The sequence below is a fragment of the Acinetobacter sp. BWR-L5 genome, from assembly GCF_039655985.1.
GTDB lineage: Bacteria > Pseudomonadota > Gammaproteobacteria > Pseudomonadales > Moraxellaceae > Acinetobacter > Acinetobacter johnsonii.
Window position 1 is genome coordinate 115,344 of the sequence record NZ_JAGFEV010000007.1, and the last position, 57,671, is coordinate 173,014.

Sequence of the window (57,671 nt, forward strand, 5' to 3'; positions counted from 1 at the left end):
ACTTCAAGCTGAACAACCTAAAAACGTGCCTTATCGCTATAATTTTCATAATTATGCTTTGATGCCAGACCGTGCCGAATTGCACCAAAGAATTGCACAACGCTTGAAAATTATGTGGGACATCGGATTTTTGAATGAAGTGGAAGCACTTATGAAAAAATACGATTTAGATGAAAATTTACCCTCTATGCGCTCAGTTGGGTATCGACAAGCACTCGAATTTTTACAGAAAGGAGATAAAACTGTCGAAAAACAACGTGAAATGGAGGATAAAGCACTTTTTGCGACACGACAACTTGCCAAACGTCAATACACTTGGTTAAGATCTTTGCAAGAGGCACATAAATTTACAACGTATTCTACTATCACGCAGGCACAAGAAGACTTGCGAAACTGCTACGGATAAAGCAAAATTTAGCTACTATCTTTTTTATAATTTTTAATTGAAAAATAAAGATAGTTTTTTGCGCTGATTTTTAAATTTTTTTGGAGTTATAACATGTCTAAAGGTCAAACTTTGCAAGATCCGTTCTTAAATTCTCTCCGTAAAGAACGTATTCCTGTCTCTATCTTCCTTGTAAACGGTATTAAGTTACAAGGTCATATTGAATCTTTCGACCAATATGTTGTTTTATTAAAAAATACAGTAAGCCAAATGGTTTACAAGCATGCAATTTCTACAGTTGTTCCTGCACGTAACCCACGTCCTGCTGGTGCACCTGCTGGTGCTGGTCAACAAGGTAGCTTTGGCGGTCAACAAGGCGGCTTCGGCGGTCAACAAGGCGGCTTCGGCGGTCAACAAGGTGGCTTCGGTGGTCAACAAGGCGGCTTTGGTGGTCAACAAGGTGGCTTCGGTGGTCAAGGTGGCTTCGGTGGTCAAGGTGGCTTCGGTGGTCAAGGTGGCTTCGGTAGTCAAGGTGGCTTCGGTGGTCAAGGTGGCTTCGGTGGCCAATCGACTGGTTTTGATGGTGAATCAAAATTTGAAGATACTCAAGATGACGAAAATAATCGTTAATTGATTGTTTAAAAAAGCCTCTCACATGAGAGGCTTTTTTTATACCTAATTTTTAGTTTTCATCAAAGTGGAAAATAAAAAGACCAGCATAAATGCTGGTCTTTTATGTGTTCAAACTTATGACTTATTATTCTTACGGTCTAAGTTTGGATCTTTGATTTCGACAAAAGCTCTGTTGCGTGTTTCACGTAACCAGCTATCAAGCTCAGCATCAAATTGACGCTCACCTAAAATTTGACGTGCCATACGTTCTTGATATTCAGCAGTCATGTCTTGTTGACGTGTTTCAGTCACTTGAAGAATATGCCAGCCAAACTGGGTTTGGAAAGGTTTACTGGTTTGACCTACCGGTGTATTTTTCATGGTTTCTTCAAACTGAGGAACCATCACACCTGGGCTGACCCAACCCAAACTCCCGCCATCACGTGCTGAACCTGTGTCATTAGAGTAGGTGGAAGCCAAAACGGCAAAGTCTTCACCTTTTTGGACGCGGTTATACAAACTTTCGATCATTTGTTTAGCATTTTCAGGGCTAACCACTTCAGACGGTTGGATCAAAATATGGCGTGCTTTGTATTGAGGCACAATCGCTTTTTGCTCAGCCCCTTTGCGTTCAACTAATTTTAAAAGATGTACACCATCTCGTACTGTAATTAAATCTGTGGTTTGTCCCACTTGGAGTGGACTCACACGTGCTGCAAGCTCGCTAGGGATGTCAGAAAGTGCTCTAAAGCCCATATTTGCACCTTCAACTTTAGTGCCAGCAGTACTGAACTTTTTAGCGATTGCAGCGACATCGTTGTCGTTTGCTAGAACAGTTTTGACTTGCTTCGCCACAGTGTCAGCATTGTCACCTGAAACACGCACATGTAGCACATGCACTTGGTTTCCAAGTGCTGCTTGACCTTGTGGTGTATTTAAGAAGTTTTTAACGTCTTGGTCTGAAATCTGGATACGAGAGGTAACGATTTGCTGACGCAAACGATTGATGGCTAAATCTTCAGCAACGCGACTACGCAAAGAAGCATAGGTTCCTGGTGCCATTTTATCGAGCTTTTGTTGGAATGCTTCTAGGCTAGTGCTACCAGATTGTTTTGCAACATTTAAAACCGCTTCATTCAAGCTTTTTTCATCAGGTTGAATGTTGTAACGCTTCACTTGTTCAAGCTGAGTCTGACGAATAATCAGTTGCTCTAATGCTTGTTGTGCCAAATATTGCTCTGGTGGGACTTGTTTCTTTTGGCTCTCAAGTTGATGTTTGAGCTCAGCCATACTTGCTTCTAAGTCACTCTTCAAAATGACACTGTTATCGACAACAGCAACAACTTCATCCGACGCATGTACAAAAGTTGGAATAGCGGTTGCGAGAGCTAAAGCCAAAGCACTCGCTTTAAAAAATTGTTTGAACTGTTTTGTCTTCATTAACGGTCTGTCCAAGTCTGATTAATATTGTTAAAGCCTAGAATACGATTTTCTAGTAATGATGAAAGTTTACTGTTGAGTCCGCCTAAGCCTTTAAGTGTAATTTCGGCCATAATTGCACGTTTAGGTTCTACACCTGCAGCATTGACGTCATCCAAGTCGTTATAGTACTCGCGACCATAAACGGAGATCCCCCAACAGCAAGACTCGTAATTGACACCAAGGAGGTATTCACGAGCGACATTGTTGTCTAAGTCATATTGAGCATGGCCCATAATACGCCAGTTGTTATGGATCGGTTGTACGAAAGATGCAACCACTTGGTCGTAATGTTCTTGACGGTCTGCAATTTCTTTACGGTAGAAATAGCCAACGTTATAGAGATTGCCTTTATCGCCCGTAAAGTAAAGTTGTAAGTCGCGTTGCGCATTATCACCATTTGCCATCCATGCTGAGTTTGCACCGAGGGTAAAGTTTTGTGAGAGCTGACTAGATACGCTGACAATCGGACCAGAGTGATTTTCTCTGTCAAAGACGTCTGCTGTTTGGTCAAGCGTTACGCGGCGGTCTTCGAAATAATAGCTTTGGCCTACACTGGCTTTTAAGCGCTCTAGACCCACGGTATCAAATAAGCTATAGCTTAAGCCCAGTGACAAGAAGTTATTGTCTTCTAGACGGTCATGGCCATAGAAGCGATTTGCACTAAATAACTGATCATAGTTTATCGATGCTGTTGCAGAGTCAAAGTTTGGTGCGCCATCTTGATTTTTATAGGGTGCGTAGGCATAGAACATGCGTGGGCTTAACGTCTGTAAGAAAGTGCCTTCTTTTTCAAAAGTTAAACCTGCATCAAAAGTCACCTGTGGCACAACATAAGATTTGTCATTCGATGAGCGGTTGGTGTTGTCAAACTCATTGATGGTATCTTGATCGTAGAATGTGTTTACATTGCGAATAGATACTTCAGGAATGGCGAAAGCCCACGGTGTACGGTAGTTATAGCGTACAGAAAAGTCATTATAGACACGGGTGCCGCTTGGTTCAAAGCTATCGTTGGTATCGCCGTCGATAGTCCCAAAGTCCTTTTTAAAGTAAGCCGTATCGTTGTTGAACTCGTATTCTAAGCCCAGTGCATTACCCGCTTTATAGTTGAGTAAGAACTGTGGTAAACGCGCATACGGACGGTCAACGTAGGGTGTAGTTTCGTCTAGTGTTTGGAAGTCTTCAACTTTCAGTTGGGCTTTTAGACCAGGAATTCCATTCTTATAGTTTAACTCCCACGCACGACGAAGGTTTAAGTCTGTCTTGGTGTTTGGGTTGTTACTTAGGTCAGTAAAGTAGTCTTTGTCTGACGCATAGTTATATTCAAGGTTGGTTGAGAACTGTTCATTGATTTGCCAGTTATGTAAAAAGTGCAAATCTTTACGGTCTTCATCGTCATATTTTCGGTCACCAGCTAAGTACCCCCCCCAAATTTGACCTGAGCCAAAGTTTTCGGTCAAATAGCGAAACTCACCCTCAAACATTGGGCCGCGGTCGCTGATATAGCGTGGCGTAACGGTCGCATCGTAGTTAGGTGCTAAGTTGAGATAAACAGGCACTGCAAGCTCGACACCACCATCATTGGTGAAGCCAAAACTTGGTGTCAAAATACCGGTAGTACGACGGTCATCAATCGGGAAGTTGAAATAAGGAACTGCGAGAACGGGTACATCTTTAACATAAAGTTTTGTGCCGCGTGTTTCACCGCGGCCAGTTTCTTGATTTAACTTAATTTCGTCTGCTTGGATTTTCCATGTTGGCGATTGCTCTGGTGGGCAGGTGCTATAAGTTGCATTTTTTAGCGTGGTGGTCGTTTGTGACTCACGTAGGATTTGTTCAGCCCGCCCATGCGCATGTTGTTCTTCTGAAATATAGAAACTGTTTTTCAGATCGCCTTGTTGAGTTTTTAGGTTGTAATTGATTTGGTCGCTTTGCGCTAATAAACCACTTTGCGCCATTTGCACGCGTCCTTCAGCATTGGCAAAAGTCTGAGTCTGGTCAATGGTGATTTTATCGGCACGAATTTGACGACCTTCTTGATCAATCAGAACATTACCTTCAAGAACAGAGTCACCTTGTGGGTTGTAGTGACCATAGTCCGCTGTAATGGTGGATGTCGCATTGGCTGCGTCAGCGACTTTGGTTTCAGGGCTTACAGGGGTTAGCCATGTGCCTTGGCAATACGCGGAACTTAAGTAACGTCCTTGGCGCTGTTGAGCTTCAGGAGATGACTTATCGACATAGTATTGTTCGAAAAACTTTTGCCCAGGATAGCTTTCTTGTAGTGCTTGTTTTAGCGATTGTTGTTCATCTGAAATAGACGAGGTTGGTGTTGCAGCATAGCTTGTGATTGAGCTACCACAAAGAAGGGTAAATATCGCAGTCGCTAAAGGATTAAATTTAAACTGATGCTTCATGTGTCTCATTTACCAAGTATGCTTAAAACGCAATTAATTATTGTCGCATCATAGAGAAAAAGTTGATAAGTGGCTACACTTAGCACTTTAAAAACTCAGCCTGTATTAGAATTTATCGCAAATGAATACACAACGTGAACAATTGATACAAACATGGATTTCATCTGTACTTGGTTCAGATCAATTTGAAATTAACTTTTTAGCAGGCGATGCAAGTTTCCGTCGTTATGCACGAATCAAGTTGAATAATAAAACATTTATGCTGATGGATGCACCACCAGAAAAAGAAGATTGTGTGCCTTTTGTGACGATTGATGAATTTTTTGATACGAACGGTGTTCGTGTACCACATATTGTGGCGAAAGATTTGGAGCAAGGCTTCTTATTGCTTGAAGATTTTGGTGATGTGCTACTGTCAACGCAGCTCAATGACAAGACTGTCGATGTACATTATGAGCAAAGTTTTAAGCAGTTGATTCAATTGCAATCTATTGATGGTGAAGGTCATTTCCCAGCTTATTCTTATGAGAAGTTAATGACCGAAATGTCGCTATTGACAGATTGGTTATTGCCAAGTTTACAGATTCAACCTTCTGATGATGAGTCTGCGCTGATTAAACGTACATTTGCAATTTTAGCCAATGCTGCTTTGGCTCAGCCTCAAGTGATTGTACATCGTGATTTCCATAGTCGTAATCTCATGCTTTTGGCAGATGAACAAGAGCAGGGCGTAATTGACTTTCAGGATGCGGTGATAGGTGCAGATACTTATGATCTGATCTCAATTACACGTGATGCGTATATCCAGTGGAATCCTGAGCGCGTTTATCATTGGTTTAAAGTGTTTTATGACCTATTGCCAGCTTCTGCTAAAGAAGGGCGTGACTTTGAACAGTTTAAGCAAGACGCTGACCTGATGGCAATTCAACGTCATATTAAAATTTTAGGTATTTTTGTGCGTTTATTTGAACGTGATGGCAAATCAGGTTATCTGAAAGATTTGCCACGTGTGATGTGGTATTTACTTGAAGAAAGCAAACCTTATGCAGAACTACAACCTTTCATGCAATTTATTTGCGATAAAGTGATGCCGAAATTTGAAGCAAAATATGGCAAATATGAGGTTGTTGCAGCATGAAAGCAATGATTTTGGCAGCGGGACTTGGCAACCGCATGCGTCCTTTAACACTCTATAAACCGAAACCTCTGCTTGAAGTTGGTGGTAAACCACTGATCGTTTGGCATATTGAAAAACTCAAGCAAATTGGGGTCACAGAAATTGTGATTAATTCTGCCTGGTTGGCCGATGTGTTGATTGGTGCGCTTGGGGATGGTTCACAGTTTGGTGTGACTATTCGCTGGACGCGTGAAGAAGAGGGGCTTGAAACAGCGGGTGGTATTATTAATGCTCTGCCACTGCTGGGGACAGAACCGTTTATTTTAGTGAATGGTGACGTTTGGACCACTTTTGATTTTGCATCTTTACTTGATGTGCAATTGGACGCCGATTTTGCGCATCTGGTATTTGTACCCAACCCGACACAGCATCCCAAAGGCGACTTTATCTTAAATCAAGGGCGTGCTTATACCTTTGAACAAGAGCAGTCGGGTGAGGCGCTAACTTATAGTGGTGTTGCAGTTATACATCCACAGATGTTTGAGGGTTTAGAAGCAGGTAAACGTCCACTGGCTCCATTGTTAAAAGAAGCGATGTCTGCTGGAAAAATTTCTGCCGAGAAAATGCAAGCCGCATGGGTGGATGTTGGCACACCTGAGCGATTAAGTGATCTAGATCTACAGATTCGTCAAGGTATGTACGTTTAAGTGCATAATCACTAAGCGTTAGCTACTGTTCCACGGCTGAGAAATCGGTATACTTCAGTTTAATTTTATTGAGATGTCTTCTTTATGCATCCATTTTTTCAAGACTTAAAGCAAGGTAGTCAAAAGCTTGGCTTAGATTTGAGTGAAGAAGCATTAAATTTATTGCTGAAGTATCAAGACGCACTTGTGCTGTGGAACAAAGCTTACAATTTAACAGCGATTCGCGATCCTAAAGAAATGCTGGTGAAGCATTTATTAGATAGTTTAAGTATTTTAAAAGATTTGCCGAAAGGTCGTTTGCTGGATATTGGTACAGGCGGTGGTATGCCGGGCATGATTATTGCTCTATGCCAACCTGAGCGCCAATGTGTTTTGCTTGATTCCAATGGTAAAAAAATTCGTTTTTTAAAGCAATTTATTGCAGATTTAAAATTAACCAATGTAATTGCAGTTCAAACGCGTGTTGAAAATGAAGATAGCATCCATGATTTGGGTCAGTTTGATGTGATTACCAGTCGTGCATTTGCCTCTTTAACCGATTTTATCAATGCATCGAAGCCTTATATGCACCAAGACAGCATTATTGCGTCGATGAAAGGCTTGGTTCCGCATGACGAAGTTGAAGCGTTCAAAAACGAATTTAGTTGTGACATTATTGCGTTAAAAGTTCCACGTTTGGACGAACAACGACACTTACTTTTATTAAAACGTATCTAAAAAAATTCAAAGGATTGGGCGGGTCATGGCACAAATTATTGCGATTGCGAACCAAAAAGGTGGTGTAGGTAAAACCACAACCGCAGTAAATTTGGCTGCATCTTTAGCAGTACTTAAAAAGCGTGTTTTATTGGTCGATATGGACTCGCAAGGCAATGCGACCATGGGTTCAGGCATTCAAAAAAATGACCTACTGTATTCAGTGACCGATGTTTTACTGGGTGAAGTGCCTATAGAGACTGCGATTACCAAGGCGGAAGTGGGTTATAAGGTCTTGGGTGCAAACCGTGATTTGGCAGGCGTTGAACTTGCGATTGCTGAGCAAGAAGGGCGTGAGTTTATTCTGCGTGATGCGTTGCAAGAAATTGAACAAGCATATGACTACATCATTGTGGACTGTGCGCCAAGCTTAAGCTTGATCACGGTTAATGCGCTGGCAGCGGTGGATGGTGTGATGATTCCAATGCAGTGTGAATACTATGCTTTGGAAGGCTTGGCAGATTTAACACAGACCATTGATCGCATTCAACAAGCATTGAATCCTGAGTTAAAGATTATTGGTGTTCTACGCACCATGTATGATGCACGTAATGCACTGACACGTGATGTGTCTGAAGAATTAGAACAATACTTTGGCAAAAAACTCTATGACACGGTCATTCCACGTAATGTGCGTCTAGCTGAAGCACCTGCGCATGGTTTGCCTGTGATTTATTTTGAAAAAAGCTCGAAGGGCGCAGTTGCTTATTTACATTTAGCAGCTGAAATGATTAAGAAAAGCAAAGTGAAAAAAGGAAGTAACGCATGACCGTTAAGAAACGTGGACTAGCAAAAGGTCGTGGTTTAGATGCCTTACTCGGTTCCATTCAAAAAGAGAAATTACAACTTGAAGCACAAGCTCTTGATCACGGTCAGCTAAAACAAATTGATGTGCATTTATTGCAGCGTGGTGAATATCAGCCACGTCGTTTTATTAATGAGCAAGACTTACAAGAGTTAGCAGCATCGATTGAAAAACATGGTGTGATGCAGCCGATTGTGATTCGTCCAATTGATAATGAAAAGCATCCCTATGAAATTATTGCGGGTGAGCGTCGCTGGCGTGCGGCTCAACTTGCTGGCTTAACGCAAGTCCCAGCCATTGTTCGTGATTTAACAGACCAAGTTGCAATTGCACTGGCGTTGATTGAGAACATCCAACGTCAAGACCTTAATCCGATTGATCAAGCGATGGCATTACAACGTTTTCATGAAGAGTTTGGTTTAAGTCATCAAGAAATTGCGGATACGGTAGGTAAAGCGCGTACCACAGTCAGTAATTTGCTGCGTTTATTAAGTCTAGCTGAGCAAGTTAAAGACTTTATGCAGCAGGGGTTATTGGATATGGGACATGCTCGTGCCATTTTGACTTTGAAAGGGAAAGATCAACTGAAAGTCGCAGAATTGGTGATAGAGAAAAGTTTATCCGTTCGCCAAACTGAACAATATGTTCGTGATCTCAATGCGCCGAAACAAGAAAAATCGAAAACGGAAATTGCACCAGATCTTCAACAATTGACACAGCGCTTAACAGATCGTTTTAGTGCAAATGTCAAAATTGATCATAATAAACAAGGGAAAGGCAAGCTCACGATTCATTATCATTCACTAGATGAGTTGGATGGTATTTTGAATATTTGCTTAGCTGAATAATTTTATTTTCTATTTTAAATACTTGGGGAAGTGTTATGTGGGAATTGGTAAAAGCAGGTGGATGGCTTATGCTGCCCCTTGTACTCTGTTCGATCTTTACTGTTGCGATTAGCTTAGAGCGTTTTATTCGCTTAAAGAAATCCGCTATTTTACCGAAAGATTTGCTATTAAACCCAGCGCAAAGCGTACAAATGGTTTTGCCTAAACTTAAACAAAATCAGGATTTACAGGCAACGACATTGGGTCGTATTTTGGAAGCTGGTTACCAAAGTAAGGCACAAGGTGAACAGTTTGCACGTGCGCAGATGGAAGCAACGGCTTCTCAGGAAATTGGTTATCTTGAAAAAAATATCAATTTTTTGGGAACATTGAGCGCTGTCGCGCCTCTTTTGGGGTTGTTGGGAACGGTACTGGGGATTATTGAGTCATTTTTAATGATTGATATTGGTAATAGCAGTAATCCAACACTGATGATTCCAGGGATTTCTAAAGCGCTGATTACAACTGCGGCAGGAATGTTCATTGCGATTCCCGCATTATTTGCTTATCGTTATTTTCAGCGTTTGGTTCAAGAGTATGTTGCTGAATTAGAACAGCAATCGACTTTATTTCATGCGGCTTTATTTTATAAGCAAACAGAAACTGTGCTTGAAAACCATGATGATGTTGTTGTGAAACAAGCGAGCTAAGGTGAAGTATGAAATTCAAACGTTCACAAGTTGAAGATGTTCATATTAACCTTACACCAATGATTGATTGCTTATTATTTATTTTGGTGTTTTTATTGCTGACCACTACATTCAATCAATTTAGTCGTATGAATTTAACCTTGCCTGATGCGCAAGGGGTTCCGCCGAAAACATTTGATCATAAAATCGAAGTGGTGGTAGATTCCACAGGGCATTATTCAATTAATGGTCAGTCTATCGCATCGAAAGATGTTTCAGAATTAAATACCGCAATTAAACAGATTTCCAATGACCGTCGTGATCTAATGTTTGTGATTGCTGCGGATGCAAAAGCAACCCATCAGGATGTGATCCGTGTGATGGATGTGGCCGGTCAGTTGGGATTTGTAAATATCAATATTAGTACCAAAGTGCCTTCTCGAGGTTATTAGTGAAACACGATTTTAAAGTTTATCTACGTCTACTGAGCTATTTAAAACCTTATTGGGGCGTAGCAATTCTTGTGGTGGTCGGTTTTGCTATAAATGCCGCGACAGAAGTTTCTGTTGCTAAATTACTTGAAAAAATTATTGAAGCGATTCAACACCGTGATCAAGGTTTTACAACCTTGTTCCCAATTTTGGTTGTTGTGGTAATGTTTTTCCGCGGGCTGGGTTTGTTCATGGGGGGGTATTTTACGGCTGTCATTTCTAGAAACCTGGTCTTTAATATTCGCCAAGAAGTTTTTGCAAAATTATTGCGTCTTCCTGCACAGTATTATCTGGATAATAACAGTGGTCATATCACTGCGAAGATCATGTTTAATGTGGAGCAGCTTACCGCTGCATCTTCAGAATCATTAAAAACTATTGTTCAACAAGGTCTAATCACCATTGCACTGTTGGGGTACCTGATTTATAGCAATTGGCGTCTGACCTTGTGTATTTTGATTTTTGCACCGTTGATTGGTTTACTTATCCGTAAAGCGGCAAAGCGCATGCGTAAGCTTTCTATTCAAGTCCAAGATACCATGGGTGATGTCAATCACGTGGTACAAGAGACGGTCAATGGTCACTTGGTGGTAAAAGGTTTTGGTGGACAGGCTTATGAACAACAACGCTTTAGAGATACATCTTTAGAGAATTTACGTCGTGGCCTGAAAATGGTGGTTGTGCAGCAGCTGAACAGTCCTGTTGTCCAATTAATCATGTCCATTGCCTTGAGCATCGTCATGTGGATCGCACTACGCCCAGAGATTTTACAAGACACGAGCGCAGGTCAATTTGTGGCTTACATTACTGCAGCGGGTATGTTGAGTAAGCCAATTAAAGCGTTGACTGACGTGAATGAAAAGATTCAACGGGGTATGGCGGCAGCACATTCAGTTTTTGAAATTTTAGATTTACCTGAAGAAAAAAATACTGGGGCTTTAACTCCTGTACTGAAAGGTAATATTGACTTTAAACATGTGAACTTGGTTTATGTGGATGGTTATCAAGCGCTGCATGATTTTAATCTAAGTGTCAAAGAAGGTGAGACGATTGCTTTAGTCGGGCGTTCTGGTGCTGGTAAAACGTCTCTAGTAAATTTACTGGTGCGTTTTCAAGATACGACCTCGGGTCAAATACTCTTTGATGGTATTGATATTCATGATATTGAAATCAATAGCCTGCGTACTCAAGTGGCAATGGTTAATCAGCAAGTGGTTTTATTTAATCGCACTGTACGTGACAATATTGCCTATGGTCAGCTTGAAAATGCCTCGGATGAAGAGGTTATTGCAGCGGCAAAAGCAGCTTATGCACATGACTTTATTATGGCTTTACCACAAGGCTACAATACCAAGTTAGGTGCACAAGGTCTCAATTTATCGGGTGGTCAACGCCAACGTATAGCTATTGCTCGTGCGATTTTGAAAAATGCGCCTGTACTGATATTAGATGAAGCTACCAGTGCGCTTGATAATGAATCTGAGTACTTTATTCAGCGTGCTTTTGATGCTGCAATGAGAGATCGTACCACGATCGTAATTGCGCATCGTCTATCTACCATTGAGAATGCGGACCGTATTGTGGTGATGGACAAAGGGCGTATAGTAGAGCAAGGTACGCATGCTGAACTTATTGCAAAGCAGGGTGCTTACTACCAACTCCATCAGCGTAATTTTGAGGAAAATTAAGTCATGTCAGGTGCGCAGTTTATTCAGGATGCTTGGAACTCACAGGCAAAGTGGTTAATTGTGCTTCGTCCGCTGTCTTGGTTATATCGAGGCGGTTTTCTTTTAAACCGTAAGTTGTATCGCTGTAATATTAAAAAAGCGTATACGGCTCCTGTGCCTGTCATGGTGATTGGTAATATTACCGTGGGTGGGAGTGGTAAAACCCCTCTGCTCATTCACTTGGTGAGTTATCTGCAAAGTAAGAATATTCGAGTGGGTGTGATCAGTCGTGGTTATGGTGCCAAAGGCCCATTTCCGACTATGGTAGATCTCAACTCATTGCCTGAAAATGTAGGTGATGAGCCAACTCTCATCGTGCAATCCACTGATGTACCGATGGCAGTGGGTCCAAATCGCCAAGAAAGTATTGAACTGCTTTTATCTCACTATCCCATTGATTTGATCATTAGCGATGATGGGCTTCAGCATTGGGCATTGAATCGCCAAATTGAATGGATTGTCCTAGATAATAATCGTGGACTAGGCAATGAAAAGTTATTGCCCGAAGGTTATTTACGAGAGCCAAAGTCTAGACTGGATCAAGGCATAGTGATCGAACATGCAGATCATCCTACACGTAGTATGCACATGCACTTAGAAGTTGCAGAGCCTTACTTGTTGAATAGTACTGAGGCAAAAGCTTTCAATTCGCAAGATGATTTTTATGCGGTCGTGGGGATAGGTTTTCCGCAACGCTTTTATCGTACTTTAGAGCGTATGGGAGTGCAGCAGTTCCAGTGTCATGAGTTTGCTGATCATTATGAATATGAGTTAGAGGATTTGGTCTTTGATGATGCCAATCCCATCATTACCACTGAAAAAGATGCAGTGAAAATTTTAGCGCTGCTAAAACAAAACCCTAGTTTTGCCCGCGATATTTGGGTTGTTCCTGTCGATGCAGTGTTATCGACGGCGTGTTATGACACCTTACATCAACAGCTCGTCGCTGTAGGTATTGAAATTTCTTAAGGTCTTTTATGAAGCATATTGTTATTCCTGCGCGTTTCGCAAGCACACGTTTATCTGGAAAACCACTCCTTAAAATTCATGGCCGTGAAATGATTTTACGGGTCGTTGATCAGGCGAAGAAAGTGGAAGGTTTTGATGATCTCTGCGTCGCAACGGATGATCAGCGAATTTATGATCTTTGCATGGCTGAAGGCGTGGATGTAGTGTTGACCTCAGCGGATCATCCTTCGGGAACAGACCGCCTAAGTGAGGTGGCGAAAATTAAGGGTTGGGCCAGCGAAGATATCATTGTTAATGTTCAAGGTGATGAGCCGTTATTGCCAGCGGCTTTGGTCAAGCAAGTCGCGCAACTTTTAGAGTCACAAGCAGATTGTTCAATGTCGACCTTGTGTGAACCAATTCAGCATTTAGATGAATTTAAACGTGATAGCATTGTTAAAGTGGTGATGTCGAAGTACAAGCAAGCACTTTACTTTAGTCGTGCTACTATTCCATATGACCGAGATGCTGCAAAACAAGTGGAGCAAACGTTGCATGAACAAGCCTTCCGTCATTTGGGTTTGTATGCTTACCGCGTGAAATTACTTCAAGAATATGTGACATGGGATATGGGTACACTCGAAAAGCTCGAAAGCCTAGAGCAACTACGTGTTTTGGAAAATGGACATCGTATTGCCATTGATATCGCAGAAGCGAACTTGCCGCCAGGTGTGGATACACAAGAAGATTTAGATCGTTTAAATGCCATGGATGTGGCTCATTTTGCATAATAGAACTTAGGTTGTATACATGAAGCAAACGCTGCCTGAGCAAATTTATCCGTGGCATCAAAATGTTTGGGAAACTTTAACCACACGCTTTCCTAACATTGGTCATGGCTTATTGTTTTATGGTAAAAAAGGTTGTGGTAAAGAGACTTTTGCTGAGCAGTTTCTTGCTTGGGTCTTATGTGCTAAGCGGCAGCCAAATCATTTGGCCTGTGGGGAGTGTGGAAGTTGTCAGTGGTTAAAGGCGGATACACACCCCAATTATGTGCACATCACTACCGATGAAGACAATAAGAAACAAAATGCTAAGATCAAAATTGAGAAAATTCGTGATCTGCTGCCTTTTGTACAGCAAACGGTAGATGGTTGGCGCGTCATCATTATTGAACCAGCCGAAGCTTTAAATACAGCTTCAGCCAATGCTTTATTGAAAACGCTTGAAGAACCAGGTGATCGTGTTGTTATCATTTTATTGGCAGATCATTATTTAAAACTGCCTGCAACCATTCGCAGTCGTTTGCAACATTTTGCTTTGGATCGCATAAATGAACAGCAAGCAGAGCAATTTTTAAATCAGCATTTGTCCCATAGCGATTTGGCACAGCAACATTTGTTGATGAATTTGTCCAATCATATGCCGTTGCAGGCAATTACATTGTCCGAGAGTGAATGGATTCCTCAACGTGCTGAATTTTTAAAAGATTGGCAAAAGTTGGTGATGGATAAAAATATGCCGATGGTAATTGCTACCAAGTGGAATAAAGCGCTGACATTTAGTGATTTTAGTCAAATGTTTGAGTACTTGTTGTCAGATTTGATTTGTGTCAAGCTAAATCAGCAATTAAAAAACACTGACTTGGATTTCAGTGTGCTGGCAGAACGGTATTCACTTGAAACTTTGTTTTCAATTTATGCTGATTTGCAACAGTCAAAACAATATATTGAACAAAACGTACAAACTAATTTAGTGCTCGACCAATTGTGTATTCGGTTGATGGATGTTTAAAACAGGGGAATTTTATGCAACCACGTATGGGCGGAATCATTCAAGCCAATATTCCAGATAAAGCAACGTTATATGCAAGCTACATGCCTTTTGTAGTTGGTGGTGGTTTATTTATTCCATCCAAACAACCTGTAAAGATGGGAGAGGAGGTCTTTGTTTTGGCCACATTGCCAGAGCAAGCACAGAAAATTCCTCTAACAGGCAAAGTGATTTGGATTTCGCAAAAGCAAAATGGAATCAAACTCCAAGGATTTGGTATTCAACTTTCTGGGGAGAAAGGGGTTTATTACAAATCAGAAGCGGAAAAGTTGCTAGCAGGTCTTAAGTCTGAAGGGCGAACTAGTTACACTATGTAATTAAGTATATCAAGTAGGAAACGCCTGTGTTTGTAGATACGCACTGCCATTTAACCATGCTAGATTTAACGCCTTATGATGGGGATTTGGATTTAGCATTAGCGCAAGCACGTGCAGCGGGCGTTCACCGCTTTATGAGTATCTCAGTTGATCTTGATGATTATATTGAGCTAGCAAAAATTGCGGCACGGCATGACGATGTGGGCTATAGCGTCGGGGTACATCCTTGTGAAGATCCTGAAACCATGGCCCACGCGACCACAGACTATTTAATTGAGTTGGCACAGCCTGAAAAAGTTTGGGCAATTGGTGAGACTGGGCTCGACTATTTTCATAGTACAGATTTCATCGTTGAGCAAAAAGACTGTTTTGCACGACATATTCATGCTTCACAAGCCGTAAAAAAACCAGTTGTTGTGCATACCCGTTCTGCCAAGCACGATACTGTCGATATTATTCGTGCCGAAAAATCGACCCATGGAATTTTGCATTGTTTTACAGAAGACTGGGAAACGGCCAAAGCTGTCTTAGACTGCGGTTACTATGTGTCATTTTCAGGGATTGTATCTTTTAAAAATGCGCAAGACCTGCGTGATGTGGCGAAGCAAGTTCCTTTAGATCGCTTATTAATTGAGACGGATAGTCCTTATTTAGCACCGATGCCATATAGAGGTAAGTCGAATGAGCCAAAGTACGTTCCTTATGTAGCCAAAGCCTTGGCAGATGTATATGATAAGTCCTTAGAAGAGATGGCTTTCATTACAACACAGAACTTTGAAAACCTTCTCAACATGAAGTAAATAAATTGAAACGATAAAAGCGTATAAGAGAGTACTAGGGTGAAAATGGATCGTCAGGCTCAGTTTCGAGCAAGAGAAGCGTTAATTTTCCAAGTGGCTGAACAGTTGCTTTTAGAAAATGGCGAAGCAGGGATGACCCTTGATGCATTGGCTGCGGAATTAGATCTAGCGAAAGGTACGCTTTATAAACATTTTCAAAGTAAAGATGAACTCTATATGTTGCTCATTATTCGTAATGAGCAAATGTTGCTTGAAATGATTAAAGATACAGATAAACAGTTCCCTGAACATCTAGCTTTTTTTATGTTACATCATTTGCATCATCCTGAACGCACGGTGTTGTTTCATCAAATAGAAGAGAGGCTATCCACCACGGGTGTTGGGATCTATCATTTATTTACTGAACTTTATCAAATTCGAAAGCAACGTCTACGTTTAATTATTCGTATGACCGAGCGGTATTTGGAGTCGATAGAAAGTCAAATGACAGTTCGTGATTATTTGGCATCGATTTGGTCTTTAACGCATGGTGCAGCTGCGATTTTGAACTCTAGTTTTTATCAACGGTATTTGGGTTCGCGTGATACTTTGCGCGTGGCCTACATTGACCAAGCTCTGGCGATGCCTAAACAAACGGGCGCAGCAGGATATCTTGCTTAGCGGATAGGATGTATGAAACAGAAACCACCTTCAAGGATTCAAGGATTTACACTGGTTGAATTGATGGTGGTTATTGTTATTATGGCCATTATGGCGTCATTGGTGATGTTGAATATCAATGGGGTCGATCAACGTAAAGCAGCGCAAGCCCGTGATTTTTTTATCATGGATGTAAAGAAAATTGCACGTGAGGCAAATGATCAAGCACGTGTTTTGGCACTAGAGGTTCATCCTGCGACCGATGTGGCTGATTTTTCTTATGCTGTTGTTGAATATAAAAATCCTCAATTTACCATACCCACAGAACAACAAAATAATGCAATGCTGAATCATCAAAAATGGCAAAAATATAATGAGTTCCCACAGCAAGTGTTAGCCAAAAATGTTTCTTTTGCTGTGCAATCCTTAGACTATGATGTTTCCCAAGCCCGAAACGATGATTTAACCCAAGAGAATGCACCTAAACTGATTTGGTTGGGGAATGGCGAAGCAAAACCTGTTCGTATTCAATTTTATTATGCCAATGAGCCCGTGGGTGCAGAAATTGAAATTGATCATTTGGGTAAAATAAATGCGAGCTAAAGATTTAAAGAATAGTCTGCCGGCTTGCGCTCGGATGAAATATTATTTCATTAATCCTCGCTCAGGATTTACGTTGCTGGAAGTGATGGTGGCATTGGCTATTTTTGCCACGGCAGCGGTCGCTTTAACTAAAGTAGGTATGCAATATACTCAATCTACTGCACATGCCATCTTGCGTACCAAGGCACAATTTGTTGCCTTGAATGAAATTTCTATGATGGAAATCAATCGTGATTGGCTACAAGGCACGGCCTCTAAACAAATCACCCAGCAAGGTGAAACTTGGCAAATTGATAAATCAGCGCAAGCAACGATTAGTGCTAATGTGCAACGCGTCAATGTACAGGTGAGCTTGGTTAATACTGAAACTGGAAAAGTAGATTCGGGTGTTACGAGTTTAGTTTTTTTTAACCATCGTGATGGAAGCCAACCATGACAAAACGCTCAGGCTTTACTTTGGTTGAGTTATTGGTGGCAATCGCGATTTTTGCTGTGCTTTCAGCTTTGGGTTGGAAGGTTTTTGATTATCTGATCAAGATTAAAGAGCGTAATACCCAACATGAACAGCACTTAGGTCAGCTACAAGAAGCATATCAACAAGTGTTACATGACACGGTGCAAATTGTACCAGTTACTGCCAATGTTGCGGGGCAGGTTCAACCCGCAGTCATGTTGCAAAATGGTCAGTTGACCTTTAGTAAAACTGGCGTGACTGATCCTTTAATGCAAGGCATACCGCCTGAAGAGCGAGTTGAATATATTTATAAAGCAGATGAAAAAAAACTGTACCGTTATAAATATAAAAATTTAAATCAAACAGGTAATGATCAACCTGAAACCAGTGTTCTACTTGATTCAGTTGATCAATTCCAAATTATGTTACTCAATCCCAATGAAATGGCACAATGGCCTGAGGTGGCATTGAGTGAAAATGATGTAACTCAGGCAAAAATACTACCGCGCGGTTTAAAAATAAACCTCACTGTCAATGAGGTGGGTTATGAATGGGTGTTTAGTTTATTAAATACAGACTTTTTAAAACAAAAAAATTAAGTTGCAGGATATGAAACTCACGGACTCTATGCAAAACCATTTTTCCTTAAATGTATTCGTTGTAAATAGGTGGATGTTTTGAAGCGCTCTCAGCATGGCATTGCATTGATCACCATTTTGGTGATGGTGGCTTTAGCAACTATTCTTGCTGCTACGATTGCGAAACATCAGCGCAATACCGCAGAGAGTACGGCTTATTTAATGCGACAAAACCAAGCTCTGTTATACGCAAAAAGTGCTGAAGCTTTTTTTTCTGAGCTGTTGGTGGATGATGCTCAAAATACAGCAGAGGTCGATCATCTACAAGAAACGTGGGCGAAGCCGATGCCTGCTTTTCCAGTGGAAGATGGCTTTGTTTCTGGGCGTTTAGAAGATGAGTCAGGAAAATTTAATTTAAATGCTTTAGTTAAGTCGGATAAAAAGCCGAATGAGGCTGCAAAACTTTGGTTTGAAAGGCTGTTGGTCCGTGTGGGGTTGCCTGCGCAACTTTCAGAAGCTGTGATTGATTGGCAAGATGAAGATGATGAAGTCAGTGGGCCGATGGGTGCTGAATCTGCTTATTATCAAAGTTTAGCTCAGGGTTACTTGGCGCCAAATCGTGCTTTTTATAATGTTGAACAGTTGAAGTTGGTACGGGGTTTTGAGGGGCGCAACTATCAACTGATTGCACCTTATGTGAGTGCTTTGCCGAGCAATGAGTTAAAGGTGAATATCAACACTGCACCTGCGCTGGTGTTGGCCAGCATTGATCCCAAGTTGGATGTATCTGCTATTCAAAATTTACAAAAGCAAAGACAGGCCAATTTGGAACATTTTTCCAATATGAATGAACTGTGGGAGATTGATCCGTTTAAGCAAGTGGACGAGGCTCAGCGGGCTGCTGTTAATGATTTTCTCGGAGTTCAATCGAACTATTTTAAAGCTAGAATTGAAATCTTGTTGAATGAGCGTAAGCGTCAGTTTAGTAGTGATTTGGTACGAAAAGATCAAGCGGTATATGTGGCTTATCGGAGTATGTCACCTTTTTAAAGGCTAAATGTAAGGCTGATATGATTTACCAATTGGATTGAACAATAAAATAAATGAGCATAGGTTAACTTTTGCTTTATAATTAAAGTCAATTCTCAGAAAGTTTGATTGCATTACGGCATATGTTAATTCGTAAGTTATTTAAGTTTGAAAATGCCCATATTGTACGCAACTGTACATCGGATCGTTGTAAACGCTCCATTCATGGTCATAGTTATAAAGTTGAATTACTCCTCAAAGCATCGAAATTAGATCATGGTCAAATGGTTTATGACTTTGGCTTGCTGAAAGGGGTGATTAAAGACCTTTATGACTCTTTTGATCATGCGATTTGTTTTTGGCAAAACGATGATCCAGAATATATCCTAGCATGTAAAACCTTTAGTGCACGTTGGGTGTCGTTACCTGTTTCGCCATCGGCTGAACAATTTTCACGTATTTTCTTTTATCTTGCACAGCAAGTACTTGCGTCGACCGTGACTCAAAACGGTGAAGGCGATGTGGAAGTGTACTCGGTGATTGTGCATGAGACCGATACGGGCTATGCGCAGAGTTTTATTGAAGATATTGAAAATACACAGATGGGGCTTTTAGATTTAAGCCAGATTGAGTTTTCAGAACAAATCCAAGCGGAATGGGCGGACACTGAAATGTATACCAAATTAAAAGAAGGTATCCAATTTCACAATCCGAATGTAGAATTACAAGTCAAACTGTGAAATTTGTCACGGAATATACAGTAAGGGAATAAGGCGCAAGTATGTCTTTAACAGAACAACAGCAAACCAAGCTTGATAAAATTCAGCTGGATGCCAGTTGGAAGCATGGATTAAGTGACTTTTTGCTTAGTACTAAGATGGATGCGTTAAAGCAGTTTCTTGTTACAGAAATAAAAGCGAATAAAGTGATTTATCCGCCAAATGCGCTGATTTTTAATGCATTTAATACGACGCCTTTGGCGAATGTAAAAGTGGTAATACTCGGACAAGACCCATATCATGGGCCGAATCAGGCACATGGGCTCAGTTTTTCTGTGCAAAAGGGGCTTGCTTTACCACCATCTTTACGTAATATTTTTCATGAGTTAAATAAAGATTTAGGAATTGATATTCCTAAACATGGGGATTTAACTCGTTGGGCGCAGCAAGGTGTTTTGCTGTTGAACAGTGTATTAACCGTTGAAGCTGGTCAACCCACATCACATCAAAAACAAGGTTGGGAAGATTTTACCGATCATGTGATTGATGTTTTAAATGAACAGCGCGAGCATATTGTTTTTATTCTTTGGGGAGCATATGCGCAGCGGAAAGGACAACGGATTGATCAAGAAAAGCATTTGGTGTTAAAGGCGGCACATCCGTCACCTTTGGCAGCAAACCGTGGTGGATTCTTCGGTTGTAAAGTTTTTTCAAAATCCAATAATTATCTTAAACAACATGGCATTGAGCCTATAGATTGGCAGCTGGACGCATGACATATTCTCCCGTTTCTAAAAACTACCATCCAGATTTGATTGTAGAAGAAGCAAAAAATGGTTGGCGCATTGTTCGTCTGAATAGACCAAAATCACTTCACGCTTTAGATGAAACGATTGTTTCAGCTTTATTTGAAGTGTTTCAAGATTTTCATAGCGATGACGCAGTAAAAGCCATTTGGTTGGATTCAACCACACCAAAAGCATTCTGTGCGGGTGGTGATGTACGTAAACTTCGTCAACTGGTGATTAACGATGAAGTTGAAACAGCCAATCAGTTCTTTGAGCAAGAATATGCTTTAGATTTATTACTACACAACTATGCTAAGCCTGTCTTGGTTTGGGGTGAAGGTTATGTCATGGGCGGTGGTTTAGGTCTGTTTATGGCCGCGCCATTTCGTTTGGTGACACCGCATTCACGTTTAGCGATGCCTGAAATTAATATTGGTTTGTACCCAGATGTGGGTGCAACGCGTTTCTTGGCGGATCGTGGAGCAATTGGTTTGTTCACGGGCTTAACGGGTTCAATCATGACGGCTGCGGGCGCATATGGTATTGGTTGGGCAACACACATCTGTGATGCGCAGCGTAATACGGTGCTTGAGAAAGTTATTAATATCGACTGGAGTCATTATCCAGCAGGTGATTTTAGAGCCATTGATGACACATTAAACAGTATGCATCGTCCGGTAGGTCCAGGCCCATTACAGAACTCTTTGGATGTCATTCATAGTGTATGTCGTGGTGTGAACTTCGAGCATGATTATGATGCTATTGTTGGTTTAAGTGATGCGCGTAGCGATTGGCTTCGTCAAGCCAGTGAGAACTTACAAAAAGGCTCACCAACAACGGCTGCATTAACATGGTTGCTATGGCAGTGGGGCAAGCAGGTTCATTCTTGGAATGAAGTGTTTGAGCTTGAAACGCAAATTTCGGACTGGAAAATTCGTCATGCAGACTTTGTTGAGGGTGTGCGTGCGCGTTTAGTGGATAAAGACTTGTCACCAGCATGGAAACAAGGGGCTAGTAATAGCTTAAAGGGTATTTTCGCTGGTAATCCACCCACAACGAGCATTGAAAGCTGGAATGAACTCCTTAAACATTACGATGTAATCTAATCTTTATGACTGATGTTTTAAAAATAGATAGTGAATGGATGCAGCTTGCTTTAGAGCAGGCTGCTATTGCAGCGTCAAAAGGTGAAGTCCCGGTCGGGGCAGTCATTGTGAGTCAAAATAAAATTATTGGTTCGGGCTTTAATGCGCCTATTACGCTAAATGACCCTACCGCGCATGCTGAGGTTCAAGCACTTCGCGATGCTTGCCAAAATACACAAAATTATCGTTTACCTGATGATGCGGTCATGTATGTGACGCTTGAGCCTTGTACCATGTGTGTAGGTGCTTTGGTGCATGCACGCGTTTCAAAAGTAGTATTTGGTGCGACAGAGCCGAAAGCGGGCTCTCTTATAAGTGCACGTAAATTATTTGAAACGGGCTATTATAATCATCAGTTCTTGGTTGAGTCGGGTTGTTTACATGAGCAATGCTCACAGCAGCTCAGTCACTTTTTTAAAATGCGCCGCGAACAAAAGCGACTATCCCGTCTACAAGAAAAGGGATGAATCCATTCGTAAAATAATAATTTCATGTAAAATGAAATGACAATAATTATTGTCAAATAAGGCGTTGGAACCACCATGAATAATATTCAGATTAAAAAAGAATTTAATGCACCCGTAGAGCAGGTATTTGATTTACTTTCTAAACACTCAACCTATAACGTCGCTTTTGCACCAGTTCAAGTGGTGCGAGTGAAAGATTCAGCAGATCCAGAACGTCCGGATGGACTTGGTTCTGTACGTCGTATGGGTTTTGGTCCAATTAAACCGTTGCAAGAGCAAATTACATTAATGAATGTGAATGAGCGTATTGAATACAAGATTATTAAAAATCCACTCATCAAACATCATTTGGGTATTATTGAGTTTGAGCCGATTGACTCGAATAAAACTTTAGTGACCTATACGATTGAATTACAGGCACGTGCACCTTTTGTAAGTAAATTAATCCTTGCACAGCTTAAATCTGCGATTAAACTAGGTTTTTCAAAACTCGCTAAATCTGTATAACAAACTTTGGGTAAGCAATGACAGTTCAAATAATCACAATTGATGGTCCAAGTGGTTCGGGTAAGGGCACACTGGCTGCAAAAATAGCAGCCCATTATCAATTTCATTTACTTGATTCGGGAGCGTTATATCGCTTGTTGGGCCTGTCATTGCATCAACAAGATTTGTTGGATGCTTTGTCAAGCGAACTGAGTCAGTGTGTCGAAATTGCTAAACATTTAGACATACAATTTTTAAGTTCCGCACAAGGCACACAAGTCTTGCTTAATGGTGAGGATGTTAGTCAAACCATTCGAACTGAGCGGGTTGGTGAGTTTGCATCAAAAGTTGCAACAATTCCTGAGCTTAGAACTGCGCTGGTCGATCGCCAGCATGCTTTTGCACAAGCGCCAGGCTTGGTTGCAGATGGCCGAGACATGGCCACATCCATTTTTCCAGAGGCTCAAGCCAAGATTTATTTAACCGCTTCAGCCCAATCTCGTGCTGAACGCAGAGTAAAGCAGTTGCAGGGTATGGGGCTGGATGCTAAAATAAACGATATTTTAGCTAATATTGAGGCGCGTGATAAACGTGACATGGAGCGCGAAGTTGCTCCACTCAGACCAGCAGCTGATGCCTACATCATTGATAGTTCTGAATTGAACATTGATGAGGTATTTCAGCTTATGACGGCTTATATCGATAAGCAATTAGCAAACTAACGAATTTTTATATTCAGCAGAAGCATAGCTTGATCAGTTCAAAATGGACTATGTAGACGCTTAACTAAACCGGCCTTGTCTGATCCAAGACCGCTGACTTTATCAGGTATATCATGACCGAATCTTTTGCAGCCCTCTTTGAAGAAAGCGAATTAAACCTCAACGTTGAAAAGGGTGCTGTCATCCAAGGCGTTGTAGTAAACATCGATTCTGATTGGGTAACAGTTGACACTGGCCTTAAATCAGAAGGTATTGTTGACCGCGCTGAATTCTTAAATGAACAACGCGAACTTGAAGTTCAAGTTGGCGACACTGTTGATGTTGTTGTTGAAGCGCTTGACAACGGCATGGGTCAAACAGTTTTATCACGTGAAAAAGCGAAACGTGCTGAAACTTGGACTAAACTTGAAAAAATCTTTGAAGACGGCGAAATCGTTACTGGTGTTATCTCTGGTAAAGTTAAAGGCGGTTTCACTGTTGACATCGGTCCAGTTCGTGCGTTCCTTCCAGGTTCTTTAGTTGATACTCGTCCTATTCGTGATACTACTCACTTAGAAGGCAAAGAGTTAGAATTTAAAGTAATCAAACTTGATGCTAAACGTAACAACGTTGTTGTATCTCGTCGTGCTGTTATGGAAGCTGAATCTTCAGCTGACCGTGAAGCTCTTCTTGCTCAGCTTGAAGAAGGTCAAACAGTTACTGGTACTATCAAAAATCTTACTGACTACGGCGCATTCGTTGACCTTGGCGGTATTGATGGTCTTCTTCATATCACTGACATGGCTTGGAAACGTATCAAGCACCCATCAGAAGTTGTTGAAGTTGGTCAAGAAGTTACTGTTAAAGTACTTAAGTTTGACAAAGAACGTAACCGCGTATCTTTAGGTCTTAAGCAATTAGGCGAAGATCCATGGTTAGCGATCATGAACCGTTACCCTAAAGGTTCAATCGTTAAAGCTCGCGTAACTAACTTAACTGACTACGGCTGTTTCGCAGAAATCGCTGAAGGCGTTGAAGGTTTAGTACACGTTTCTGAAATGGACCACACTAACAAAAACATCCACCCATCTAAAGTTGTTCAGATTGGTGACGAAGTTGATGTTATGGTTCTTGAAGTTGACGAAGAGCGTCGTCGTATTTCTCTTGGTATCAAACAAACTCGTGCTAACCCATGGGAAGAGTTTGCTAAGAATCACGACAAAGGTGAAAAAGTTTCAGGTACTATCAAGTCAATCACTGACTTCGGTATCTTCATCGGTTTACCAGGCGGTATCGATGGTCTAGTTCACTTGTCTGATATTTCTTGGAACGAACAAGGCGAAGAAGCTATCCGTCGTTACAAGAAAGGTGACACAGTTGAAGCGGTTATCTTGTCTGTAGACGCTGAAGGCAACCGTATCAGCCTTGGCATCAAGCAAATGAACAGCGATCCGTTCAACGATTTCTTAGCTGCTAACGAACGCGGTGCACTTGTAAAAGGTACTGTAACTGCTGTTGACGCTCGTGGCGCAACACTTAAGTTAGCTGACGAAGTTGAAGCGACTCTTAAAGCATCTGAAATCAACCGCGACCGCGTTGAAGATGCAACTAAGTTCCTTGAAGTTGGTCAAGAAGTTGAAGCGAAAATCATCAACGTAGATCGTAAATCTCGCTCTATCAACTTGTCTATCAAAGCGAAAGACGAAGCTGAAGAGAAAGAAGCAGTTGCTAACTTGAAGACAGCAACTACTGGTCAAGACAATGGTCCTAAGACTATTGGTGATTTGATCAAAGCTCAAATGGGCAACTAAGTAGATGTTTGAATTGTATTGTTAATGTAAGTTAACTAATACTTTTTACACAAATACAATAAACGGTAGCGTAGTATTCACTTATTACGCTACCGTTTTGTATTTAAACAGGTTATTATCAATCTATCTACAAGGTAGCTTGATAATTAAAGAGGTCGCAGATGACTACTGAAGCACTTAATAAGTCTGACTTAATAGAGCGTATTTCTCTTAAAAACCCGCACTTAGCAGAGCCATTAGTGGAAGAAGCTGTTAAGATTATGATTGATCAAATGATTGCATCTTTGTCTTCAGATAATCGTATTGAAATTCGTGGTTTTGGTAGTTTTGCACTCCATCACCGTGAGCCTCGTGTTGGGCGTAATCCTAAAACGGGTAAGTCGGTAGAAGTGGCTGCTAAAGCTGTTCCACATTTCAAACCAGGTAAAGCATTACGTGATGCAGTAAACGAGACTGCAGGCGAATAAAATTTATTGGGGTGCTTATGCGTTACGTATTATTCGCATTATTAATTGTACTGTTTGGCTACTGCCTAGCTTTGGTACTACAAAACGGAACTGAGCTAACCGTTGATCTGTTGTTTATACAGGTTCCAGCAATGCGTTTAGGTCTATTGTTATTATTGACAATGGCTTTAGGCATTGTGTTGGGTTTGTTAATTGGTGTTCAGGTATTTCGTGTATTCCAGAAAGGTTGGGAAATTAAGCGACTACGTAAAGACATTGATCACCTTCGTAAAGAGCAGATTCAATCCGCTCAGTTGGCTGCTGCTGAAGCTGCAGCACATACAAGACATGAAAAAACGGTGTTAGACATCAATCCTAATGATCGTCCATCTACACCGCTTTAAGCCACAATATGAAGTAAGATTTTTATCTTAGGAAGTATTGAAGCAAGTTTGATTTAAACGCCTTTGGATATATAGCCAAAGGCGTTTTTTATTGTGCTTTAAAATATTGATAACTATATAAAAAGTATATGAATAAATAACTTAGTTTGAATTTTAAATGGTTTTTAGAAAAATAGTCTTGGTCGTTTTAGGCTTAATCCGTATAATGCCATAATTTTGTGAGTTTGAAGGGTCTCCCCCATGAGTATTATTGTTGCCTTAGATGCAAAAAGTCATTATGACGCAATGACGATTGCTGGGCAATTAGACCCTCAATTATGCCGTGTAAAAGTCGGTAAAGAATTATTTACCCATGAAGGCTCATCTATTGTTAAAGCTTTACATGGTGAAGGCTTTGAAGTCTTTCTAGATCTAAAATTTCACGATATTCCAAATACGACTGCGCAAGCGGTATGTGCTGCTGCAGATATGGGTGTTTGGATGGTAAACGTCCATGCTTCAGGTGGTCGTAAAATGATGGAAACCTGCGTTGAGCGCTTAAAGGCTGGGAACTATAACACTCAACTGATTGCAGTAACGGTGTTAACTTCAATGGGCCGTGAAGATTTAGCCGATATTGGTCTGGATATTGAACCATTTGAACAAGTCAAACGTTTAGCGAAATTGACTAAAGATAGTGGTTTAGATGGTGTGGTATGTTCAGCGCAAGAAGCAAAAATGCTGCGTGAGGCTTTGGGTTCAGAGTTTGCATTGGTGACACCGGGCATTCGCCCTGAGGGTTCAAGTGCGGATGACCAAAAGCGTATCGTAACGCCAAAACAAGCAATGTTAGACGGTGCAACACATCTAGTGATTGGTCGACCAATTACGCAGTCTGCAAACCCGTGTCAGATGCTAAAAGATATTTTAGCGACGCTTTAATCGACTAGAAATTTAAAAAAGCCTTTCATTCGAAAGGCTTTTTTTATGGATTAAATTTTAAAAAGAATTGTTGGTGAGCGAAGTGGCAAGAGCAAAATAAAAAGACAGCATTGAATCGAGCACTATGCTTTACAGAGCCGCCAATACACTGACAACAATCGGCGCCAAAACTGACAGAATGAAACCGCTCACCATGGCATGTGGAATAAAGTTATTCCCACAGGCTTGTTTGACCATCGGTAGTGTAACATCCATTGCTGTAGCTCCTGCAGATGAAATCGCAGAGCGGGGGTAACGCCAGCCAATGATGTACATAAACACAATCGCAAAGATTTCTCTGAACAAATCATTCATCAGTGCAATGCTACCTAAATGTGCATTCTTTAACTCCGTGACCACAATGCCAGTCATAGAGTAGAAACCATAACCTTGAGATAACATAATCAGGTCTTTTAGTTGAATGCTCGGAACAAAATAGGCCGTTACAAACGCCCCGATAATTGAACCCAGAATACAACCAAGTGGAACGAGTAGGATTTGCCAGTTCAACCATGAACGATCTAGTGGCGAATAGGCTAAATCAAGCCCGATCAGGAACATGAAAACCAGTAACAAGTTCCATGTGCTGATATGAAGAGTATAGTCAAAACTTGAAGATAGCTCTGCCAAGCCATAACCCAAGGCCAGTGCGATAAATGCATAACTGATATTGATTAATGATTTGCTCACAAGGCTCATGGACACTTTGCCATGACTGGGTTGGTAGCCCAACAGTTTATATAATATGTAACAACAGACAAAAGCACCGATACTGGTCATAACTGCTAAAAGCGCTGCATGATTGAGTATCTGCCAAGGTTCGGCAATGCTATGCAACGTCGTTGAAAACTCAATTGCAATTGCAATTAAGAGAATATACGTAAAATAGGGCAGGATTTGAAAGGCAAGTCGTTCAAGCCATTTGGGTAAACGACGCGCCAAAACAAAACCAAGTGCTAAACAAATAAGAAGCTGAAAAATCAACCAAAACGATTGCATGTCAAATAAAGTGTGAAAAAATACTAACTTATTATGACCGCGATCTTAATTTATTGCTTGACTATCTTGCTTAGAATTTAAAAAACGATAGTCCGCAGGATTGGCTTTTCGTGTTTTTAGCCAATACTTCCATGTATAGCTGGGCCATAAAGAGAAATTTTTCCCGTCCGCTTGTTGATACCAGCTGACGCAGCCAGATTGCCAAATGGTATCTGTAAATTGACTTTGTAAATGGTGATTAAATTGGTCTTGAATATCTGCTTTCACAACTATCGCTTGAGATTGGGTTTTTTCTGCCATCTCGATGAGCTGTAGAATGTAATTTACTTGTGACTCAATCATAAAAATAACTGAGTTATGACCTAAGACTGTATTAGGCCCTAAAAGCTGAAATAAGTTTGGGAAACCTTTGGTGCTAATTCCATAGTAACTTTCGGCCCCATCTTGCCATGCGTCTGTAAGCTCAATATGATTCAGCCCTGTACAGCTAAAGGATCTAAGATAAATACGTGGGTCAGTCACAAAACCTGTGCCATAGATGAGGCAGTCAATTGCACGTTTTTTTCCATCTTTGGTGATGATACTGTCCTCAGTCAATTCCAAAATATCATCGGTAACCAATTCAACATTTTTACGGTTAAAGCTTGGATAATATTTGTTGGAGACCAGGATCCGTTTACAACCCATAATATAGTTGGGAATTAACTTATCTGCGGTTACAGGGTCTTTAACTTGATGGCGAATATAGGCTTCTGCTAGTTTTTGTGCATATTTCATGACCTGTGGTTTCATAATGGGAACTACACGAGATTCATTTGTCCAATACAGACGAGCTCGATGAAGTTTTCGAAACCAATCAAATCGATTAAACAGTGTTTTTTCAATGGGTAAATAACGACGTTCATCCCGAGGAATAACCCATGCAGCTGTCCTTTGTAGTACATAAAGTTGCTTCACTTTTTCTGCAATTTCAGGAATATATTGAATCGCACTCCCCCCAGTGCCAATGGAGGCAACATTTTTACTGCTGAGGTCATAGTCATGATCCCACTGTGATGAATGGAAAACTTTGCCTTTAAATTTCTCGATACCCGCAATATGTGGAATTTGCGGTACATGCAGGGGGCCAGATGCGAAAATGACAAATTGAGCGGTCAGAGTTTCATTTTGATTAAGGGTGAGTTGCCATAAACACTGATTTTCTAAGTAATGTGCAGCACTGACTTCGGTGTTAAAGCGGATATAAGACTGCAATTGATGTTCAGCGGTAAGTGTTTGGATGTATTGATAAATTTCAGGTGCTTCAGCATAACGTTTAGACCAGTCGGCCTTGGGTGAAAAAGACAAAGAATAGAGATGTGACTGTACATCACAAGCAGCGCCCGGATATTGGTTTTCACGCCATGTGCCACCTATTTCACTGGCCTTTTCCAAAATTACAAAATCACGAATATTATTTTGCAAAAGGCGAATAGCCATAGCTAAACCACCAAAGCCTGCACCAATAATGGCGATTTTTACCTGAGGGGTTGTTGAATTTGCTGCCTGCATTTGTTTTTCCTTTTTGTTTTACTTTATTGTAGAGCAACTATCTAGAAGGTCTATGATAGCCTTGACAAGAAAATTGATAGATTCGGCAATTGTTGTACGCTAGGTGGCTGTAGTAAAACATAGGCCAATATTTTGCTTTTAATTGATTATGAAACGTTCTGTACTTGGCTTGATGTATTTGATTCAAGGAATGCGTAAAGCAGGAGTCGCAGTCGATCAAAAGTTACAAAGCATTGGCTTACGTGTGGAGTCGCTTGATCCGAATGCGATCATCCATCCTGCTCTAGAGTGGGATATTTTGAAAATTATTGCAGAGGATATTGAGCCTGAGCAAGGCTTGTTCATTGGTCAGCATTATGTCTTGGCGGGATATGGCCCTTTACTGATGTTATTGATGACCAGTCCAACGACACATACCGCGTTAGAACAGGGTATTCGCTATCAAAGTTTGACGCATTTGAGTGGCTTATTGGGTTTGAAAAAACAAAATGATCAAGTCGCACTATGTTATCTACCGCGAGACCTACAAACGTCTGTGGGACAGTTGCGTGCACATTCTGAGATAGCGGGAACCTATAAGTTTTTACAAGATATTTATAAGATGATTGGGCTGGAAATGCCTGAGATTCGAATTACTTTACCTGTTGCACGACCTGAAGATGCGAAAAAACTGGCGCTCTATCAGCAGGTTTATGGTCAACAAGTGAGTTTTGGTACGCAGCAAGCTGAATTTTGGTTTGATGAATGGGTTTTAAATGTACCAATTCCTTCTGCAGATTTGATGACATTTAACGTTTATGCAGGCAAATGTCAGGCGGAATTACAACGTTTGGAAGAAACGGCAGAGCAACCAAGTCTGATTCAACGTGTACAGGATTATTTGGAGTTACAACGTGGTTTACTGCCGACCATGGCTGAAACCGCACAAGCGTTGAATTTGCCAGAGCGAACCTTAAGACACCAGTTGCAACAGTTAAATAGCAGTTATAAACAAATTCGTGAGCAATTAATGAAAGACCGTGCACTACATTTGATGGAATATCAGGAATATTCCATTGAAATGATTGCAGAGTTATTGGGTTACTCGGAGCCTGCAGCCTTTAATCATGCATTTAAACGGTGGTTTGGTTACAGTCCACGACAATATGGGAAATAGCCTAAGCATAATTATGCCAAAGTGTTATATATTAACTTTTCCACTCCGCTATAATTGATATAGCCTAAAAACAGTATTAAATGATATGTCAGATTTTAATTCACCTACCGCATTCAGTCCCTTATCTCCTGCAGAGCGTTATGCTCAAGCCTTAGCATCCGGGCAGTTCATGTCTGATGAGGCACAAGCTCAGGCCGTTCATGAGTTGGATCGCGTTTGGCATGAATTAATTCAACGTTTTAAGGCATCTAAAAAAGCATTCCGTCGTTTCCGCCGTCAAACTTCTCCCCGTGGTGTGTATATGTGGGGTGGTGTAGGCCGTGGTAAAACATGGTTGATGGATCAGTTTTATGACTCAATTCCATTTCGTCGTAAAACACGGATGCATTTTCACCATTTTATGCAACATGTACATCGTGAGCTCAACAAGCTTTCAGGTCAGCGTAACCCTTTAGATGCGGTTGCGGATCAAATTTATAAAGAAGCGGTGGTCATTTGTTTTGATGAGTTTTTTGTCTCAAACGTCACAGATGCTATGATTCTCAGTGATTTGTTCCAAAAGCTTTTTGCACGTGGCATTACCTTGGTGGCAACCTCAAACATTGCGCCAGATGGTTTATATAAAAACGGTATTCACCGCGATCGTTTCATTCCAACCATTGAAATGGTGAAACAGCAGTGTGTGATTTTAAATGTAGATGCAGGCGTGGACTATCGTTTGCGTGTTTTAAAGCAAGCGCAACTCTTTAAATCTCCTTTAACACATGAGCACCAACGTTGGATTGCGCAGCGTTTTAGCGCACTGACCCAAACCCAAACCATTTCAGATGAGCCGATTATTATTAATAATCGTATTGTAGAAACGGTCGGGCATACTGAAGATGTTTTATGGTGTGAGTATTCAGAGCTGTGTTTAAAACCACGTAGTCCTGCTGACTTTATCGAAATTGCAAATATTTATAATACGGTGTTGGTGAGTAATGTTCCGCATTTGACCGATTATCTTTCTGAAGGGACGCGTCGTTTTATTTATCTGGTCGATGAGTTTTATGACCGTGGGGTAAAACTGATTTTAACCTCAGAAGATACAATTATCGATTTGTACTCTGGTGATAAATTAGCCTTTGAAATTGAACGCACGCGTTCACGTTTATTGGAAATGCAATCAGATGATTACTTAAATGAAGCGCATCGACAAATACAAGCTGAAGCAAGTAAACAACAAGAAGAAATTTAAAAATATAAGCACCCAAAAGGGTGCTTTTTTTATGTGCATTTTCATCGATTAATTTATCGACTTTTTTGAATAATCATGGCTTAATCAGGATTGAAAATAGGGAGAATATTGGTTTTAAGTGTAATAAACATACAAAACTGCACTTAAGTCTAATTTCGGCATTTCAAAAACTTAATAAACTACTAAAGAGCATTTTGTAAATTGATAATGCTTGTGCCTTGAGTAGTATTTTATTTGGTAGTTTGTATACTTTATTAAATAAAAAATGATCACTATTTCGCACGGTGATATTACTATTCAGCCAAGTTTAAATCGGTATACTAGAATCTCTTGTATAAAAAGTAGCAATATCAGGAAAGACAATGACTGCACGTATTCAAAAAGGCAAGTTAGCGATTGCTAAAGAACTTTACGATTTCATCGAAAATGAAGCACTTCCAGGTTCAGGTTTGGATAGTGAAACTTACTGGAAAAACTTTGAACAAGTCGTTGTCGATCTTAGCCCAAAGAACAAAGCACTATTGGCTAAGCGTGACGACATTCAAGCGAAGATCGATGAATGGCACCGCAACAACAAATTTGAACTTGGAGCTTACAAAGCTTTCCTTACTGAAATTGGCTACTTAGTACCAGAAGTAGAAGATTTCCAAATCAGCACAGAAAATGTAGATGAAGAAATCGCATTATTGGCTGGTGCGCAATTGGTAGTGCCTGTGCGTAATGCACGTTACTGCTTAAATGCTGCAAACGCGCGTTGGGGCTCTTTATACGACGCACTTTACGGTTTTGACGTGATCCCAGAAGACGGTGGCGCGGAAAAAGGTAAAGGCTATAACCCTGTGCGTGGCGACAAAGTTATTGCATTTGCTAAAAACTTCTTAAATGAAACCTTCCCATTAGCGAATGGTTCGCATGCTGATGCAATAAAATATGCAGTTGAAGGCAAAAAGTTAGTTGTGACGTTAAAAGACGGTTCGACATCGACTTTGGCTAAAGAAGCACAATTTGTTGGTTTTAATGGCGAAGAATCTGCTCCAACAGAAATTGTACTTTTAAACAACGGCCTACACGTTGTAATTGAAATTGATGCGAACAGCCCAATTGGTAAAACAGATGCCGCTGGCGTAAAAGATTTAGTTCTTGAAGCTGCTGTAACGACTATTCAAGACTTAGAAGATTCGATCGCTGCTGTAGATGCAGAAGAGAAAGTTGAAGGCTACCGTAACTGGTTAGGTTTGATGAAAGGTACACTTTCAGAGTCTATCGAGAAAAATGGTAAAACCGTTACGCGTACTTTGAATAAAGACCGTACGCACAAAAACTTGATTGGCGGTGAAACAAAACTTCATGGTCGTTCATTGATGCTTCTTCGTAACGTGGGTCATCTCATGACTAACCCTGCGATTCTTGTAGATGGTGCTGAAATCTACGAAGGTATCATGGATGCATTAATCACTCCGCTATTGTCTTTCGCAGATATCAAAGGCGAAAACGAAAACAAGAACTCTCGTAAAGGTTCAATGTACATCGTTAAGCCAAAAATGCATGGTCCTGAAGAAGTTGCTTTTGCTGTTGAGTTGTTTGAGCGTTCAGAACAAGCGCTTGGCCTGCCTGCAAAAACGTTAAAAATCGGTATCATGGATGAAGAACGTCGTACTTCTGTAAACTTGAAAAACTGTATTGCTCAAGCAAAAGACCGTACGATCTTCATTAACACTGGTTTCATGGACCGTACAGGTGATGAAATCCATACCTTTATGGAAGCAGGTCCATTCGTTCGCAAGGGCGAAGTGAAATCACAAATTTGGTTCCCAGCATATGAAAACCGTAACGTGATGATCGGTCTTCAAGCGGGCTTACGTGGTAAAGCACAAATTGGTAAAGGCATGTGGCCAAAACCAGATATGCTTTTAGACATGTACAAAACCAAGATTGAACATCCAGAAGCGGGCGCAAGCTGTGCATGGGTTCCTTCTCCATCTGGTGCTGTCATTCATGCGATTCACTATCACCAATGCAACGTGTCTGAGCGTCAAAAAGAATTATTGAATACAGAGCCTTTATCATTAGATGATTTGTTAACACCACCTTTAGCGACAGATACCAACTGGACTGAAGAAGAGAAAACCAAAGAGCTTGAAAATAACCTTCAAGGGATCTTGGGTTATGTTGTGCGTTGGGTTGACTTGGGTGTAGGTTGTTCGAAAGTTCCAGACATCAATAACGTGGGTTTAATGGAAGACCGTGCAACTTTACGTATTTCATCTCAACACGTTGCAAACTGGTTACGTCATGGCATCGTATCTGCGGCGCAAGTTGAAGAAGTGATGCAGCGTATGGCGAAAATCGTTGATGAACAAAACGCAAACGATCCGCTTTACACGCCTATGGCACCAAGCTTCGATGGTTATGCATATAAAGCAGCGTATGACTTAGTGTTTAAAGGTGGTGAGCAGCCATCAGGTTATACAGAGCCACTTCTGCATGCTGCACGCTTGAAGTTAAAAGGTTATACAGGTGACTAATCTGTAAATCTAAAAAAGCCTCTTCGGAGGCTTTTTTATTGGACGAAATAAGTCGTACTGTATCCTTAGAGTAAATCAATAAGACTGATTTAATTTTGGGTAATAGCAGTGATCTATAGATTGGACTTATTCAAGGCTATGAATGGTTTTAAGCGTAGTGCTAAATAAGTATCTCAACTAGACGCTGCAGATAAAAGCCTTATACAATTCGCTATATAAAGCTCTTCATACTATTGTTAACCACCAAGTTGGATGAAAATCCATGTGCGCTAATTTTAAGCCTCTAACCTTTGCTCAAGTACAACAGTTTGGTCTACCTGAAATTCCGTTTGATTATGTCGAAGAAGTCTATCCTGGTTATGAGCTGCCTTTATTGTTCAAATCAAATATAGGTTTTGAGTGGCGTAAGGTACATTTTGGTTTAATACCGAAATGGGCCGAAGATAAGAGTATTGCAACGAAAACCTATAATGCTCGAAGTGAGACACTCTTGCAAAAGGCTAGTTTTATTGAGGCCACTTCCAAATATCAGTTTGGGGTGATCCCAGTTTTTGAATTTTATGAGTCCAAATATATAGAACAAAAGCCGCAGAGATGGGGTGTTAGACGAAAGGATGGGCAGGTTATTTTTGTTGCTGCACTTTATGAAATCTGTCGTATAGCAGGCGAGGTAGTGCGTTCAGCAACCATGCTTACAATGGACGCCATAGACCATCCAATGATGCGGGAGTTTCATGAGCCGGGGAATGTGAAACGCTCAGTGATCGTGATTCCACATGAACGCTTAGAGGAGTGGCTCAGCTGGAAATCACCGAATATTCAATCCTTTGTACAAGGCTTTTCTGTTGAACAGTTTGAATGTTCACATGTGCCGAAAATAAAAGTCGAAAAAGAGAGTCCCCAACTCAACTTTTTCGACTTTTAAGCGGTTTAGCGAGCTAAATTTTTAAACACGTGTTTTAGGCTTTCCATCATTTTTTCAATTTGCAAAGGTGTTAAGCCTTCAAATGATTGCTCAAGCACAACACTGGTGAGATCATTAATCTTATTGGTCATTTCAACACCTTTTTCGGTGAGAAGAACACGGGTGATACGTGCATCATCTTCACAAGAATAAGTTTCAACCAATCCTTCATCCTTTAAGCGATAAACAATTTTGGTGGTTGTCGACATCTTAGAGACCACCATGTCAGATAAATCAGAAACACTGGCATGTGGCTTTGAATCTAAAGCCAGTAAAATACGACGACGTGAGTTATCTAAACCATACTTTTTTAAAGCATGATCGACATTGAGTACATACTGTGCATGTACTTGTGTTACCCAGTAAAATGGAAAACTTTCTAAAGAAAAATCTTCAGAACCTGGTAGGAACTTACTGTACTTTTTGGTCATGTGACGGATTCCCCGTGAATCGTATTTTTATTTTATAGATCATTTGAACACATTTTATGTGAACACTCATACACTTATCAATACAAAATTACTGGATTTATCATCATAAAGGAAATCTGTTAAAGGATAGCCTTTGCCAGTAATCAAGAAAAGTTAAGCGTGGCTGTTTAGAAGAGACAGGGTATAGCCGTCTTTATCTTGATGGAAGCTCACAATACTTTGTGCAAATTGTACAACTTCATCTTCGACTTCAGCATTCTGGTGAGAATCCAAAGAGAGTTTAGCCATGGGAACACCGTCCTGTAGAACGATAGGCAAGTGCATTTCAAACTTTTGGTTATTATGCGAAACCACAACTTTAACTTGATGCTGATCAAATGAGGAGTCTAAATGCAGATATGCGCCTTCATAGCTAGTATTGGCAAGCATTTTTGACGTTTTATTGAAGGTCAATGCTTTTTCATTGTTCATAGCGATGAATCCTGTCTTCGATTACTTTGATCGGATTGTCAATCCGCGCATCCTTGGTTTGGGTAATTGACCACTTTTACAACAATGCTGGTCGTGTTTCATTTTAGTGAAAAAAATGGATTTGTGAACTAGTGTTTTTAACAAAAAGTGTCATTTATTGAAATCATAAATGTAGTGAATTGATATTTTTTAACTATTATTAAAATAAATAATTAAATAAAAACAATAATTTGTGTTTTATTTGAGATGTGTTTTATTAGAAAAACTAAAAAATGACCGCCGCGTCTAATCTTTATAGAATGCGACAATTGGCATTAAGTGACAAAATTTAGAACAGAGATTTCGATATTTTTATGTATTTTTTGCATAATAAGTAGTCGAATATTAAAATTTTGTTAAAAACCATAAAAAAATTATTACAAGCCAAACATCTCAGGCATAATTATTTCATCTTTAGTTGAACAGGTCATAAATATGGATCCGTCGCCGTGCAGGTCTATGCTTTTAAAACAGAAACATAATTCTGGGGTAATAAAATAATGGAATTTTTATTAGATCCTGGAATATGGGTAAGTTTACTTACGCTTATTATATTAGAAATTGTTTTAGGTATTGATAACCTAGTCTTTATTGCCATTTTGGCTGAAAAACTTCCTCCTGAGCAACGCGATAAAGCGCGTGTCATTGGTCTTTCGCTTGCACTTTTAATGCGCTTGGGCTTGTTGTTTATCATCACTTGGTTAGTCACGTTGACTCGACCGCTGATTACTGTCTTAGATTGGACATTCTCTGGGCGAGATCTGATTCTTTTATTTGGTGGCTTATTCCTAGTCTATAAAGCCGTTACCGAATTGCATGAAAAAATTGAAGGTAAGCCAGAAGTTAAGCTGACCACCAATGTGGTCTACGCAGGTTTCACCGCAGTTGTGGCACAGATTGTGATCCTTGACGCGGTGTTCTCACTGGATTCGGTGATTACCGCGATTGGTATGGTCGACAACATTAATGTTATGATGGTGGCTATGGTCGTTGCCATGGTAGTCATGCTGTTGGCGTCGAAACCATTAATGACTTTTGTAAACCGTCATCCGACTGTAGTCATCTTGTGTTTAAGCTTCTTACTGTTGATTGGTATCAGCCTGATTGCGGAAGGTTTCGGCTTCCACATTCCTAAGGGTTATATCTATTCAGGTATCGGCGTTGCCATTGCGATCGAAGCGTTTAACCAATTTGGTGAGCGCAATGCGGCAAAACATGAAGCGAAAATTCCACTGCGTCATCGTACTGCGGATTCTATTTTAAAACTCATGGGTGGCAAGCTCCAAGCTGAAGACCCTGATCAGCTTCAAGCACAAGAAACTTTTGCGGATGAAGAACGTTATATGATTGGCGGTGTATTGACATTGGCTGAACGTTCGGTCGCGTCGATCATGACACCGCGTAGTCAAATTTCATGGGTCAATCTTGATGATTCACCTGAGAAAATTCGTGAACAGGTACTGTCTGTGCCGCACAGTTTATTTCCAGTGTGCCGCGGTAGCTTGGATAAAGTGATCAGCATTGCGCGCGCCAAAGAATTGCTCGATGTTTTAGATGATGAAGAGCAATTGAAAGACCTGATCAAACGTCATCGCCCAATTTACATTTTTGAAAAAATGAAAGTCATTGATGCGATTAATACGTTAAGAACGTCTAAAGGTTCATTGGTTTTGGTGAGCGATGAGTTTGGTAATGTGCAGGGCCTTGTTTCACCGCTTGACGTATTTGAGGCGATTGCTGGTGAATTCCCCGATGCCGATGAGCAACTTGATTTGGTGAAGATAGATGATCAGACATGGAAGGCGACAGGCATGCTGGATTTATATCAGCTGGAACTGGAACTTGGCATGATCGATTTGGTTGAAGAAGATGCAGGCTATATCAGTGTTGCCGGTTTAATCCTAGATAAAACTCATGGTGATGTACACGTTGGAACTCAACTGGACTACCGTGGTGTTCACTTTGAAGTGCTTGAGTTGGATTCAAATCGAATTAAGACAGTCAATATCACCTATCGTACTGCTTAATCATTGCAAAAATAGATTGTGAGAAAAATGTCAGCCTCGTGCTGGCATTTATTTCTGCTTATAAAATAAGCGCTATGTACTTAAATAAAAAGCAGTTATTCTATGCCCGCAATTGGGCTGTTGTATTTGGTTCTTGACGTTATCGGTTTGGTGAAGACATTTTTTTCTATACCTATGGTGGTCAAAGCATTGCATTTAGACCATGACAGTAAAACAAATGATTAAAATAAGAATGGAAACACTTCATGCAACTTATGGAAAATGTCGTTGATTTTAATAAACTTTCAGTAGAGAAAAAACAAGTTCTATTTGAAGAGCTTGAAACTTTTGATCGACAAATTTTCCCAAATGCAATCCCAGCAGAACTGCATCAATTGTTGTATAACCCTTATGTAGTGGCATTGCCAATTATTCGTTTTTATCATCGCGGAAAAATAGTTGGGCAAAATATTATTGCCATCTTGAAGCTTAAGACAGCGCATCAACCCTTATATATTATTAGCTCGCGAGCAGCTTTTTTACCTGACTACCGAAATCAAAACAGAACACTTTTATCCGCAATTCGAGTGACCTTGGGTTATCGTTTAAAATATCCTACGCGTCAGTTATGGTTTGTTTCGAGTTTAATGCAGCCAAAAGTATATCGGCTGTTTGCTTCACGTTCAAAACACTTTTATCCGCGTGCAGAAGTGCCAATGCCTGAGGATTATTTACAGGTTCTTGATCTAATGCAAAACCGTCATGTGAATGTGCAACAACGCAGTGATGATGTGTTTGTGCATCCTTGTGTACTGCCACAGACCACGCCTGAACAATTGATACGGCTTCGAAGTCGGGCCAGCCGTCATATCAACTTTTATATGCAACATACGCCTGATTATTTTATTGGTATGGACTTAATGTGCATTTGTAAATTAGATTTATTGACTCTGCTAGAAGCGGCGATGAACGTGTTTTTAGGGCGAGAAGTTACCTAAGCAGAAACTCTCGCCATACTTTATTTAGGCAGAGGTACGGATAAGCTGTATATCCGCATATTCATAAATGGTTTCAGCTTTCATTTGATGAATGTGATCCATAAACGCTACATTAAAACTTCCTGTGCTTTGACTTTGGGCATAAGCAAACTGCCCAGCAATGGCAAAGTGGACATGCGCAGACAGCGCTGCAATGACAGGATTGGTGACGGCGCTATAGGCTGCAATTAATGCACCAAGGGCACAACCGGTAGCTGTAACTTTGGGTTGTAAATGCGAACCACCATTGACTTGGATTACAGCATCAAGTTGTTTGGAAAGGATGTAGTCAGACTCGCCAGAAATGGCAATGACTTCAGCCTGTGCTAAAAGTGTTTTTGCTTGGTGGTAGACATCGGCACTGCTTGCCGTACTATCAACGCCTTTGGTTTCGATCTGGTTCCCTGCAAGTGTACTGATTTCCGATGCATTGCCACGAATAACGGTGGGTTGAAAAGCTAAAAGCTGATCTACCATTTCAGAGCGCCATTTTAAAAATGGCCCATATCCTACGGGGTCTAATACCCAAGGTATGTTTTGCTGCTGTGCGGTTTGTGCCGAGATTTGCATGGCTTGCATTTGTTCAGAGGTTGGTGTACCTAGGTTAATACTGAGCGCTGCACTAATACGGGTGAAACTTTCCGCCTCAAAGGGATTATCAATCATGGCAGGTGAAGCACCGGCAGCCAATAAAACGTTGGCTGCATAGTTAGCAGCCACACTGTTGGTGATACATTGCACCAAAGGTTGTTGCGTTTGCAGCGCAGTCCAAGCTTCAGCAACATATGCCACCAAGACATCGGTTTGGTCTTGAATCGATTGTTTTGTGTTAAGCAAGGACAGGTCTAAAAGCTGGGTCATAGTGGGTGCCCTTATTTGGTGAAATAGTGGTCTTGGTGCTTACATTTGCGACAGAATAAAGTCACATATTGGTCAGCATCATAATCTACGGTAAGCTCATTTGAACCGCAGTACATACAGCGTTTTTGCGAATAGAAGCTTAAACGCGGCTCAATTTTTTGCCATGATCGAGAGACAGGTTGGAAGAAAATGGCTTCGTCATAGCCTAAAAAGCGGAAAAATAAAACTTCGCTCATTTTGCTGAATGGTAGGTTATGCGGTCGAGGCAGCGTTGAAGTTTCCCATTTTTCAGCCACACTGCGTTCACGGTATTGTTGTAAAGTTTTTTTCAACAAGTTGGTATTAATAAAGTTTTCATTTCTGGGTTGTAAGGCTTTACGTTCATATAAATACTCCAATGCAGTTTGGATTAAATAATAAATTTGTCCGACCGCGAGTACATCGAGTAAACGATAACAAAACACTTGGAAACTGTTATTTCCCGCAATTTGAATGCCCCACGTACGGCAGTAAAACTGCATAAATTGGATAATTTCCTGATAGAGCAATTGGTACAAGGCATTTTTGACTTCATCCGCGGTCTTAAAAGGCACACCAAGGCTAAGATTTTCATAAAACCAATAACGTAATTGCTGCGTAACACTAAATAGGCTAGGTTCAGAATAGCCGTCCAAACGTACATTAATATAATACTGATGGGCTTCACTGGCAAAATCTTTGGCAACGAGGATTTGTTCTTTTACCAGTTGTTTGACGAGACTATTTTGAAACAGATAATTGGGGGTGATACTAAAATATTTGATCTGTTCCCAATCAATAAACTCTTGATGCTGTGTATGTTCTTGTGCGTAGTCATCTAACAGGGCCAATAAAAATAATTTATGCATAAAACTGAGTTGACCCAGTTCAAACTCATAAATGTCCTTGGTTTTGGTTTTACGCTGTTCTTGCTGACGAGTTTCTTTCAATATTTTTTTGCGCTGGGCTAAACAACTGTCGCAGTGGCAATTTAGATTGGAATTGCTAAAAACACGATGTTGGCAGTGGCTACATTCATGAAAGTTAATTTCTTTGTCGTATTGTTCAGCATCCACCCAAAACATGGCCGCCTGACAAAGTGGACAAGGCGTGCTTTCATCAAGTTGTTTGTGCAAAATTTGAAGCGACATAAGATGAATTTGAAACTCAGGATTTTATCAAATTATACACGCTAAAATTTCAGAAAGGCGTTGTAAATTGCAGTGTAATTGAACAAGCAGATCTGCTTTTTAAATGCTAGAAGGGTGAAGTAATGCAGTGGCGAATATAGGGCGAAAAAAATACGGCATACACCGTATTTCTTGTAGAAGTAAAATTTAAACGGGGCAAGGTAGAGAGTCATCTTCCATACCTAATTTCTTAGCTTCAATCATGGCTTGAACTTTTTTGCTCGGCAATTTTTTACTCCCCAGTGTGTCGTAGTGATTTAAAATGCTGCTGACATCGTGGGCTTGTAAAGGCATTCCTTCGCAGCTCATGAACAGGGCAATGACTTTATGATCAATTTTTGCAGCATGCATTGCTTGCAGCATTTTTATATTTTCGACGCGGACGATATGGTCTTTTAAGTACATCTCACACCTCTATTTGTTTTGCTTAAGTTTTATCATGCGCTATGCATATTTAGATACAAGCAAAAACTGTGCACAAAATGTAGCCGATTTGAAAATTAAGTTAGATATTTGAAAAGAGCTGGCTTTATATCTTATCGATGTCTTTAAGTTTCTCAGCGCTAGAATGGTAGAGAGCTAATGGCACTGTGTAAGTGTAAAGGGTGGTGCAAATATTGCTAAACAAGCACGGCACGATGTGAGGAGTTGTCTGTTTCTTATTCACTTGGCGCAGTCATATGAGCGGGATAAGACAAATAGAATTGAAAAGCTTGTTCAACGTGCCCATATAAATATCATTCAACATACACAGACAGCATGGCAAACTTGTCGTATGATCAAAACATACACAATATAAAGCTGTAGACCAATAGCATTAGGACATGACATGAATATTGCGGCAAATCCAATTATTGAAGCAGATCAAACCGTCTATTTAAAAGATTACCAAAAACCATCTTTTTTAGTAGACAGCATTCACCTCGATATTCAGGTCTATGATGAGCATAGCAAAGTTGATGCTGTACTGGAGCTGACGCGCCAAACTGAGGGTGATTTGGTTTTACTTGGGCGTGATTTAGAGCTGAAAAGCTTAGTGCTGAATGGTCAGCAACTCAGCCAAGAGCAATATGTGCTTGATACTGAGCAGTTGGTGATTCGTAATGCACCAAATCAGATCAAGCTTGAGACATCGGTGATCATTCATCCTGAGTCAAATACACAACTTGAAGGTTTATACCAAGCCGCATCAGATTTGTTTGTTACCCAAAATGAGCCTGAAGGATTCCGTAAAATTACCTTTTACCCAGACCGTCCTGATGTCCTTTCAGTCTTTACCACACGTGTAGAAGCTGACAAAAAATATCCAGTGCTCCTTGCCAATGGTAACTTGATTGAAGCGGGCGAGGCGGGCGAAGGTCGTCACTATACCATTTGGCAAGATCCAACCAAAAAACCAGCGTATTTGTTTGCTTGTGTGATTGGTGATTTGGCTGTTCTAAAAGATCGTTATGTGACCTCTGAAGGCCGTGATGTGGCTTTGGAAATTTATGCTGAAGAAAAAGATATTCCGAAATGTCATATTGCAATGGAAGCCTTAAAGCATTCAATGCGTTGGGATGAAGAACACTATGGTCGTCCCTATGATTTAGACAACTATATGATTGTGGCTACCAGTGCGTTTAACATGGGTGCGATGGAAAATAAAGGTCTAAACATCTTTAATACGTCATGTGTTTTGGCGGATGAAGAATATACGACAGATGCCGCGATTATGCGTGTACAGTCGGTAATTGCCCATGAATATTTCCATAACTGGACAGGTAACCGCATTACTTGCCGTGATTGGTTCCAATTGTGTTTAAAAGAAGGCTTAACGGTTTTCCGTGATCAATCTTTCTCAGAAGATTTGCAGTCTGCTGCGGTTCAACGTATTGATGACGTTGCGGTACTCAAAGCGCATCAGTTCCCAGAAGATTCAGGCCCATTGTCTCATCCACCGCGTCCTGACCATTTTGTGGAAATCAATAACTTTTATACTGCAACGGTCTACGAAAAAGGTGCGGAAATTAACCGCATGATGGCTACCTTATTGGGCAAAGAAAAATTCCGTAAAGGAACTGATGAGTACTTTGAACGCCATGATGGTCAAGCTGTGACCGTTGAAGACTGGGTAGCCGCTTTAACCGCAGGTTCAGGCGTAGATTTATCCAATTTCTTAACATGGTATAACCAACCTGGTACACCAAAGTTAGAAGCGGAAGGTCATTATGATGCTGCTGCGCAAACCTATACTTTAAACTTTAAGCAAAGTTTAAAAGCACATCCTAAGTATCCGAACCTAAAAGCTGTTCCAATTCCTGTCGCTTTAGCACTGTTCGATGCTGCAACAGGTGAGCAATTGGTTTTAAACTCAGACAGTTTATTTGAAAATGCAGTCAAAGACGGTGTGTATCTTTTTGACCAAGACCAAGCCAGCATGGTGTTTAGTGGTTTAAGCACGAAACCTGTCGTGTCATTACTGCGTAATTTTTCTGCGCCCGTCAACTTAGAATTTAACTATACCGATGAAGAGTTGGCGTTCCTGATTCAATACGAAACCAATGGTTTTAACCAATGGCAAGCAACGCAAACACTGCTTGAGCGTATTTTACTCAATGGTCATGATGCGCATATTTATATTCAAGCTATTAAAAACACACTGCCAGATCTCGTTGAACAAGATCCACTCTTGGCATCACGTTTATTTGATGTGCCAAGTGAAGGTTATTTAGGTAGTCGCATCGACACCGACTACGAACCAGCGAAGATTCAAGAACAACGTAATGCTTTAATTGAAAAACTGGCACGTGAGTTAGGTGAGTTCTGTAAAGACACTTATTTAGCTTTAGACCCAGATTTGCAAAAAGAGTTCTCACAAGCCATGGGAGTCCGTGCGCTGAAAAACATCATGCTCAGTATGATGGCACGTCAAGGTGATGAAACCGCTTTTGAACTGGCGTATCAGCAATACGAAGCTACAGGCAATATGTCTGAGCGTTTAGGTGCACTACGTGTCTTGGTGTGGAACGATGCACAGCAAGCAGAAGCGGCTTTACATGATTTTTATCAACGTTTTAAAGATGAGGCTTTGTCACTAGATCAGTGGTTCACACTTCAAGCGGCACATCCTTGTGCTACGACGGAAACCATTCAATACCTCACTTCACATGCCGATTATGATTTGGGCGTGCCGAACCGCATTCGTTCAGTGAGTGGTGGTTTAAATGCAAACCCAGTGAACACATGGAGTTTTGGTGTGGATCATTTCATTGGGCTGGCAAAATATTTAGATGAGAAAAACCCAATTGTTGGTTCTCGTTTACTTCAAGTTTTGTCTCGCTGGTATAGCTTGGCAGAGCCACAGCGTAGCGAAGTGAAAGCAAAGCTTGAGGCTTTAAAACCACAAGTGAAATCTAAAAATGTCAGTGAAACTTTAAGCAGTATGTTAAGTATTTAACTCATCTACGCATAAAAAAAGCCAGTCTATTGACTGGCTTTTTTTTATGTAAACTGAAGAATGACAGCATGAAGAGTGCACATTAGTATTTTTATAAATAATGAACATTCATGTGAATAGTGTGAAATAAATCGCATTTTATGGGTATAATGTTATGGCATAACAGATGATTAGCTCAATATTCTGTATTTTTTTCGGCTTATGTATACAGGCTATTGGGCAGACAAACATGTAGAGTGTAAACAGATATGTTAGTTAAAATTGAAGATGGGTTTTATTTAAATACCGTTCATATTATTGCTATTCGTATTGCGAAAAGTGCTGAACTGGGAACATTTCAAGTCAATGTTGAATATAGTCCGCATAACCATCAGGCTTCGGGTTTATTTCAAAAAACTTTTATGCAACAGTCGGCAGCAGAGCATTATTTGCAAAATTTGCATCAGCAGATTAGTAAAAGCTAATAAAGTGAACAAGTTCTGCCAAATAAAAAAGACTGCTTCGGCAGTCTTTTTTATTTAAAACAATACTTAAACTTTTACGATCAGCACAGGTATCGGAGACTGTGTGAGAACATTCTGCGCCACACTACCTAACATCATCTTTTTAAAACCTGTACGGCCATGTGAGCCCATCAAAATTAGGTCTGCACCGACTTCATCGGCCACATGAATAATACCTTCAGAAGGAGAGATGCCGCGGATCACTTTGGTATCCACCTCAATTTCATCACGGTCAAATGAGAGCTTTACTTCGGCTAAACGGTCTTGAGCGACTTTTTCAGCATGTAGGAAATAGTCGGTGATGGCTGGTGCTACTTTATAAAAGTCGACACCGACAAATGGATCGACCGCAATCACGCTCATGAGCGTCACACGACTATTTAAATCTTTGGCCAACTCAAGTGCTTGTTCAACAGCAGCATAAGACATCGGGGATTCATCGACGGCAACCAAAATGTGTTTGTAGCTCATTATCTTCTCCTTAATGGTGCATCTTTATGCGGATTATTTTGCAGTACATGCGAAATCAATTCATATAAAGACGCGTTATAGTTGATTAAGCTTTAACAATGAGAACTGGGAGCTCAGTAGACTTGAGAACATCTTGAGCAAAGCTGCCTAATAGGAATTTTTGAAAGCCTTTACGGCCATGTGAACCCATCACAATCAAGTCATTTTTTAGTGAAGCGGCTGCTTCGACCACAGCATCTTCAGAGACTTCACCTTTGATGATTTTAGACTGTGCTGTTATACCTTGTTCTTGTGCAATTTGAACAGCATCCTGAAGGGCTTTCTCAGCATTGTTGTAGGCTTGTATGAAATAGTCTTTCATGATTGGAGAAGTATAGTAAAAATCAGCATCTTTGAGAGGGTCTTCAGCAACTAAGCTAATCAATGTGAGTTGACTGCCAAAAACTTTGGCAATTTCAGCCGCTTGTTTAACCGCAGAAAAAGAAATTTGTGAACCGTCAACAGGGACTAAAATATGTTGGTAAGCCATCAGAGGGACTCCTTTTGTATAAGATTTAGTTCTTAATTTATTGATAACACACTGCCATTAAATGTTCAATTTTGATCGGGCTAAAAATTGAAAATTCATGAAATTTAAAGAAAATAATTCAAAAAAAAGCCGATTTACGTCTCCAAAATCTTGAGTGAAAAACTCAAGTTTCAGATTTAAAGCAATATTCTCTAAAAGATGCTTCTAGTGTTTAAATGAGGCTGAAATGTGACCTGTTTAATCATGCGATGTGATAGAGATTGTATTAGAATCATTTGAAAAAAGGGTGGGGCCGAACAGTATGATTTTTCAATCAATAATAAAAGTACTTAGTACTGTTTTCATGATTGTGCTTTTGAGTGCGTGTCAAAGTGTAGAAAAGAACACCAAACTGATTGCGGGAACGTTCAATACAGCAACCAATATTCAAATGAAAATGCTAGATCGCTTTGCGCCTCCCGATGTCATCGTACACAATAATATTCCATATCAAGCTAGTCCTGAGCTGAATGTTGATATCTATCAACCCAAAAATATTGAACAATTAAACACAGTGCCCACGGTGGTTTGGATTCATGGCGGCGGATGGGTTTCGGGGTCAAAAGAGCATGCGCGAGGTTATTTTAAGCTTTTAGCTAATCAAGGCTTTAACGTGGTCTCGGTAGAGTATCAGTTTGCACCTGAGGCTATTTATCCCACTCAGTTACAGCAAGTCGATCATGCACTGAATTTCTTACAATTGAATGCTGCTCAGTATCATATTAACCCGAACCAACTGTATTTAGCAGGAGACTCTGCTGGAGCCAATATTGCCAGTCATTATGCTGCACTTTTGACTAATCCCGCATTTGCTCAAGCATCCAATTTTAAGCCGAGCATTCAGCCGAAACAGCTTAAAGGGCTAATTTTGCATTGTGGTATTTATGACTTATATCGCTTTGTAAACACCGCTCCTGAGGAACTCAGGCTCATTGAATGGGGCGTTTATAACTTGGTTCAAGCTTATACAGGGGAGCGTAAAGAGGATGCAGAGTTTTTAAAGTCAATTTCAACCAGTGAACATATTACGCCACAGTATCCATCTGTCTTTATCAGTGGAGGAAATAAAGACTTTTTAACCAAGAGCCAGTCTTTACCTTTCGTCGAGGTGTTGAAGCAGCATCAGGTTGCAGTCACGGAGGCTTTTTATCCAGACTCTAAGGAGTTTTTGGTGCATGAATATCAGTTTATGATGAGTAAACAAGCCAGCCAGCTCACCTTTGATCGAACTATTGATTTTATAAAACAGACCTCAATGCCGACTGAAACAAAATAAAAAAGTATACAGAAAGACTTGTTTAATTTTTAGTATTTAAATAACATACCGACCGATTGGTATGTTTATTATTGAGTTCCTGATGAATCCTATATTAATGGCTTATGCATTGCTGGCGATGGCAATTATTTCTGAAGTGATTGGTTCGACTTTTTTGGTAAAGTCGGAAGGTTTTACCAAGCTATTGCCTTCTCTGGCCGTAGTGGTTCTATTTTCGTTGGCATTTTATTTATTGTCTCAGGTGATTAAAGTGATTCCATTGGGTATCGCTTATGCGATTTGGGCGGGTGTTGGTATTGTTTTAACCGCTCTGATTGGTTACTTTGTTTTCCGACAAAGTCTAGATCTCGCAGCAATGATCGGTATTGCACTGATTGTTTCTGGTGTGGTCGTAATTAACTTATTTTCAAACTCAACAGGGCATTAACTTCGATGCAACAAGCAAGTCCACGTAAAAAGGCACCGGAACAGGTTCGCCAAAGTATTCTACAACATGCGATCTGTTTGGCTGCTGAAAAAGGCGTGACTGGGGTTTCCATACAAGCTGTGGCTGATTTGGTTGGTGTGAGTAAGGGCGGGGTTTTTCATCATTTTCCAAACAAACAAAAGCTACTTGAAGCGATGGTTGTGGAACAGCTTGAACAATTAGATCGTGTTGTTGATGAGTTGATTAGCCAAGACCGAGATCGTTATGGTTGCTTTACCCGAGCCTATATTGAAATTACTCTAGAAAAGCAGGTGCTAGGCTTGGAGCATTCTTGGTCAGCTATTTCGATGATTATGCTGACGGATCGTACCTTTAATGAGTATTGGATTGAGTGGCTGGAAAAACGTTTAGCACGACATCAGGATACAGACAATGATTTGGAGCTTAAAATTTTGCGCTATGCTGCAGATGGCATTTGGCTCACGGCATTTACTGAGGTGGAAAATTTGTCTGAGACCATGCAACTTAAGCAAGAATTGATTCAACGAAGTTATCAGCATTAATTTTTCAAGTTAGCAATATTTAAAAATAAAAAAGCACCCATCGAGGGTGCTTTTTTATATGAGGGCTTAAACTTTTTTGGCTTTAAACTTAAATATAAACATAACCGCAAAACCAAAGAGTAGTCCCCAAAAGGCAGAGCCAATGCCAAAGAACTGTACCCCAGATGCGCTGAATAAGAAGGTCATGAGGGCTGCCTCACGGTCTGATACCGCTTCAAATGCAATCGCGATGTTATGGCTAATGGTGCCAAACAAAGCAATACCAGCCAATGCTGTAATAAAAATCGCAGGGAAAGAAAGCAAAAGACTGGTCAGGGTGGCTGCGAATAGTCCCATAAAGATGTAGAAGAAACCACAACTCATCCCAGCAATATAGCGTTTCGATGGATCAGGGTGAACTTGTTCATCTAAACTGACAGCTGCACTAATTGCTGCGGTATTGACACTATAACAGCCAAAGGGTGCGAGTAAGGCTTGAGCGGTGCCCGTCCATCCAATCAGTTGATTGACGTGGGGGTTATAGCCATAGCTTTTAATCATGGCAATACCCGGTAAGTACTGCGATGCCATATTGATCACAAACAAAGGTAGCGCTAAACCTAAAATAGCAGACATACTGAACTCAGGTGCCATCCAAACAGGTTGCGCTAGGCTCCATGTGATTTGAGGAGTATGAAAGTCTAAGAATAACGGGCAGAGTAACAAGCCTGCAATCACTGTAATGACAATGCAATAACGTGGGGTAAGTCGCTTAGAAACAATATAAGCCGCCAGCATGGATAAAATAAAACCCCAATGGTCTTGCATACTGGCGAACAATGAAATACCAAACTTCAATAACACACCTGCCAGCATGGCACTGGTTAGGCTTTGCGGGATATACGTCAGTACTTTTTCAAAGATACCGAAAAAGCCTAAAACGGCGGTAACTAAACCACAGACCAAAAATGCGCCAATTGCTTCATGTAAACTATAACCACTGCCTGTCGCAATAATTAAGGCCAGTGCTGCCGTAGACCATGAGGTCGATACAGGATATTTAAGTTTCCAAGATAAAAGCAGGCCACTCAAACCAATACCCAGACCTAAAGCCCAGAACCATGAGTTGATTTGCGCGGTATTTGCACCTAAGACTTGGGCGGATTGAATGACCAAGACTGAAGACACACTAATGCCAATGAGGAAGGTAATAAAACCTGCGAATACTGCTGGAACTGAGAAATCTTGAAATAATTTTTGCATGAAGATCAAAACATAATTTGAATGAGTGAAAATTACTATTGTTCAAGGATCATACGCTGGTTCTTGAAAAAGAAAACAGCACATGATGGATTTTTTATCGAAAATAATGAGATTATTCACGAAAATTACAGTGTGGAAAGTGCCAGTTTTAAGCCGAAGCCACAAAACAGCAGACCGACGGTCGCCACTGCAACGGCGGCAACTTTAAACTGTCGGTTGAAATAGCTCGCCAGCTTAATACCTGAAAAAATCAGGATACTGAGATAAGCCATACTGATGATTTGTAGAATAATGGAAAGTAAGGCAAAGCTTAGTGCTGGGTAGGCATAATTTGGGTCGACAAACTGCACAAAAAAAGACAGATAAAACAAAATGGCTTTTGGGTTTAAAAGGCTAATGGTCAGCGCTGAGCGAAAAGGATACAAGGTTTGTAAAGTGCTCTGATCTGTACTTGCTGCAAGCTGTTGTGGGCTAGAGCTCCAGGTTTTGACTCCTGCAATCAAGAGTTTTATACCTAAATATGACAGATAGAGTGCACCTACAATTTTTAATAAAATAAACAGCCAAGGAAAAGCATGTAAAAGAGATGCTGCACCCAGCACGGTACATAGAATGAGGATCAAATCGCCTGTGAAAACACCTAGTGCACCCCAGTACCCCGTCTTAATACCAAATCGTGAGGCGATAGACATCACATAAAGAGAATTTGGGCCTGGCAAAATCACAATTAGAATTGTACCGATGATATAAGTACCGATGTCGATAATACCAAACACAACGTATTCTCAATAAAAAAGCCGATGTTGCATGATAACAAAATCGGCTTTTAAAAGAAGAAAAATCAAGTTAAGCTGAAATTTCTTCATCTAAGCCAAAAGACTGACGTAACAGTGTGTTCAGCTGTTGACGAGCTTTAATAAATCCATCAATCCCCCCTTGTAGCAGTTGCGTTGCCATGAGGTCATGTTCAATTTGATCTCTAAACTCAGTTTCGCTGAGTGGGTCAAGTGGTACTGTCGCAGGCATAACATCACTTGCAGACAACTGTGCTTTGACTTCACGTGTGTCTTGTTCAAGTGCGGCCAATAAATTAGGTGCAACAGTCAGCAGGTCACAGCCAGCTAGTCCCAACACTTGGTCAATACTACGGAAGCTTGCGCCCATAATTTCTGTTTTAACCCCATGTGCTTTATAGAACTGGTAAATTTGCTTCACAGAGAGTACGCCAGGGTCTTTTTCAACGGGATAGCTGTCCACGCCTTCGGCCTTTTTGTACCAATCTAAAATACGTCCAACAAAAGGTGAGATTAAAGTGACATTCGCCTCCGCACAAGCATGTGCTTGATGCACACCAAACAAAAGCGTTAAGTTGGTATGGATGCCTTCAGCTTCCAGCACTTTCGCTGCTTGAATGCCTGCCCATGTCGAAGCAATTTTAATTAGAATACGATCTTGATCTACGCCGTAGTTTTTATATAGCGCCAGCAGCTCTTTGGCTTTTTCGATGGTGGCATTGGTATCATAAGACAGCGCGGCATCCACTTCTGTGGAAACACGACCTTCGATCAACTTGAGAATTTCAACACCAAATTTGACGGTAAGAATGTCGATTGTGCGTTCAATAAGTAAGTCATCTTCGAAGCCTTCCGCTTTGGCTTGAGCGAAAGCGTCTTCAATCAACTCTTTATTTTCAGGTTGACTTGCAGCTGCTGTAATTAGAGAAGGATTGGTGGTTGCATCGAGCGGGCGAAATTGGTTAATCGCCGCTAAATCGCTACTGTCGGCAACAATGGTGGTTAAGCTTTTTAATTGGTTTAATGCGGTTTGTGTCATTGATCGTTCGTTCTTAAAGTTATTACCCGTAAAATATTTATAACACAAACTGCTTTTAACCCAAGTGGATTCGGACGTTTTAACAGCAGTTATTATACTTTTTTACGCTGATTTCGGATGTATTGGATTAAAAAACGCGCAGCCGCGCCCAATTCACTTTCGCGACTCCAGACCAAGTCTACAAAATATTCAAACTTGGGGGTGAAATCTAGCAGATCTAATATTTTGAGTTGTTTTTTGAGCTGAGGGTTTTCATTCAACATTTCTAAGGGCAAAACACCCCAACCAAAGTTTTGCATGATTAAGGCGCAAGCTGAGTGATGGTTGTCTGCCCGCCAATACTGTTTGGAATACAGCAATTCTGGCTTAATGCTTTTATCGCGACTGGCAACCACGATTTGACGACTGTGTTGGATTTGTTCAAAGCTGACTTGTGAAAATTTCGCCAGAGTAAAGTCCTTATTGGCAACGGGAACTAAAGTCTCGAGTTTTAATTCTACGAACTGTTCGCTACTTTCAAGTTGTTCACGTTCAAACATCAGCGCCAGTTGTGCTGTGCCGTTGAGTAACATTTTCTGCGCATCTTCTTGAGGTGCAGAAAAAATATTGATTTGTAGACTGGGAAATTCGGCCTCTAATATCGCGATGTAGTCGATCCATTGCATATGTAGAAGCTCAGATACCACTACAATGTTGAGCGAGGACTCCAAACCGTGGCTTAGGGCATAGGCATGCTGTTTCCATTGATTCATTTCGGTCAACAGTTGCTCGGTCTTTTCGTACAAAGTCACGGCTTGTGCTGTTGCTGTAGGCTCACGTCCTTCGCGTAAGAAGAGCTGTAGGTTTAAGTCTATTTCCAAGTTAGCAATTGACATACTTACGGCCGATGGTACTTTACCCAACTTGCGTGCAGCAGCTGAAAATGAGCCTGATTCAATCACGGTTTTAAAAATAATCAGTTGCTCTTGATTGATATTCATAATTTTCTATCTTTCAGTTTTATTGAAAGAACCTAACTCGATTAATCAATATTATAAAAATAAAATAGCCAATATCCAATCATGAAAGAGTAATTAAAAATGTTGATTTCCAAAAGAAGGATTATTCATGCGTTCAGCTATGAAATCATCCTATTGGTGATCATTGCTGTTGCCTTAAGTTTCATATTCCATATGCCTTTAGAAGTCACAGGTGTACTCGGTATTGCCATGGCTGTCACTTCGGTCATATGGAATATGGTGTTTAACCATTTTTTTGAAAAGTTTGAAGCGAAAAGAAAGCTAAAAAGAACCATCGGTGTGCGTGTTCTTCACGCGATTGGTTTTGAGGGTGGTTTGATGCTGGCAACCATCCCAATGGTGGCATATGCAATGCAAATGAGTATTTGGCAAGCTATCGTGCTCGACTTTAGTTTAACCATGTGTATTTTGGTTTATACCTTTATTTTCCAGTGGTGTTATGACTGCCTAGAAGAACAGTTAGGCTACAAACCAAAATATCATTAATAATTAATTAAAAAATCCATTAATTAGTCATAAAGGCCTTATCTGATAAAGTAAGGCCTCTATTGATATTAAATACTTTATATTTTAACAAAAGATAAAAATTGATCACAATTTGATCATATAAATAACTCCATTTATTACATAACTTTTAAATATAAAAACAAAGAAGTATTTTTATAAAACTTAATAAAAAATATATCGTACAAGGAGTTAGACGATGAAAATAGGCGGTTTAATTGTATCTATAGCTTTACTGAGTGTTACACAGTCAGGCTTTTCAGCTACAGGTGGAAGTTTTAAACGGTTTTCTGTTTCTGCGGGGTGGTTACATGCTATGCCTCAAGGAAAGGCCAATCCATTTAATATTTCGACTCCAATTGCAAATGGTAGGAATGCAAATATTGGATCGGTCTCATTGAATGCTGTTGTTAATTCAATTGATCCTTCGGATGTAAATGCAGATGCTATGAAAAGTATTCTTAATATGCTTGGAGATATGTATAAAGAAAATCCGAACGAACCTGAATTGAGCCAGTTCTTTGAGCTAAAAAATATGAATGGTACAGATGAGGTCTATTTAAAAGATGCTTTGTCAGGTAGTGCAGACTTATACGGTTTAGAGCAATGGACAGCTGGGGGGAGCGGCCTTGAAGTTCAAGATGCAGATACGCTCGGTTTAATGATGAATTATTATGTAAATGATAATGTTTCATTACAGCTGATTGGAGGAATACCGCCAAAAGTCGATATTAAAGGAAAAGGAGAAATATTAGCGCCTATGTCAGGTATAGGTCATACAGGTATAGGTCTTGATTTGCCTTTAGCACAAGATATTCCAATTACAAATTTAGGAAGTAAGTCTAAAGTTGCGACAGTCCGTGCTTGGACTCCTGCATTTGAAGCACAATATCAGTTTGGTAAGTCTGGGATAAATAAATTCCACCCATATGTTGGCTTAGGCATTATGTATGCACATTTTGGTAGCATTAAAGTGAATGGAGAAACCAAGGCTGACTTAGTGGCAGCAGGCCATATGATTCAAAATATTCTAGATGGGAAAGCTGGAGCCGCTCTAGATCGGGGGCAATCAAGTGCATCTCCTTATGTAAAAGTAAAATCTGAAGATGCCTTTGCTCCAATCGTAAGTCTTGGTGCAACATATGACATAACTTCTAATTGGTACGGTGTGGCGTCTGTTTCATATTCAAAATTAAATAATAAAACGACGATTGATGTTATAGATAGGAATACAGGGAATCGTTTAATTCATTCTTCTACTAAAATTGATATCGATCCCTTAATTACTTACCTTGGCGTAGGTTATCGTTTTTAATCTAATCAGTGAAAAAGCATTTAGGAATGCTTTTTCTAACCATAATGTTTCATTTTAGCTATAAAAAATAAAAAGACCCTTGGAAGTACAATTTCCAAAGGTCTTTTTTTCAAAAGTGAAAACAGTTAATTATTTTTCAATAATTGCCGTTACACCTTGGCCACCAGCAGCACAAATTGAAACCAGTACGCGACCTGAACCTTTTTGGTTGATCAGCTTCGCAGCAGTAGCAATGATACGACCACCAGTTGCAGCAAATGGGTGACCTGCTGCAAGTGAAGAACCTTTTACGTTGAGTTTAGTGCGGTCAATTGAACCGAGTGGAGCATCTAAACCTAAACGGTCTTTACAGAATTTTGGATCTTCCCAAGCTTTCAACGTTGAAAGAACTTGCGATGCAAATGCTTCATGAATTTCGTAGTAGTCGAAGTCTTGAAGTTTAATGCCAGCACGCTCAAGCATACGTGGAACTGCATAAGCAGGTGCCATCAATAGGCCTTCTTTTTTCTCAACGAAATCAACCGCAGCTGTCTCTTGGAAGGTTAAGTAAGCAAGCACTTCGTGACCGTTTGCTTTTGCCCATTCCTCAGATGCTAAAAGCACACAAGACGCACCATCCGTAAGTGGTGTTGAGTTACCCGCGGTCATGGTACGCGCATCACCTTTACCAAAAGCTGGTTTGAGCTTAGCAAGTTTTTCAACAGTAGAGTCAGCACGTAGGTTGTTGTCACGCTCTAAACCTAAGAATGGTGTGATTAGGTCATCGAAGAAACCTTCTTCGTAAGCCGCAGCCATTTTTTGGTGTGAAGATGCAGCAAGTTCGTCTTGTGCTTCACGTGCAATACCCCATTCAAGCGCAGTAATAGCTTGGTGATCACCCATAGAAAGACCTGTGCGAGGCTCACCATTTTTCGGTGCATCCATTAAGTCTTTTAAGTTGATTTTGGTTAAAGCTTTTAAACGGTCTTTACCCGTTTTTGCAATGTTGAGTTCAAGCAATGCTTTACGTAAACCATCACCAAACGCAATTGGTGCATCAGAAGTCGTATCTACACCACCAGCAACACCCACTTCAATTTGGCCCAGTGCGATTTTGTTGGCAACTAAGAAAGCTGCTTGTAAGCCAGTACCACATGCTTGCTGAATATCGTAAGCAGGTGTTTCTGGTGCAAGTGCAGTGTTTAGTACACATTCACGGGTCATGTTAAAGTCACGGCTGTGTTTAAGTACCGCACCAGCAACCACTTCACCAAGGCGTTGACCTTGAAGGTTAAAACGTTCAACAAGACCGTTTAGCGCTGCTGTGAACATATCTGTATTCGAAGCGGTGAAATATGCGCCATTTGAGCGAGCGAAAGGAATACGGTTACCACCGATAATAGCCACGCGGCGAACAGTGTTTTGACTCATGGTTTGATCCTGTTGAACAGCAGTTTGAGTTTTTGGTTTTGAAGCATTTGTAGAAGAAGCGGGGCTTTTACTACGAGTTGACGCAGCACGGGTGCGAGTCGGCTTAGTCGTGTTATTTACTGATTGGGTTGTTGTGCCAGTACTTTTAGTTCTACGAGATGTACTTTTTGATGTATTTGACACAGTTTCCGTAGCAGAATTTTCCACTGCTGGATTTTCTTGAGTTGTTTTGCTCATAAGGCTTTTCCAAGCATGTTAATCTATTCTTAGGGTGTACATTAGCATATTATAAAAAGGGCTGAATTGACTAGAATGACATTGCAACAGGCTTTCAGGTCAAGACATATCATCTATAACTCAAGTATGATTCTATAGAAACCGATGGAACTATTGAAATATAAGACTCTAGACATCACTTTGAAGTTAAAAGGATATCTTTGAATCCATCAACAATTAATTTGTATGAGAGATAAAAACATGACTGATCAATACCAAACATTCGCAAAATCTCCGATTGGTAAATTTGTCATTAAAAATTTGGGTTTACCTGCACCAACTTTTTTAGACCGTTTTGAGTCAGCAACACCTGTTATTAAAGGTGCTGTTTTACTGGGTGCAGCAGCAAACAGTTCATTATCTGGTGCAATTGCGCAAGTGTTGGCAAATGTTCATGCCAATAGCTATGCAGGTAACAATGCACAGTTACAGCAAGCTGCGGCTAAAGTGGGCTTAAATTTAAGTGCATTTAATGCAGGCGACAAAGAGTCTAAATTCAAAGTTGTTATTTTTGATGCATCTGGCATTGAGTCATCAGAGCAACTCAATGAGTTATATAACTTCTTTAATCCTATCGCACGTCAGGTGGCTGCTTCTGGTCGTGTGATTGTGGTAGGTACGACACCTGAAACTGCGGGTAGCGTGAAAAAAGCGATTGCACAACGCGCGCTTGAAGGCTTCGTGAAGTCTGTCGGTAAAGAATTTAAAAAGGGGATTGCAGCACATTTGATTTATGTGGATGCAGGTGCAGAAGCAAATCTTGAGTCAACTTTACGTTTTGCAGCATCTCCACGTTCTGCTTATGTTTCTGGTCAAGTGATTCGTGTTTCTAAAGCTGCTGTTGTAGATGTAGACTGGGCTAAACCATTGGCAGGTAAAACAGCTGTAGTGACAGGTGCGAGCCGTGGTATTGGTGAAGCGATTGCACATGTCTTGGCACGTGATGGTGCGCATGTGATTTGTTTAGATGTACCACAGCAGCAAGCAGATCTTGACCGTGTTGCAGGTGAGATTGGTGGTTCAACACTGGCAATTGATATCACGGCAAACGATGCAGGTGAAAAAATCAAAGCTGCGGCAGCTGCTCAAGGTGGTTTAGACATCATCGTGCATAACGCAGGTATTACTCGTGACAAAACTTTGGCAAATATGAAGCCTGAGCTTTGGGACTTGGTGATTAACATTAACTTGTCTGCA

Annotated in this window: 60 protein-coding genes (2 of these 60 cut by a window edge); 44 read left to right on the forward strand and 16 right to left on the reverse strand. The window is 40.6% G+C overall.

The window, feature by feature from the left end; all coding sequences use genetic code 11:
- Both miaA and hfq read left to right on the forward strand, forming a co-directional pair.
- Positions 1–406: the 3' portion of a tRNA (adenosine(37)-N6)-dimethylallyltransferase MiaA gene (gene miaA / locus JZ787_RS13675; RefSeq protein WP_346312609.1), read on the forward strand. The gene continues 539 nt to the left of window position 1, outside the view; 406 of the gene's 945 nt are visible here — the last part of the coding sequence; its start codon lies beyond the left edge, outside the window; the stop codon is at positions 404–406.
- Positions 407–499: 93 nt separating this feature from the next.
- A complete protein-coding gene (hfq, locus tag JZ787_RS13680) occupies positions 500–1,015 on the forward strand; it encodes an RNA chaperone Hfq (protein WP_058869749.1) in 516 nt (171 codons plus the stop codon).
- A gap of 117 nt (positions 1,016–1,132) precedes the next feature.
- On the opposite strand, the gene JZ787_RS13685 is transcribed toward hfq, so the two are convergent.
- Positions 1,133–2,437, reverse strand: coding sequence for a peptidylprolyl isomerase (locus JZ787_RS13685; RefSeq protein WP_346312610.1), 1,305 nt, complete (start codon positions 2,435–2,437; stop codon positions 1,133–1,135).
- Positions 2,437–4,896 carry an LPS assembly protein LptD gene (gene lptD, locus JZ787_RS13690; RefSeq protein WP_346312611.1) on the reverse strand — a complete coding sequence of 820 codons (2,460 nt, stop codon included), beginning with the start codon at positions 4,894–4,896 and terminating at the stop codon, positions 2,437–2,439. Before lptD ends, JZ787_RS13685 begins: the two co-directional genes overlap by 1 nt.
- A gap of 121 nt (positions 4,897–5,017) precedes the next feature.
- Here lptD and JZ787_RS13695 point away from each other — a divergent pair, with 121 nt between their 5' ends.
- From JZ787_RS13695 to pyrF, 28 genes are all read left to right on the forward strand, one after another.
- Positions 5,018–6,034, forward strand: a complete 1,017-nt coding sequence (locus tag JZ787_RS13695) for a phosphotransferase (RefSeq protein ID WP_346312612.1) — start codon at positions 5,018–5,020, stop codon at positions 6,032–6,034.
- A complete protein-coding gene (murU, locus tag JZ787_RS13700) occupies positions 6,031–6,720 on the forward strand; it encodes an N-acetylmuramate alpha-1-phosphate uridylyltransferase MurU (RefSeq protein ID WP_004984863.1) in 690 nt (229 codons plus the stop codon). The genes JZ787_RS13695 and murU overlap by 4 nt, the downstream gene beginning before the upstream one ends.
- 84 nt (positions 6,721–6,804) lie before the next feature.
- Positions 6,805–7,437 (forward strand): 16S rRNA (guanine(527)-N(7))-methyltransferase RsmG, encoded by a 633-nt coding sequence (gene rsmG, locus JZ787_RS13705; protein WP_004984861.1) that lies wholly within the window; start codon positions 6,805–6,807, stop codon positions 7,435–7,437.
- Positions 7,438–7,462: 25 nt separating this feature from the next.
- Positions 7,463–8,245 (forward strand): ParA family protein, encoded by a 783-nt coding sequence (locus JZ787_RS13710; RefSeq protein ID WP_004696827.1) that lies wholly within the window; start codon positions 7,463–7,465, stop codon positions 8,243–8,245.
- A complete protein-coding gene (locus tag JZ787_RS13715; RefSeq protein WP_004696828.1) occupies positions 8,242–9,129 on the forward strand; it encodes a ParB/RepB/Spo0J family partition protein in 888 nt (295 codons plus the stop codon). The genes JZ787_RS13710 and JZ787_RS13715 overlap by 4 nt, the downstream gene beginning before the upstream one ends.
- Positions 9,130–9,164: 35 nt before the next feature.
- Complete coding sequence (locus JZ787_RS13720; protein ID WP_148825940.1) at positions 9,165–9,818, forward strand: MotA/TolQ/ExbB proton channel family protein; 654 nt, start codon at positions 9,165–9,167, stop codon at positions 9,816–9,818.
- Between the two features lie 8 nt (positions 9,819–9,826).
- A complete protein-coding gene (locus JZ787_RS13725; protein ID WP_004696832.1) occupies positions 9,827–10,249 on the forward strand; it encodes a biopolymer transporter ExbD in 423 nt (140 codons plus the stop codon).
- The gene (msbA, locus tag JZ787_RS13730) at positions 10,249–11,976 is read left to right on the forward strand and encodes a lipid A export permease/ATP-binding protein MsbA (protein WP_346312613.1); all 1,728 of its coding nucleotides are present in this window, start codon (positions 10,249–10,251) and stop codon (positions 11,974–11,976) included. Before JZ787_RS13725 ends, msbA begins: the two co-directional genes overlap by 1 nt.
- A gap of 3 nt (positions 11,977–11,979) precedes the next feature.
- Positions 11,980–12,984: a tetraacyldisaccharide 4'-kinase gene (gene lpxK, locus JZ787_RS13735; protein ID WP_234964282.1), complete on the forward strand. Its 1,005-nt coding sequence runs from the start codon at positions 11,980–11,982 to the stop codon at positions 12,982–12,984.
- Positions 12,985–12,992: 8 nt separating this feature from the next.
- Positions 12,993–13,754 carry a 3-deoxy-manno-octulosonate cytidylyltransferase gene (kdsB, locus tag JZ787_RS13740; protein WP_058869741.1) on the forward strand — a complete coding sequence of 254 codons (762 nt, stop codon included), beginning with the start codon at positions 12,993–12,995 and terminating at the stop codon, positions 13,752–13,754.
- A gap of 19 nt (positions 13,755–13,773) precedes the next feature.
- Positions 13,774–14,757: a DNA polymerase III subunit delta' gene (locus tag JZ787_RS13745; RefSeq protein ID WP_058869740.1), complete on the forward strand. Its 984-nt coding sequence runs from the start codon at positions 13,774–13,776 to the stop codon at positions 14,755–14,757.
- A gap of 14 nt (positions 14,758–14,771) precedes the next feature.
- Positions 14,772–15,113 carry a PilZ domain-containing protein gene (locus JZ787_RS13750; protein WP_058869739.1) on the forward strand — a complete coding sequence of 114 codons (342 nt, stop codon included), beginning with the start codon at positions 14,772–14,774 and terminating at the stop codon, positions 15,111–15,113.
- Positions 15,114–15,139: 26 nt separating this feature from the next.
- Positions 15,140–15,913 carry a TatD family hydrolase gene (locus JZ787_RS13755; RefSeq protein ID WP_346312614.1) on the forward strand — a complete coding sequence of 258 codons (774 nt, stop codon included), beginning with the start codon at positions 15,140–15,142 and terminating at the stop codon, positions 15,911–15,913.
- 45 nt (positions 15,914–15,958) lie between these two features.
- Positions 15,959–16,573, forward strand: a complete 615-nt coding sequence (locus JZ787_RS13760; RefSeq protein ID WP_004696845.1) for a TetR/AcrR family transcriptional regulator — start codon at positions 15,959–15,961, stop codon at positions 16,571–16,573.
- 12 nt (positions 16,574–16,585) lie between these two features.
- Positions 16,586–17,155, forward strand: a complete 570-nt coding sequence (locus tag JZ787_RS13765) for a type II secretion system protein (RefSeq protein WP_346312615.1) — start codon at positions 16,586–16,588, stop codon at positions 17,153–17,155.
- Positions 17,156–17,189: 34 nt separating this feature from the next.
- Entirely contained in the window at positions 17,190–17,591 is a 402-nt protein-coding gene (gene gspI, locus JZ787_RS13770; protein ID WP_062032924.1) for a type II secretion system minor pseudopilin GspI, read from the forward strand.
- Positions 17,588–18,208, forward strand: a complete 621-nt coding sequence (gene gspJ, locus JZ787_RS13775) for a type II secretion system minor pseudopilin GspJ (protein WP_346312616.1) — start codon at positions 17,588–17,590, stop codon at positions 18,206–18,208. Before gspI ends, gspJ begins: the two co-directional genes overlap by 4 nt.
- 78 nt (positions 18,209–18,286) lie before the next feature.
- Positions 18,287–19,237 carry a type II secretion system minor pseudopilin GspK gene (gene gspK / locus JZ787_RS13780; RefSeq protein ID WP_346312617.1) on the forward strand — a complete coding sequence of 317 codons (951 nt, stop codon included), beginning with the start codon at positions 18,287–18,289 and terminating at the stop codon, positions 19,235–19,237.
- Between the two features lie 122 nt (positions 19,238–19,359).
- Positions 19,360–19,956 (forward strand): 6-carboxytetrahydropterin synthase, encoded by a 597-nt coding sequence (locus JZ787_RS13785; RefSeq protein ID WP_004984830.1) that lies wholly within the window; start codon positions 19,360–19,362, stop codon positions 19,954–19,956.
- 41 nt (positions 19,957–19,997) lie between these two features.
- Positions 19,998–20,711, forward strand: a complete 714-nt coding sequence (gene ung, locus JZ787_RS13790) for a uracil-DNA glycosylase (protein WP_004696856.1) — start codon at positions 19,998–20,000, stop codon at positions 20,709–20,711.
- Positions 20,708–21,829, forward strand: coding sequence for an enoyl-CoA hydratase/isomerase family protein (locus JZ787_RS13795; protein WP_058951874.1), 1,122 nt, complete (start codon positions 20,708–20,710; stop codon positions 21,827–21,829). The genes ung and JZ787_RS13795 overlap by 4 nt, the downstream gene beginning before the upstream one ends.
- Before the next feature lie 5 nt (positions 21,830–21,834).
- Positions 21,835–22,335, forward strand: coding sequence for a tRNA adenosine(34) deaminase TadA (tadA, locus tag JZ787_RS13800; RefSeq protein WP_005401161.1), 501 nt, complete (start codon positions 21,835–21,837; stop codon positions 22,333–22,335).
- Between the two features lie 75 nt (positions 22,336–22,410).
- On the forward strand, positions 22,411–22,842 hold the full coding sequence (locus tag JZ787_RS13805) for an SRPBCC family protein (RefSeq protein WP_004696860.1): 432 nt from the start codon (positions 22,411–22,413) through the stop codon (positions 22,840–22,842).
- A gap of 17 nt (positions 22,843–22,859) precedes the next feature.
- A complete protein-coding gene (gene cmk, locus JZ787_RS13810) occupies positions 22,860–23,543 on the forward strand; it encodes a (d)CMP kinase (RefSeq protein WP_168159247.1) in 684 nt (227 codons plus the stop codon).
- 113 nt (positions 23,544–23,656) lie between these two features.
- Positions 23,657–25,333 carry a 30S ribosomal protein S1 gene (gene rpsA / locus JZ787_RS13815; RefSeq protein WP_004696863.1) on the forward strand — a complete coding sequence of 559 codons (1,677 nt, stop codon included), beginning with the start codon at positions 23,657–23,659 and terminating at the stop codon, positions 25,331–25,333.
- 161 nt (positions 25,334–25,494) lie between these two features.
- Complete coding sequence (locus JZ787_RS13820) at positions 25,495–25,800, forward strand: integration host factor subunit beta (RefSeq protein WP_004696865.1); 306 nt, start codon at positions 25,495–25,497, stop codon at positions 25,798–25,800.
- Between the two features lie 17 nt (positions 25,801–25,817).
- The gene (locus JZ787_RS13825) at positions 25,818–26,183 is read left to right on the forward strand and encodes a LapA family protein (RefSeq protein WP_004696867.1); all 366 of its coding nucleotides are present in this window, start codon (positions 25,818–25,820) and stop codon (positions 26,181–26,183) included.
- A 240-nt stretch (positions 26,184–26,423) separates the two neighbouring features.
- Complete coding sequence (pyrF, locus tag JZ787_RS13830; RefSeq protein WP_004984814.1) at positions 26,424–27,104, forward strand: orotidine-5'-phosphate decarboxylase; 681 nt, start codon at positions 26,424–26,426, stop codon at positions 27,102–27,104.
- Positions 27,105–27,233: 129 nt separating this feature from the next.
- On the opposite strand, the gene JZ787_RS13835 is transcribed toward pyrF, so the two are convergent.
- Together JZ787_RS13835 and JZ787_RS13840 are read right to left on the reverse strand one after the other, a co-directional pair.
- Positions 27,234–28,142, reverse strand: coding sequence for a lysine exporter LysO family protein (locus JZ787_RS13835; RefSeq protein WP_346312618.1), 909 nt, complete (start codon positions 28,140–28,142; stop codon positions 27,234–27,236).
- A 45-nt stretch (positions 28,143–28,187) separates the two neighbouring features.
- Positions 28,188–29,693, reverse strand: a complete 1,506-nt coding sequence (locus tag JZ787_RS13840; protein ID WP_346312619.1) for an NAD(P)/FAD-dependent oxidoreductase — start codon at positions 29,691–29,693, stop codon at positions 28,188–28,190.
- Positions 29,694–29,841: 148 nt separating this feature from the next.
- On the opposite strand from JZ787_RS13840, the gene JZ787_RS13845 reads away from it, so the two are divergent.
- From JZ787_RS13845 to JZ787_RS13860, 4 genes are all read left to right on the forward strand, one after another.
- Entirely contained in the window at positions 29,842–30,849 is a 1,008-nt protein-coding gene (locus JZ787_RS13845) for an AraC family transcriptional regulator (RefSeq protein WP_279734185.1), read from the forward strand.
- 85 nt (positions 30,850–30,934) lie between these two features.
- Complete coding sequence (zapE, locus tag JZ787_RS13850; RefSeq protein WP_004696878.1) at positions 30,935–32,086, forward strand: cell division protein ZapE; 1,152 nt, start codon at positions 30,935–30,937, stop codon at positions 32,084–32,086.
- 362 nt (positions 32,087–32,448) lie between these two features.
- A complete protein-coding gene (locus JZ787_RS13855) occupies positions 32,449–34,611 on the forward strand; it encodes a malate synthase G (protein ID WP_168159243.1) in 2,163 nt (720 codons plus the stop codon).
- Positions 34,612–34,873: 262 nt separating this feature from the next.
- Positions 34,874–35,536, forward strand: a complete 663-nt coding sequence (locus JZ787_RS13860; protein WP_058951883.1) for an SOS response-associated peptidase family protein — start codon at positions 34,874–34,876, stop codon at positions 35,534–35,536.
- 5 nt (positions 35,537–35,541) lie between these two features.
- Here JZ787_RS13860 and JZ787_RS13865 read toward each other — a convergent pair whose 3' ends face one another.
- Both JZ787_RS13865 and JZ787_RS13870 read right to left on the reverse strand, forming a co-directional pair.
- The gene (locus JZ787_RS13865) at positions 35,542–36,006 is read right to left on the reverse strand and encodes a MarR family winged helix-turn-helix transcriptional regulator (RefSeq protein ID WP_004696885.1); all 465 of its coding nucleotides are present in this window, start codon (positions 36,004–36,006) and stop codon (positions 35,542–35,544) included.
- 153 nt (positions 36,007–36,159) lie between these two features.
- Positions 36,160–36,477: a hypothetical protein gene (locus JZ787_RS13870; protein ID WP_058869726.1), complete on the reverse strand. Its 318-nt coding sequence runs from the start codon at positions 36,475–36,477 to the stop codon at positions 36,160–36,162.
- A 539-nt stretch (positions 36,478–37,016) separates the two neighbouring features.
- Between JZ787_RS13870 and JZ787_RS13875 the strand changes: the two genes are divergently transcribed.
- Both JZ787_RS13875 and JZ787_RS13880 read left to right on the forward strand, forming a co-directional pair.
- A complete protein-coding gene (locus tag JZ787_RS13875; RefSeq protein WP_004984799.1) occupies positions 37,017–38,543 on the forward strand; it encodes a TerC family protein in 1,527 nt (508 codons plus the stop codon).
- 245 nt (positions 38,544–38,788) lie between these two features.
- On the forward strand, positions 38,789–39,520 hold the full coding sequence (locus JZ787_RS13880) for a hypothetical protein (protein ID WP_346312620.1): 732 nt from the start codon (positions 38,789–38,791) through the stop codon (positions 39,518–39,520).
- A gap of 24 nt (positions 39,521–39,544) precedes the next feature.
- On the opposite strand, the gene thiM is transcribed toward JZ787_RS13880, so the two are convergent.
- The 3 genes from thiM to JZ787_RS13895 form a co-directional block, all read right to left on the reverse strand.
- Entirely contained in the window at positions 39,545–40,420 is an 876-nt protein-coding gene (gene thiM, locus JZ787_RS13885) for a hydroxyethylthiazole kinase (RefSeq protein WP_346312621.1), read from the reverse strand.
- Between the two features lie 11 nt (positions 40,421–40,431).
- Entirely contained in the window at positions 40,432–41,589 is a 1,158-nt protein-coding gene (locus JZ787_RS13890) for a hypothetical protein (RefSeq protein WP_017397110.1), read from the reverse strand.
- A 186-nt stretch (positions 41,590–41,775) separates the two neighbouring features.
- On the reverse strand, positions 41,776–42,033 hold the full coding sequence (locus tag JZ787_RS13895; RefSeq protein WP_004696895.1) for a hypothetical protein: 258 nt from the start codon (positions 42,031–42,033) through the stop codon (positions 41,776–41,778).
- A 424-nt stretch (positions 42,034–42,457) separates the two neighbouring features.
- Between JZ787_RS13895 and pepN the strand changes: the two genes are divergently transcribed.
- A complete protein-coding gene (gene pepN, locus JZ787_RS13900) occupies positions 42,458–45,067 on the forward strand; it encodes an aminopeptidase N (protein ID WP_346312622.1) in 2,610 nt (869 codons plus the stop codon).
- A 248-nt stretch (positions 45,068–45,315) separates the two neighbouring features.
- The gene (locus JZ787_RS13905; protein ID WP_004696898.1) at positions 45,316–45,531 is read left to right on the forward strand and encodes a hypothetical protein; all 216 of its coding nucleotides are present in this window, start codon (positions 45,316–45,318) and stop codon (positions 45,529–45,531) included.
- Positions 45,532–45,597: 66 nt separating this feature from the next.
- On the opposite strand, the gene JZ787_RS13910 is transcribed toward JZ787_RS13905, so the two are convergent.
- Both JZ787_RS13910 and JZ787_RS13915 read right to left on the reverse strand, forming a co-directional pair.
- Positions 45,598–46,041, reverse strand: a complete 444-nt coding sequence (locus tag JZ787_RS13910; RefSeq protein WP_004696899.1) for a universal stress protein — start codon at positions 46,039–46,041, stop codon at positions 45,598–45,600.
- A gap of 85 nt (positions 46,042–46,126) precedes the next feature.
- Positions 46,127–46,570 (reverse strand): universal stress protein, encoded by a 444-nt coding sequence (locus tag JZ787_RS13915; RefSeq protein WP_058869721.1) that lies wholly within the window; start codon positions 46,568–46,570, stop codon positions 46,127–46,129.
- 301 nt (positions 46,571–46,871) lie between these two features.
- Here JZ787_RS13915 and JZ787_RS13920 point away from each other — a divergent pair, with 301 nt between their 5' ends.
- The 3 genes from JZ787_RS13920 to JZ787_RS13930 all read left to right on the forward strand — a co-directional run bounded on the left by JZ787_RS13920 (position 46,872) and on the right by JZ787_RS13930 (position 48,875).
- The gene (locus JZ787_RS13920) at positions 46,872–47,885 is read left to right on the forward strand and encodes an alpha/beta hydrolase (protein ID WP_346312623.1); all 1,014 of its coding nucleotides are present in this window, start codon (positions 46,872–46,874) and stop codon (positions 47,883–47,885) included.
- An 82-nt stretch (positions 47,886–47,967) separates the two neighbouring features.
- Positions 47,968–48,312: an SMR family transporter gene (locus JZ787_RS13925; RefSeq protein WP_218288450.1), complete on the forward strand. Its 345-nt coding sequence runs from the start codon at positions 47,968–47,970 to the stop codon at positions 48,310–48,312.
- 5 nt (positions 48,313–48,317) lie between these two features.
- On the forward strand, positions 48,318–48,875 hold the full coding sequence (locus JZ787_RS13930) for a TetR/AcrR family transcriptional regulator (protein ID WP_125274980.1): 558 nt from the start codon (positions 48,318–48,320) through the stop codon (positions 48,873–48,875).
- 66 nt (positions 48,876–48,941) lie between these two features.
- Here the strand turns inward: JZ787_RS13930 and JZ787_RS13935 are convergent, their stop codons facing one another.
- The 4 genes from JZ787_RS13935 to JZ787_RS13950 all read right to left on the reverse strand — a co-directional run bounded on the left by JZ787_RS13935 (position 48,942) and on the right by JZ787_RS13950 (position 52,930).
- A complete protein-coding gene (locus JZ787_RS13935) occupies positions 48,942–50,117 on the reverse strand; it encodes a benzoate/H(+) symporter BenE family transporter (protein ID WP_346312624.1) in 1,176 nt (391 codons plus the stop codon).
- Positions 50,118–50,242: 125 nt separating this feature from the next.
- Positions 50,243–50,893, reverse strand: coding sequence for a leucine efflux protein LeuE (gene leuE, locus JZ787_RS13940; protein ID WP_184118365.1), 651 nt, complete (start codon positions 50,891–50,893; stop codon positions 50,243–50,245).
- Positions 50,894–50,963: 70 nt separating this feature from the next.
- On the reverse strand, positions 50,964–51,950 hold the full coding sequence (gene tal / locus JZ787_RS13945; RefSeq protein WP_346312625.1) for a transaldolase: 987 nt from the start codon (positions 51,948–51,950) through the stop codon (positions 50,964–50,966).
- Positions 51,951–52,042: 92 nt separating this feature from the next.
- The gene (locus JZ787_RS13950; protein ID WP_346312626.1) at positions 52,043–52,930 is read right to left on the reverse strand and encodes a LysR family transcriptional regulator; all 888 of its coding nucleotides are present in this window, start codon (positions 52,928–52,930) and stop codon (positions 52,043–52,045) included.
- A 99-nt stretch (positions 52,931–53,029) separates the two neighbouring features.
- Between JZ787_RS13950 and aceI the strand changes: the two genes are divergently transcribed.
- Both aceI and JZ787_RS13960 read left to right on the forward strand, forming a co-directional pair.
- Complete coding sequence (gene aceI / locus JZ787_RS13955) at positions 53,030–53,455, forward strand: chlorhexidine efflux PACE transporter AceI (RefSeq protein WP_168159230.1); 426 nt, start codon at positions 53,030–53,032, stop codon at positions 53,453–53,455.
- A gap of 217 nt (positions 53,456–53,672) precedes the next feature.
- Positions 53,673–54,788, forward strand: a complete 1,116-nt coding sequence (locus JZ787_RS13960) for an OmpW family outer membrane protein (RefSeq protein ID WP_346312627.1) — start codon at positions 53,673–53,675, stop codon at positions 54,786–54,788.
- Positions 54,789–54,917: 129 nt separating this feature from the next.
- Here the strand turns inward: JZ787_RS13960 and JZ787_RS13965 are convergent, their stop codons facing one another.
- Positions 54,918–56,435 carry an acetyl-CoA C-acetyltransferase gene (locus JZ787_RS13965; protein ID WP_346312628.1) on the reverse strand — a complete coding sequence of 506 codons (1,518 nt, stop codon included), beginning with the start codon at positions 56,433–56,435 and terminating at the stop codon, positions 54,918–54,920.
- Between the two features lie 240 nt (positions 56,436–56,675).
- Here JZ787_RS13965 and JZ787_RS13970 point away from each other — a divergent pair, with 240 nt between their 5' ends.
- Positions 56,676–57,671 carry the 5' portion of a 3-oxoacyl-ACP reductase gene (locus JZ787_RS13970; protein WP_346312629.1) on the forward strand. Its footprint extends 396 nt past the window's final position, so the window shows 996 of its 1,392 coding nt (coding positions 1–996); it begins with the start codon at positions 56,676–56,678; its stop codon lies off the right edge, out of view.

Coding starts and splice junctions, on each gene's coding strand:
- aceI (WP_168159230.1), top strand. CDS start 53,030: ATGTTGATTTCCAAAAGAAGGATTATTCATGCGTTCAGCTATGAAATC.
- JZ787_RS13825 (WP_004696867.1), top strand. CDS start 25,818: ATGCGTTACGTATTATTCGCATTATTAATTGTACTGTTTGGCTACTGC.
- JZ787_RS13685 (WP_346312610.1), bottom strand. CDS start 2,437: ATGAAGACAAAACAGTTCAAACAATTTTTTAAAGCGAGTGCTTTGGCT.
- murU (WP_004984863.1), top strand. CDS start 6,031: ATGAAAGCAATGATTTTGGCAGCGGGACTTGGCAACCGCATGCGTCCT.
- JZ787_RS13880 (WP_346312620.1), top strand. CDS start 38,789: ATGCAACTTATGGAAAATGTCGTTGATTTTAATAAACTTTCAGTAGAG.
- JZ787_RS13950 (WP_346312626.1), bottom strand. CDS start 52,930: ATGAATATCAATCAAGAGCAACTGATTATTTTTAAAACCGTGATTGAA.
- JZ787_RS13765 (WP_346312615.1), top strand. CDS start 16,586: ATGAAACAGAAACCACCTTCAAGGATTCAAGGATTTACACTGGTTGAA.
- JZ787_RS13960 (WP_346312627.1), top strand. CDS start 53,673: ATGAAAATAGGCGGTTTAATTGTATCTATAGCTTTACTGAGTGTTACA.
- JZ787_RS13715 (WP_004696828.1), top strand. CDS start 8,242: ATGACCGTTAAGAAACGTGGACTAGCAAAAGGTCGTGGTTTAGATGCC.
- JZ787_RS13890 (WP_017397110.1), bottom strand. CDS start 41,589: ATGTCGCTTCAAATTTTGCACAAACAACTTGATGAAAGCACGCCTTGT.
- JZ787_RS13720 (WP_148825940.1), top strand. CDS start 9,165: ATGTGGGAATTGGTAAAAGCAGGTGGATGGCTTATGCTGCCCCTTGTA.
- cmk (WP_168159247.1), top strand. CDS start 22,860: ATGACAGTTCAAATAATCACAATTGATGGTCCAAGTGGTTCGGGTAAG.
- JZ787_RS13910 (WP_004696899.1), bottom strand. CDS start 46,041: ATGAGCTACAAACACATTTTGGTTGCCGTCGATGAATCCCCGATGTCT.
- JZ787_RS13920 (WP_346312623.1), top strand. CDS start 46,872: ATGATTTTTCAATCAATAATAAAAGTACTTAGTACTGTTTTCATGATT.
- JZ787_RS13865 (WP_004696885.1), bottom strand. CDS start 36,006: ATGACCAAAAAGTACAGTAAGTTCCTACCAGGTTCTGAAGATTTTTCT.
- tadA (WP_005401161.1), top strand. CDS start 21,835: ATGACTGATGTTTTAAAAATAGATAGTGAATGGATGCAGCTTGCTTTA.
- JZ787_RS13875 (WP_004984799.1), top strand. CDS start 37,017: ATGGAATTTTTATTAGATCCTGGAATATGGGTAAGTTTACTTACGCTT.
- JZ787_RS13895 (WP_004696895.1), bottom strand. CDS start 42,033: ATGTACTTAAAAGACCATATCGTCCGCGTCGAAAATATAAAAATGCTG.
- JZ787_RS13820 (WP_004696865.1), top strand. CDS start 25,495: ATGACTACTGAAGCACTTAATAAGTCTGACTTAATAGAGCGTATTTCT.
- hfq (WP_058869749.1), top strand. CDS start 500: ATGTCTAAAGGTCAAACTTTGCAAGATCCGTTCTTAAATTCTCTCCGT.
- JZ787_RS13840 (WP_346312619.1), bottom strand. CDS start 29,693: ATGCAGGCAGCAAATTCAACAACCCCTCAGGTAAAAATCGCCATTATT.
- pepN (WP_346312622.1), top strand. CDS start 42,458: ATGAATATTGCGGCAAATCCAATTATTGAAGCAGATCAAACCGTCTAT.
- thiM (WP_346312621.1), bottom strand. CDS start 40,420: ATGACCCAGCTTTTAGACCTGTCCTTGCTTAACACAAAACAATCGATT.
- JZ787_RS13695 (WP_346312612.1), top strand. CDS start 5,018: ATGAATACACAACGTGAACAATTGATACAAACATGGATTTCATCTGTA.
- JZ787_RS13930 (WP_125274980.1), top strand. CDS start 48,318: ATGCAACAAGCAAGTCCACGTAAAAAGGCACCGGAACAGGTTCGCCAA.
- JZ787_RS13870 (WP_058869726.1), bottom strand. CDS start 36,477: ATGAACAATGAAAAAGCATTGACCTTCAATAAAACGTCAAAAATGCTT.
- JZ787_RS13710 (WP_004696827.1), top strand. CDS start 7,463: ATGGCACAAATTATTGCGATTGCGAACCAAAAAGGTGGTGTAGGTAAA.
- JZ787_RS13750 (WP_058869739.1), top strand. CDS start 14,772: ATGCAACCACGTATGGGCGGAATCATTCAAGCCAATATTCCAGATAAA.
- JZ787_RS13795 (WP_058951874.1), top strand. CDS start 20,708: ATGACATATTCTCCCGTTTCTAAAAACTACCATCCAGATTTGATTGTA.
- rsmG (WP_004984861.1), top strand. CDS start 6,805: ATGCATCCATTTTTTCAAGACTTAAAGCAAGGTAGTCAAAAGCTTGGC.
- rpsA (WP_004696863.1), top strand. CDS start 23,657: ATGACCGAATCTTTTGCAGCCCTCTTTGAAGAAAGCGAATTAAACCTC.
- ung (WP_004696856.1), top strand. CDS start 19,998: ATGTCTTTAACAGAACAACAGCAAACCAAGCTTGATAAAATTCAGCTG.
- JZ787_RS13805 (WP_004696860.1), top strand. CDS start 22,411: ATGAATAATATTCAGATTAAAAAAGAATTTAATGCACCCGTAGAGCAG.
- JZ787_RS13845 (WP_279734185.1), top strand. CDS start 29,842: ATGAAACGTTCTGTACTTGGCTTGATGTATTTGATTCAAGGAATGCGT.
- lptD (WP_346312611.1), bottom strand. CDS start 4,896: ATGAAGCATCAGTTTAAATTTAATCCTTTAGCGACTGCGATATTTACC.
- gspJ (WP_346312616.1), top strand. CDS start 17,588: ATGACAAAACGCTCAGGCTTTACTTTGGTTGAGTTATTGGTGGCAATC.
- JZ787_RS13860 (WP_058951883.1), top strand. CDS start 34,874: ATGTGCGCTAATTTTAAGCCTCTAACCTTTGCTCAAGTACAACAGTTT.
- JZ787_RS13935 (WP_346312624.1), bottom strand. CDS start 50,117: ATGCAAAAATTATTTCAAGATTTCTCAGTTCCAGCAGTATTCGCAGGT.
- JZ787_RS13905 (WP_004696898.1), top strand. CDS start 45,316: ATGTTAGTTAAAATTGAAGATGGGTTTTATTTAAATACCGTTCATATT.
- gspI (WP_062032924.1), top strand. CDS start 17,190: ATGAAATATTATTTCATTAATCCTCGCTCAGGATTTACGTTGCTGGAA.
- JZ787_RS13760 (WP_004696845.1), top strand. CDS start 15,959: ATGGATCGTCAGGCTCAGTTTCGAGCAAGAGAAGCGTTAATTTTCCAA.
- JZ787_RS13745 (WP_058869740.1), top strand. CDS start 13,774: ATGAAGCAAACGCTGCCTGAGCAAATTTATCCGTGGCATCAAAATGTT.
- JZ787_RS13725 (WP_004696832.1), top strand. CDS start 9,827: ATGAAATTCAAACGTTCACAAGTTGAAGATGTTCATATTAACCTTACA.
- tal (WP_346312625.1), bottom strand. CDS start 51,950: ATGACACAAACCGCATTAAACCAATTAAAAAGCTTAACCACCATTGTT.
- JZ787_RS13855 (WP_168159243.1), top strand. CDS start 32,449: ATGACTGCACGTATTCAAAAAGGCAAGTTAGCGATTGCTAAAGAACTT.
- kdsB (WP_058869741.1), top strand. CDS start 12,993: ATGAAGCATATTGTTATTCCTGCGCGTTTCGCAAGCACACGTTTATCT.
- JZ787_RS13925 (WP_218288450.1), top strand. CDS start 47,968: ATGAATCCTATATTAATGGCTTATGCATTGCTGGCGATGGCAATTATT.
- JZ787_RS13835 (WP_346312618.1), bottom strand. CDS start 28,142: ATGCAATCGTTTTGGTTGATTTTTCAGCTTCTTATTTGTTTAGCACTT.
- lpxK (WP_234964282.1), top strand. CDS start 11,980: ATGTCAGGTGCGCAGTTTATTCAGGATGCTTGGAACTCACAGGCAAAG.
- zapE (WP_004696878.1), top strand. CDS start 30,935: ATGTCAGATTTTAATTCACCTACCGCATTCAGTCCCTTATCTCCTGCA.
- pyrF (WP_004984814.1), top strand. CDS start 26,424: ATGAGTATTATTGTTGCCTTAGATGCAAAAAGTCATTATGACGCAATG.
- JZ787_RS13915 (WP_058869721.1), bottom strand. CDS start 46,570: ATGGCTTACCAACATATTTTAGTCCCTGTTGACGGTTCACAAATTTCT.
- JZ787_RS13785 (WP_004984830.1), top strand. CDS start 19,360: ATGTTAATTCGTAAGTTATTTAAGTTTGAAAATGCCCATATTGTACGC.
- JZ787_RS13965 (WP_346312628.1), bottom strand. CDS start 56,435: ATGAGCAAAACAACTCAAGAAAATCCAGCAGTGGAAAATTCTGCTACG.